Origin of the sequence: Gillisella taibaishanensis (genome assembly GCF_001938985.1) — a bacterium.
Classification (GTDB): Bacteria; Pseudomonadota; Alphaproteobacteria; order Rhizobiales; family Rhizobiaceae; genus Allorhizobium; species Allorhizobium taibaishanense.
Map to the genome: position 1 here is coordinate 1,029,644 of NZ_MKIN01000022.1, position 57,671 is coordinate 1,087,314.

40 protein-coding genes and 1 tRNA gene (1 of these 41 cut by a window edge) are annotated in these 57,671 nt (G+C 60.9%); 27 read left to right on the forward strand and 14 right to left on the reverse strand.

What is annotated here, in order from left to right; genetic code table 11:
* Nucleotides 1-28: 28 nt before the first annotated feature.
* On the forward strand, nucleotides 29-1,210 hold the full coding sequence (locus BJF91_RS15900; protein ID WP_075615410.1) for an SGNH/GDSL hydrolase family protein: 1,182 nt from the start codon (nucleotides 29-31) through the stop codon (nucleotides 1,208-1,210).
* 96 nt (nucleotides 1,211-1,306) lie between these two features.
* On the opposite strand, the gene BJF91_RS15905 is transcribed toward BJF91_RS15900, so the two are convergent.
* From BJF91_RS15905 to gltB, 3 genes are all read right to left on the reverse strand, one after another.
* On the reverse strand, nucleotides 1,307-3,241 hold the full coding sequence (locus tag BJF91_RS15905; protein ID WP_075615411.1) for a methyl-accepting chemotaxis protein: 1,935 nt from the start codon (nucleotides 3,239-3,241) through the stop codon (nucleotides 1,307-1,309).
* Between the two features lie 363 nt (nucleotides 3,242-3,604).
* Nucleotides 3,605-5,059, reverse strand: coding sequence for a glutamate synthase subunit beta (locus BJF91_RS15910; protein WP_075615412.1), 1,455 nt, complete (start codon nucleotides 5,057-5,059; stop codon nucleotides 3,605-3,607).
* A gap of 88 nt (nucleotides 5,060-5,147) precedes the next feature.
* Nucleotides 5,148-9,872, reverse strand: coding sequence for a glutamate synthase large subunit (gltB, locus tag BJF91_RS15915; RefSeq protein ID WP_139310715.1), 4,725 nt, complete (start codon nucleotides 9,870-9,872; stop codon nucleotides 5,148-5,150).
* Between the two features lie 526 nt (nucleotides 9,873-10,398).
* On the opposite strand from gltB, the gene BJF91_RS15920 reads away from it, so the two are divergent.
* The gene (locus BJF91_RS15920; protein ID WP_075615413.1) at nucleotides 10,399-11,445 is read left to right on the forward strand and encodes a threonine aldolase family protein; all 1,047 of its coding nucleotides are present in this window, start codon (nucleotides 10,399-10,401) and stop codon (nucleotides 11,443-11,445) included.
* A 165-nt stretch (nucleotides 11,446-11,610) separates the two neighbouring features.
* Here the strand turns inward: BJF91_RS15920 and BJF91_RS15925 are convergent, their stop codons facing one another.
* Complete coding sequence (locus tag BJF91_RS15925) at nucleotides 11,611-12,078, reverse strand: Hsp20 family protein (RefSeq protein WP_075615414.1); 468 nt, start codon at nucleotides 12,076-12,078, stop codon at nucleotides 11,611-11,613.
* Between the two features lie 460 nt (nucleotides 12,079-12,538).
* On the opposite strand from BJF91_RS15925, the gene BJF91_RS15930 reads away from it, so the two are divergent.
* A complete protein-coding gene (locus BJF91_RS15930) occupies nucleotides 12,539-13,564 on the forward strand; it encodes an alpha/beta fold hydrolase (protein WP_075615415.1) in 1,026 nt (341 codons plus the stop codon).
* Between the two features lie 14 nt (nucleotides 13,565-13,578).
* Here BJF91_RS15930 and hisN read toward each other — a convergent pair whose 3' ends face one another.
* Both hisN and BJF91_RS15940 read right to left on the reverse strand, forming a co-directional pair.
* Entirely contained in the window at nucleotides 13,579-14,352 is a 774-nt protein-coding gene (gene hisN, locus BJF91_RS15935; protein ID WP_075615697.1) for a histidinol-phosphatase, read from the reverse strand.
* 318 nt (nucleotides 14,353-14,670) lie between these two features.
* Complete coding sequence (locus tag BJF91_RS15940; protein WP_075615416.1) at nucleotides 14,671-15,567, reverse strand: N-formylglutamate amidohydrolase; 897 nt, start codon at nucleotides 15,565-15,567, stop codon at nucleotides 14,671-14,673.
* Between the two features lie 286 nt (nucleotides 15,568-15,853).
* On the opposite strand from BJF91_RS15940, the gene cpdR1 reads away from it, so the two are divergent.
* The 17 genes from cpdR1 (at nucleotide 15,854) to BJF91_RS16030 (ending at nucleotide 41,700) form a co-directional block, all read left to right on the forward strand.
* Nucleotides 15,854-16,219: a response regulator CpdR1 gene (cpdR1, locus tag BJF91_RS15945; RefSeq protein WP_015917105.1), complete on the forward strand. Its 366-nt coding sequence runs from the start codon at nucleotides 15,854-15,856 to the stop codon at nucleotides 16,217-16,219.
* 145 nt (nucleotides 16,220-16,364) lie between these two features.
* A tRNA-Val gene (locus BJF91_RS15950) sits at nucleotides 16,365-16,439 on the forward strand.
* Between the two features lie 597 nt (nucleotides 16,440-17,036).
* Entirely contained in the window at nucleotides 17,037-18,134 is a 1,098-nt protein-coding gene (locus tag BJF91_RS15960; protein WP_075615418.1) for a mechanosensitive ion channel family protein, read from the forward strand.
* A 184-nt stretch (nucleotides 18,135-18,318) separates the two neighbouring features.
* Nucleotides 18,319-19,746 (forward strand): mannose-1-phosphate guanylyltransferase/mannose-6-phosphate isomerase, encoded by a 1,428-nt coding sequence (locus tag BJF91_RS15965; RefSeq protein ID WP_075615419.1) that lies wholly within the window; start codon nucleotides 18,319-18,321, stop codon nucleotides 19,744-19,746.
* A gap of 203 nt (nucleotides 19,747-19,949) precedes the next feature.
* Nucleotides 19,950-23,294 (forward strand): transglutaminase family protein, encoded by a 3,345-nt coding sequence (locus BJF91_RS15970; RefSeq protein ID WP_075615420.1) that lies wholly within the window; start codon nucleotides 19,950-19,952, stop codon nucleotides 23,292-23,294.
* Nucleotides 23,295-23,390: 96 nt separating this feature from the next.
* The gene (locus BJF91_RS15975; RefSeq protein WP_075615421.1) at nucleotides 23,391-25,805 is read left to right on the forward strand and encodes a circularly permuted type 2 ATP-grasp protein; all 2,415 of its coding nucleotides are present in this window, start codon (nucleotides 23,391-23,393) and stop codon (nucleotides 25,803-25,805) included.
* Between the two features lie 11 nt (nucleotides 25,806-25,816).
* Complete coding sequence (locus BJF91_RS15980; protein ID WP_083943358.1) at nucleotides 25,817-26,698, forward strand: transglutaminase family protein; 882 nt, start codon at nucleotides 25,817-25,819, stop codon at nucleotides 26,696-26,698.
* Nucleotides 26,699-26,887: 189 nt separating this feature from the next.
* Nucleotides 26,888-28,129 carry a pilus assembly protein TadG-related protein gene (locus BJF91_RS15985; RefSeq protein WP_162843875.1) on the forward strand — a complete coding sequence of 414 codons (1,242 nt, stop codon included), beginning with the start codon at nucleotides 26,888-26,890 and terminating at the stop codon, nucleotides 28,127-28,129.
* 87 nt (nucleotides 28,130-28,216) lie between these two features.
* Nucleotides 28,217-28,429 (forward strand): hypothetical protein, encoded by a 213-nt coding sequence (locus BJF91_RS15990; RefSeq protein ID WP_075615423.1) that lies wholly within the window; start codon nucleotides 28,217-28,219, stop codon nucleotides 28,427-28,429.
* Between the two features lie 281 nt (nucleotides 28,430-28,710).
* Entirely contained in the window at nucleotides 28,711-31,179 is a 2,469-nt protein-coding gene (locus BJF91_RS15995; RefSeq protein ID WP_075615424.1) for a glycogen/starch/alpha-glucan phosphorylase, read from the forward strand.
* Nucleotides 31,179-33,440, forward strand: a complete 2,262-nt coding sequence (glgB, locus tag BJF91_RS16000) for a 1,4-alpha-glucan branching protein GlgB (protein WP_075615425.1) — start codon at nucleotides 31,179-31,181, stop codon at nucleotides 33,438-33,440. Before BJF91_RS15995 ends, glgB begins: the two co-directional genes overlap by 1 nt.
* A 128-nt stretch (nucleotides 33,441-33,568) precedes the next feature.
* Nucleotides 33,569-34,834 carry a glucose-1-phosphate adenylyltransferase gene (glgC, locus tag BJF91_RS16005; protein WP_075615426.1) on the forward strand — a complete coding sequence of 422 codons (1,266 nt, stop codon included), beginning with the start codon at nucleotides 33,569-33,571 and terminating at the stop codon, nucleotides 34,832-34,834.
* Nucleotides 34,835-34,838: 4 nt separating this feature from the next.
* Nucleotides 34,839-36,272, forward strand: coding sequence for a glycogen synthase GlgA (gene glgA, locus BJF91_RS16010; RefSeq protein WP_075615427.1), 1,434 nt, complete (start codon nucleotides 34,839-34,841; stop codon nucleotides 36,270-36,272).
* Nucleotides 36,273-36,279: 7 nt separating this feature from the next.
* A complete protein-coding gene (locus tag BJF91_RS16015; RefSeq protein ID WP_075615428.1) occupies nucleotides 36,280-37,908 on the forward strand; it encodes an alpha-D-glucose phosphate-specific phosphoglucomutase in 1,629 nt (542 codons plus the stop codon).
* A gap of 50 nt (nucleotides 37,909-37,958) precedes the next feature.
* Nucleotides 37,959-39,908: a glycogen debranching protein GlgX gene (gene glgX / locus BJF91_RS16020; protein WP_075615429.1), complete on the forward strand. Its 1,950-nt coding sequence runs from the start codon at nucleotides 37,959-37,961 to the stop codon at nucleotides 39,906-39,908.
* Nucleotides 39,909-40,148: 240 nt separating this feature from the next.
* The gene (locus BJF91_RS16025; RefSeq protein WP_075615430.1) at nucleotides 40,149-40,637 is read left to right on the forward strand and encodes a MaoC family dehydratase; all 489 of its coding nucleotides are present in this window, start codon (nucleotides 40,149-40,151) and stop codon (nucleotides 40,635-40,637) included.
* Nucleotides 40,638-40,650: 13 nt separating this feature from the next.
* Nucleotides 40,651-41,700, forward strand: a complete 1,050-nt coding sequence (locus tag BJF91_RS16030; RefSeq protein WP_075615431.1) for a DUF2332 domain-containing protein — start codon at nucleotides 40,651-40,653, stop codon at nucleotides 41,698-41,700.
* A gap of 48 nt (nucleotides 41,701-41,748) precedes the next feature.
* On the opposite strand, the gene BJF91_RS16035 is transcribed toward BJF91_RS16030, so the two are convergent.
* Entirely contained in the window at nucleotides 41,749-43,269 is a 1,521-nt protein-coding gene (locus BJF91_RS16035) for a TRAP transporter large permease (RefSeq protein WP_075615432.1), read from the reverse strand.
* 75 nt (nucleotides 43,270-43,344) lie between these two features.
* Entirely contained in the window at nucleotides 43,345-43,884 is a 540-nt protein-coding gene (locus BJF91_RS16040) for a TRAP transporter small permease subunit (protein ID WP_075615433.1), read from the reverse strand.
* 276 nt (nucleotides 43,885-44,160) lie between these two features.
* Here BJF91_RS16040 and BJF91_RS16045 point away from each other — a divergent pair, with 276 nt between their 5' ends.
* Nucleotides 44,161-44,385 (forward strand): aa3-type cytochrome c oxidase subunit IV, encoded by a 225-nt coding sequence (locus BJF91_RS16045; protein WP_075615434.1) that lies wholly within the window; start codon nucleotides 44,161-44,163, stop codon nucleotides 44,383-44,385.
* A 71-nt stretch (nucleotides 44,386-44,456) separates the two neighbouring features.
* Here BJF91_RS16045 and BJF91_RS16050 read toward each other — a convergent pair whose 3' ends face one another.
* A complete protein-coding gene (locus BJF91_RS16050; protein WP_139310747.1) occupies nucleotides 44,457-45,266 on the reverse strand; it encodes a tetratricopeptide repeat protein in 810 nt (269 codons plus the stop codon).
* Between the two features lie 417 nt (nucleotides 45,267-45,683).
* The gene (gene rpsU / locus BJF91_RS16055; protein WP_075615700.1) at nucleotides 45,684-45,920 is read right to left on the reverse strand and encodes a 30S ribosomal protein S21; all 237 of its coding nucleotides are present in this window, start codon (nucleotides 45,918-45,920) and stop codon (nucleotides 45,684-45,686) included.
* Between the two features lie 534 nt (nucleotides 45,921-46,454).
* On the opposite strand from rpsU, the gene BJF91_RS16060 reads away from it, so the two are divergent.
* From BJF91_RS16060 to BJF91_RS16075, 4 genes are read left to right on the forward strand one after another with little or no spacing between them, the layout of a single operon-like run.
* Nucleotides 46,455-47,708: a sarcosine oxidase subunit beta family protein gene (locus tag BJF91_RS16060; protein WP_075615435.1), complete on the forward strand. Its 1,254-nt coding sequence runs from the start codon at nucleotides 46,455-46,457 to the stop codon at nucleotides 47,706-47,708.
* A gap of 18 nt (nucleotides 47,709-47,726) precedes the next feature.
* Nucleotides 47,727-48,047: a sarcosine oxidase subunit delta gene (locus BJF91_RS16065; protein ID WP_075615436.1), complete on the forward strand. Its 321-nt coding sequence runs from the start codon at nucleotides 47,727-47,729 to the stop codon at nucleotides 48,045-48,047.
* Nucleotides 48,044-51,037: a sarcosine oxidase subunit alpha gene (locus tag BJF91_RS16070; RefSeq protein WP_075615437.1), complete on the forward strand. Its 2,994-nt coding sequence runs from the start codon at nucleotides 48,044-48,046 to the stop codon at nucleotides 51,035-51,037. The genes BJF91_RS16065 and BJF91_RS16070 overlap by 4 nt, the downstream gene beginning before the upstream one ends.
* Before the next feature lie 7 nt (nucleotides 51,038-51,044).
* Nucleotides 51,045-51,596, forward strand: coding sequence for a sarcosine oxidase subunit gamma (locus tag BJF91_RS16075; protein ID WP_075615701.1), 552 nt, complete (start codon nucleotides 51,045-51,047; stop codon nucleotides 51,594-51,596).
* Between the two features lie 492 nt (nucleotides 51,597-52,088).
* Here BJF91_RS16075 and BJF91_RS16080 read toward each other — a convergent pair whose 3' ends face one another.
* Nucleotides 52,089-53,150, reverse strand: coding sequence for an SDR family oxidoreductase (locus BJF91_RS16080; protein WP_075615438.1), 1,062 nt, complete (start codon nucleotides 53,148-53,150; stop codon nucleotides 52,089-52,091).
* 98 nt (nucleotides 53,151-53,248) lie between these two features.
* Here BJF91_RS16080 and BJF91_RS16085 point away from each other — a divergent pair, with 98 nt between their 5' ends.
* Nucleotides 53,249-53,632: a winged helix-turn-helix transcriptional regulator gene (locus tag BJF91_RS16085; protein ID WP_075615439.1), complete on the forward strand. Its 384-nt coding sequence runs from the start codon at nucleotides 53,249-53,251 to the stop codon at nucleotides 53,630-53,632.
* A 90-nt stretch (nucleotides 53,633-53,722) separates the two neighbouring features.
* Here BJF91_RS16085 and BJF91_RS16090 read toward each other — a convergent pair whose 3' ends face one another.
* Together BJF91_RS16090 and BJF91_RS16095 are read right to left on the reverse strand one after the other, a co-directional pair.
* Complete coding sequence (locus BJF91_RS16090; RefSeq protein ID WP_075615440.1) at nucleotides 53,723-54,874, reverse strand: lysozyme inhibitor LprI family protein; 1,152 nt, start codon at nucleotides 54,872-54,874, stop codon at nucleotides 53,723-53,725.
* Between the two features lie 167 nt (nucleotides 54,875-55,041).
* Nucleotides 55,042-56,148: a TRAP transporter substrate-binding protein gene (locus BJF91_RS16095; protein WP_075615441.1), complete on the reverse strand. Its 1,107-nt coding sequence runs from the start codon at nucleotides 56,146-56,148 to the stop codon at nucleotides 55,042-55,044.
* Between the two features lie 198 nt (nucleotides 56,149-56,346).
* Between BJF91_RS16095 and BJF91_RS16100 the strand changes: the two genes are divergently transcribed.
* Entirely contained in the window at nucleotides 56,347-57,114 is a 768-nt protein-coding gene (locus BJF91_RS16100) for a gamma-glutamyl-gamma-aminobutyrate hydrolase family protein (protein WP_075615442.1), read from the forward strand.
* 31 nt (nucleotides 57,115-57,145) lie between these two features.
* On the opposite strand, the gene BJF91_RS16105 is transcribed toward BJF91_RS16100, so the two are convergent.
* Nucleotides 57,146-57,671, reverse strand: the 3' portion of a protein-coding gene (locus BJF91_RS16105) for a 2-hydroxyacid dehydrogenase (RefSeq protein ID WP_075615443.1). It continues 431 nt past the right edge of the window; only the last 526 of its 957 coding nucleotides appear in the window; its start codon lies off the right edge, out of view; the stop codon is at nucleotides 57,146-57,148.

Here is a 57,671-nt window from a genome sequence, read left to right on the forward strand (position 1 = left end):
GCAAAGGCAGAAGCCTGCAGGCAGGACCATGCTGCGCTACGGCAGCGTGATACTGGCTCTCAGCCTTGCCGCGACCCAGGTCGGCACGGCTGCTCTGGCGCAGGATTATCCGCGCCGCCGCACCACCCTGCTCGACATGCTGTTCGGCCGCTCCGACGAGAGCCGCTATGAGCGGCAATACCCGGCACCGCCGCGCCCGGTCGGCCCGCGCAGCCGCAAGAAGCCGGCACCGGCTGCAGTCGCACCGGCTCGTCCCGCCTCCCGGCCCCTGCCGGTGACCGCACCCGTTCCAGAAGCGGCACCCGCCAAGATCGACAATGCCCAGAAGATCCTTGTGATCGGCGATTTCTTCGCCAGCGCCATCGGCGACGGTTTGCAGCAGGCTTTTGCCGATGCGCCGGGAACGGTCATCGAGACCCGAAGCAACGGCTCGTCCGGCCTGGTGCGCGACGACTATTTCGACTGGCGCCGGCAATTGCCTAAAATGCTCGACGAGATCAAGCCGGCGCTGGTCGTGGTGGAACTCGGGGCCAACGACCGCCAGCAGATGACCGCCAGCGGCGGTGACGAACGCTTCCCCTCCGATGCCTGGTTTGCCGAATATCAGAAGCGGATCGATGCGGTTGCAAAGCTGGTGACCAGCCGCAAGATCCCGCTGATCTGGGTCGGGCTGCCGCCGGTGAAATCGCCGGGCATGTCGGCCGATCTCATCAAGTTCAACGCGCTCTATCGCAAGGCAGCGGAAGCCGGCGGCGGCGAATTCATCGATATCTGGGACGGCTTCGTCGATGAGGACGGCGGCTTCGTGCTGACCGGCTCCGACGTGAACGGCCAGCAGGCTAGGCTGCGCGGCCCCGACGGCATCAGCATGACCGATGCCGGCAAGCGCAAGATGGCCTTCTATCTCGAAAAATCCGCTCGCAAATTCCTGGGCGACATGGCAAGCCCCGGTCTGGTGCGCCTCGATGCGACCAGTATGCCCGACCTTGCCAAACCGCAGGAGGATGACCGCGAACGCATCCCGCCGATGAAGATTTCCGATCCGGCGCTCGACGGCGGCGACAGGCTCCTGGGCGGCGCCGAAAAGCCGCCCGCCGCAAAGACACCCTCGCCCCGCGACCTGCTGGTCTCGACCGGCATCATGCCTGACCCGCCGAAAGGTCGCGTGGACGATTACCGCTTCGAGGACAAGGCCGATACCGGCCGCTAGATCGGTCGGATGTTACCCGCCTACCCGTTACGCGCAGCAAAAATCCCTACCGGCGTTTACAGAGGCGCCAGCAGAGAGTTTCACGAACCGGCCTGGTCAAAAATTCTCCCAAGCCTTTTCCTTGACCGCTGCCGAGCCCTGGAAGGCGCCGCGCAGCTTTTCCGTCAGCTTGCGGGCTGGCGAGGCGACCGCGTGCGTGCCAGCCTCTGCTACCTTCGGCTGGAAGCTTGCCGTCCCCGGTTGATCCCCGAGCTTGAAGCGCGCAAGGAGATCATTCAGCGCTGCCGCCTCGCGCGCCAGGCTATGGCTTGCTGCTGTGGTCTGCTCGACCATGGCGGCGTTTTGCTGGGTGCCCTGATCCATGGTGTTGACGGCAGTATTGATCTCCTGAAGCCCGACAGACTGCTCGCGTGCCGCCTCAACAATGGCGCTGACGTGCCGGTTGATCTCCTGGACCTCGCCGACGATGGTTTCCAGCGATGAGCCGGTCTCCGCGACCAATTCGACTCCAGCCTGCACCTGCCGGCCGGAGGAGACGATCAAGCCCTTGATATCCTTGGCGGCAGCGGCCGAGCGCTGCGCCAATTCACGCACTTCCTGGGCGACGACCGCAAAGCCCTTGCCGGCATCGCCGGCGCGGGCCGCTTCCACGCCGGCATTGAGGGCGAGCAGATTGGTCTGGAAGGCGATCTCGTCGATCACACCAATGATATTGCTGATCTCACTCGACGATTTCTCGATCTCGTGCATGGCGGACACCGCTTTGCGTACCACCTCGCCCGAGCGTTCGGCCCCCTCGCGGGTGCGGGAGACGAGCGCACCGGCTTCCTCGGCGCGGCGAGTCGAATCCTTCACTGTCGTTGTGATCTGCTCCAGCGCGGCGGCGGTTTCTTCCACGGAAGCCGCCTGCTGTTCGGTCCGACGCGACAGATCGTCAGCAGCCGAGCGAATTTCATTGGCGCCTGCGTCGATGCCGCGAGCATTCTGCCGAACATTGACGAGTGCCTGCTGCAGCTTTTCGACCGAACCATTGAAATTCATGCGGAGGTCATCGAGACCGGGCACAAAAGGCGTGGCGATGCGATAGGCGACATCGCCATCCGACAGGCGGGCGAGACCGGCGGCCAGCGCCTCGACGGCAAATTTTGTGTCGCTGGCATCCTTGGCGCGCTGCGCCTCACGTTCCACGCGCTCCTGCTCCGTCAGGTTACGACTTGCCAGCGCATCCGCTTCAAGCCGCTCGCGGTCAAGCGCATTGCTGCGAAACACCGCTACGGCCGTCGCCATCTGACCGACTTCGTCCCCGCGAGCGGTGCCCTCCACCTCAGCCTGGGTCTCCCCCTTGGCCAATGTCACCATCCGCAATCGCAAACGCTCGATCGGACGGGTTATGCCGTGACTGGCGACCCAGAGAGCAGCGATGATCGCGATGGTGAAAATGACCAGCAATCCACCGAGCGTCATCCTGATCGTATCCGCCGTCGCCTGCGAAATCGCGGCACTGTCCTGCGACAGTTTCTTGGTGCTGTTGATTATCCATATGCGGGTATCGTCGGCGACCTGGGTAATCAGGTGGTCGGCCTTGATCAGAACTGCCTTGGCCTCAGCGTCACGATCAGTCATACCGAATTCAACTGCGGAGGATGTCAGTTTGACGATCTCGGCATACCGGTCACGCAGCGCAGTGAGTTCGGCAACCTTGGTCGGATCGAGCTTGATTGCTTCATCCATTATCGAGACCAGCCGCAGGGCGCTCTCGTCGAAATCCTTCTTCGCCCGCATCGCGTCAGGGGTGCCCGCGTCATAGACCATCGTCTGGTAGGCATCATAGCCAACCGCCATCAGACGCTGACTCGAGCGCGCGACCATCAGCAACGCCCCCGCCTGATTATTGACGAAAACCGAATATTGGCTGTCAACGGCATCGAGTTGACGCGACAGCAGAAGCGAGCCACCGATCCCTACAACGCAGATCGGCAGAATCACGGACAGAATCTTCGTCTTGATTTTCAGATTTTGCAGAAAGGACATCCGATATCTCTTGCCAGCAATCGTTCATGCATCTGAACGAATTGCTTAAAAAAGGCGCGCTACCATCGCGCACTCGAAAAGGTTGTACCTACGATTTAAGAGATAATAATTCAGCAAAAGTAAACGGCGCGGCTCCGGTTTTCGTTAGAGCATCTGAACAGACCAAAGCATTGATAATAAAAGCATATTCTTATGCAGCACTGTCAACCGTCAAATTATGCCGTGCGAATATTATAATAATCTAAGGTTGTGTTTCTCTTTGAAAATTCATGGGAATTACCGTTGGGCATTCTCCGGGCATAAAAAAAAGGGGGCTATAACGCCCCCTTCTGATGACAACATTATTGAGTTCCCGCGTGCCGCTTATCGGGGCAGCAGGCTTGCCCCCGTCAGCGCCTCATCGATGGCGCGGGCGGCCTGGCGGCCTTCGCGGATCGCCCAGACGACCAGCGACTGGCCGCGCCTGACGTCGCCGGCGGCCCAGAGCTTGTCGACCGAGGTGCGATAGTCCTTGTCATTGGCGATGACATTGGTCGAGCCGCGACGATCGGTGTTCAGCGCCAGCTTGCCGTCGAGTTCCTTGACGACGCTGTCGGTGAAGGGACCGGAGAAGCCGATGGCGATGAAGGCGAGATCGGCCTTGATGATGAACTCCGAGCCGGCAATCGGCTGGCGGCGATCGTCCACCTGGCAGCACTTGACGCCGGTCAGCATGCCGTCCTCGCCGACGAATTCCAGCGTGCCGACCTGGAACTCGCGCACGGCGCCTTCGGCCTGGCTGGAGGAGGTGCGCATCTTGGTGGCCCAGAAGGGCCAGACGGCCAGCTTGTCTTCCGTCTGCGGCGGGCGCGGACGGATGTCGAGCTGGGTCACCTTGACGGCGCCCTGGCGGAAGGCTGTGCCGACGCAGTCCGACGCGGTATCGCCGCCGCCGACCACGACGACATGCTTGCCGCCGGCGATGATCGGCTCCGACGGCCAGCCATTGCTGTCGATGTTCTCACGGCCGACGCGGCGGTTCTGCTGCACCAGATAGGGCATGGCATCATAGACGCCGTGCAGGTCGACGCCGGGAATGCCGGCTTCGCGCGGGGTTTCAGAGCCGCCGCAATAGAGCACGGCATCGTAATCGGCCAGCAGCTGATCCATCTTCACGTCGACGCCGACATTGACGCCGCAATGGAAGGTAACGCCCTCGCCCTTCATCTGCTCGATGCGGCGGTCGATGAAGTTCTTTTCCATCTTGAAGTCGGGAATGCCGTAGCGCAGCAGCCCGCCTGGCTTGGTCTCGCGCTCATAGACATGCACGTCATGGCCGGCGCGGCCAAGTTGCTGGGCAGCGGCCATGCCCGATGGGCCGGAACCGATGATCGCAACCTTCTTGCCGGTATGGATCGTTGCCGGCTGCGGCACGATGAAGCCGAGTTCATAGGCCTTGTCGGCAATCGCCTGCTCGACGGTCTTGATAGTAACCGGCGCATCCTCGAGGTTCAGCGTGCAGGCTTCCTCGCAAGGTGCGGGGCAGACGCGGCCGGTGAATTCAGGGAAATTGTTGGTGGAGTGGAGGTTGCGGATCGCCTCTTCCCACTTGCCGTTATAGACCAGATCGTTCCAGTCGGGGATCTGGTTATGAACAGGACAGCCGGTCGGGCCGTGGCAATAGGGAATGCCACAATCCATGCAGCGCGCCGCCTGCTTCGTGACCTCGGCATCCGACATCGGAATGGTGAATTCGCGGAAGTGGCGGATACGATCCGACGCAGGCTGGTACTTCGCCACCTGCCGGTCGATTTCCATGAAACCTGTAACCTTGCCCATATTCTCGTCCTACTCAATGAGCCTGCAACTGCACGGTCTTTGGCCGTGCGCGGTCGCGGTCCCGACAACGGGACCGCGCGGTGGCGAATTATTCGGCGGCAACGCCCATGCGCATCCGTTCCATTTCCTCAAGCGCCCGGCGATATTCGACCGGCATGACCTTGCGGAATTTCGGACGGTAATCGGCCCAGTTGTCGAGGATCTGCTTGGCACGGTTCGAGCCCGTGTAATGCAGATGGTTGGAGATCAGCTGGTAGAGGCGCTCTTCGTCGTGGCGGGTCATGTCGCCGGAAACGTCGACCAGGCCCTTGTGCATCAGGTCGCCGCCGTGATGATGCAGCTTTTCCAGCATGTCATCTTCTTCCGGTACCGGCTCCAGCTCGACCATGGCCATGTTGCAGCGCTTGGCAAAATCGCCCTGCTCGTCCAGCACATAGGCCACGCCGCCCGACATGCCGGCGGCAAAGTTGCGGCCGGTTTCGCCCAGCACGACCACCACGCCACCCGTCATATATTCGCAGCCATGGTCGCCCACGCCTTCGACGACGGTGATTGCGCCGGAATTGCGCACCGCGAACCGTTCCCCGGCGACGCCGCGGAAATAGCACTCACCGGAGATCGCGCCATAAAGCACGGTATTGCCGACGATGATCGAGTTCTCAGCGACGATCCGCGAATTCTCGGGCGGACGCACGATGATCCGGCCGCCTGAAAGCCCCTTGCCGACATAGTCATTGCCGTCGCCAACGAGATCGAAGGTGATGCCCCGCGCTAGGAAGGCCCCGAAGGACTGGCCGGCCGTGCCGGTCAGCGTCACATGGATGGTGTCGTCCTTCAGGCCCTTGTGTCTGTGGCGCTTGGCAAGCTCGCCCGACAGCATGGCGCCAGCGGAACGGTCGACATTCTTGATATCGACATCGAACACGACGGGCTGCTTGCTTTCCAGCGCCGGCATGGCCTTTTCGATCAGCTTGCGATCCAGCACGTCCTCGATCGGGTGATGCTGGCGGCTCGTCCAATAGGTGGCTTCCTTCGGCGCATCGACCTTGTGGAAGATCCGGGAGAAGTCGAGCCCCTCGGCCTTCCAATGGGCAAGCATCTCGTCCTTTTCCAGAAGTTCTGACGCGCCGATGATCTCGTTGAGCGAGGTGAAGCCCAGCGAGGCCAGGATTTCGCGCACTTCTTCGGCAACGAAGAAGAAGTAGTTGATCACATGCTCCGGCGTACCCTTGAAGCGCTTGCGCAGGACCGGGTCCTGGGTGGCGACGCCAACCGGACAGGTGTTGAGATGGCACTTGCGCATCATGATGCAGCCGGCGGCAATCAGCGGCGCCGTGGCAAAGCCGAACTCGTCGGCTCCGAGCAGCGCCCCGATGATCACATCACGACCGGTCTTCAAGCCGCCATCGACCTGAAGGGCAATGCGCGAGCGAAGCCCGTTCAGAACCAGCGTCTGCTGGGTTTCGGCCAAGCCGATTTCCCAGGGGCTGCCGGCATGCTTCAGCGAGGTCAGCGGCGAAGCGCCGGTGCCGCCGTCGAAACCGGAGACGGTGATATGGTCGGCGCGCGCCTTGGCGACGCCGGCGGCAACCGTGCCGACACCGACTTCCGACACCAGCTTCACCGAGACATCGGCGGCCGGGTTGACGTTCTTCAGGTCGTAGATCAGCTGCGCCAGATCTTCGATGGAATAAATGTCATGATGCGGCGGCGGCGAGATCAGGCCGACGCCCGGGGTCGAGTGGCGGGTCTTGGCAACCGTCGCATCGACCTTATGGCCAGGCAGCTGACCGCCTTCGCCGGGCTTGGCGCCCTGCGCGACCTTGATCTGCAGCATGTCGGCATTGACGAGATATTCCGTCGTGACGCCGAACCGGCCAGAAGCGATCTGCTTGATGGCCGAGCGCTCCGGGTTTGGCGAACCGTCATAGAGCGGCATGTAACGGTCGCTCTCTTCGCCGCCCTCACCCGTGTTCGACTTGCCGCCGATCCGGTTCATGGCAACAGCCAGTGTCGTATGCGCCTCACGGCTGATCGAGCCGAAGGACATGGCACCGGTCGAGAAGCGCTTGACGATGTCGACCGCCGGCTCGACGCTGTCGAGCGGCACCGGCTTGCGGCCAGATGCCTCGGCAGACTTGATCTTGAACAACCCGCGAATGGTGTTCATCCGAAGCGAGGTCTCGTTGACCATGTCGGCGAATTCGCGGTAGCGGTCCTGGCTGTTGCCGCGCACGGCATGCTGCAGGGCGGCGATGGAATCCGGGCTCCAGGCATGGTTTTCGCCACGGATGCGGTAGGCATATTCGCCGCCGACCTCAAGCGTATTGGCGAGAACCGGGTCCTTGCCGAAGGCCGCATGGTGGCGAGATACGGTCTCTGCCGCGATTTCGGCAAGGCCGACGCCTTCGATGGTCGTGGCCGTGCCGAAGAAATACTTCTCCACCAGTTCCGACGACAGGCCGATGGCGTCGAAGATCTGCGCGCCGCAATAGGACTGATAGGTGGAAATGCCCATCTTGGACATGACCTTGAGGATGCCCTTACCGACCGCCTTGATGTAGCGATAGACCACTTCGTCGGCATCGACTTCCTTGGGGAATTCGCCATGCTTGTGCATGTCGAGCAGGGTGTCGAAGGCGAGGTATGGGTTGATGGCTTCCGCGCCGAAGCCCGCGAGGCAGCAGAAATGATGCACTTCGCGCGGCTCGCCGGTCTCGACGACGAGGCCGACCGAGGTGCGCAGGCCCTTGCGGATCAGGTGGTGATGCACGGCAGCCGTCGCCAGCAGCGCCGGAATGGCGATACGATCAGGGCCGATCTGCCGGTCCGAGAGCACGATGATGTTATAGCCGCCGCGCACGGCCGCTTCCGCCCGCTCGCACAGGCGATCCAGCATCTCGGGCATGCCTTCGGCGCCACGCTCCACATCATAGGTGAAGTCGAGCGTCTTGGTGTCGAACCGGTCTTCCGTGTGACCAATGGAGCGGATCTTTTCGAGATCGCCATTGGTCAGGATCGGCTGGCGCACTTCCAGCCGCTTGGCACGGGCAGCCCCTTCATGGTCGAGAATGTTCGGACGCGGGCCGATGAAGGAGACGAGGCTCATCACCAGCTCTTCGCGGATCGGATCGATCGGCGGGTTGGTGACCTGGGCGAAATTCTGCTTGAAATAGGTGTAGAGCAGCTTCGACTTCGACGACATCGCCGAAATCGGGGTGTCCGTACCCATCGAGCCGATCGCTTCCTGGCCAGTTGTCGCCATCGGCGACATCAGGATGCGGGTATCTTCGAGCGTGTAGCCGAAGGCCTGCTGGCGATCGAGCAGCGACACGTCACGGCGCAGCGCCCGAGGCTCGACCGGCTTCAGGTCTTCGAGGATCAGCTGGGTACGGTCGAGCCATTCGCGATATGGAAGGCTTCCGGCCAGGCCAGACTTCACTTCGTCGTCAGAGACGATGCAGCCCTTCTCCATGTCGATCAGCAGCATCTTGCCCGGCTGCAGCCGCCACTTCTTGACGATTTTTTCTTCCGGCACCGGCAGCGTGCCGGCTTCAGACGCCATGATGATGCGGTCGTCGTCAGTGACGAGGTAGCGGGCCGGACGCAAGCCGTTGCGGTCGAGCGTCGCGCCAATCTGCTTGCCATCGGTGAAGGCCACGGCGGCCGGGCCGTCCCATGGCTCCATCAGCGCGGCATGGTATTCGTAGAACGCCTTGCGCTCCTTGTTCATCAGCTGGTTGCCGGCCCAGGCTTCCGGGATCAGCATCATCACCGCATGGGCCATGGAATAGCCGCCGCGGATCAGGAATTCGAGCGCATTATCGAAACAGGCCGTATCGGACTGGCCCTCGTAGGAGATCGGCCAGAGCTTGGAAATGTCATCGCCAAACAGCGGCGAGGACACGGATGCCTGGCGCGCCGCCATCCAATTGACGTTGCCGCGCAGGGTGTTGATTTCACCGTTATGGGCGACCATGCGGTAGGGATGGGCGAGCTTCCAGGACGGGAAGGTATTGGTGGAGAAGCGCTGATGCACGAGTGCCACCGCCGATTCAAACCGCGGATCGGCAAGGTCCTTATAATAGGCACCGACCTGATAGGCCAGGAACATGCCCTTGTAGACGATGGTCGATGACGACAGCGACACCGGATAGAAGCCGGTTTCCTGGCCACCGAATTCGTCATAGATCCGGTTTGAGATCACCTTGCGCAGCAGGAACAGCCGGCGCTCGAAAGCGTCCTGGGTGGCGGCATCGCGGCCCGCGCCGATGAACACCTGGATATGGCGCGGCTCGGTCGCCGCGATATCGGGCGCCTTCGACAGCGAGGAATTGTCGACCGGCACATCGCGATAGCCCAGCAGATGCTGGCCTTCGGCAAGACAGACGTCGGTGATGACCTTCTTGAAATGGGCGATCTGTTCTTCGTCTGCCGGGAAGAAGAAGTGGCCGACAGCATATTCGCCGGCCTTGGGCAGGATCACGCCCTGCGCAGCCATCTCTTCACGGAAGAAGCGGTCGGGGATCTGCACCAGAATGCCTGCGCCGTCGCCCATCAGCGGATCGGCGCCGACAGCGCCGCGATGGGTGAGGTTTTCAAGGATGAACAGGCCGTCGCGCACGATCTGGTGCGACTTCTGCCCCTTCATATGGGCAATGAAGCCGACGCCGCAGGCATCGTGCTCGTTTCTGGGATCGTAGAGACCCTGCCGGGCAGGAAGACCGTGACGCGTCGCCACCGTCGCGGCGCCGGCTTTCGCCTGACCAGCTTCGACTGCTACGATTGCATCGGATGGCGTCATCTGCGTCATCGCTTTCCCTCCAGTTGACCGTCCCCTCGACCCTAGCCGAACAGACACACAGCAATTTGACATTTTAGAATTCGGCGGGGCCGTTACATCCCCAAATAGCATCCTGACCTTTTATGAGGTCGGCTCCACCATGCGCCCAGACAGGCTCTGCTAGCTCTGGAGTATAGCGCAATGAAGCCGGCACGAAAGACCCGAAGGGCAAAACCATCTACCGATTTCTGAAAAATACGTCAGTTAAGTTGACCTATTTCTCGCTCCTATATGGCAGAAACCGACCGGTTCCGCAAGCGGCTGGTTAAAAAAGCCTGAGGGTGCGGCGACAGAAAATGTCCCCATTGGCCATTCGACGTAATATTATTTCACCAGCCAGCAATTTTACGCAGCAAAACGACAAATGACGCGTCCATCACTCGCTTTGAATTAGGTCCACTGTCGATGGAGGCTTCATAGCGATTGAACCGCCTTGCAAAATAGGTAGGCTTTAGACTGCGCCGGTCTGGGCGCGACAGCCAATCAGGAAGCCTTCATGTTCTTTGCATCCGATAATTGGGCCGGCGCCCATCCCGCCATTGCCGAAAGCCTGGTGAAGGAGGCGTCCGGCTATGCCAGCGCCTATGGCACGAGCGATCTCGACCGGCGGGTCGAGGCGCATTTCAACCAGATTTTCGAGCGTGAGGTCGCCGTCTTCTTCGTCGGCACCGGCACGGCGGCCAATTCGCTGGCGCTGGCCAGCGTTGCCCGGGCCGGTGGCGTCACCTTCTGCCATTTCGACGCTCATGTGAATGCCGACGAAGGCGGTGCGCCGGAATATCTGAGCCATGCCAGCCGGCTCTACCCAATCGAAGGCCGCGACGGCAAGATGAGCCCGAGCGCGCTCCACACCGCCGTCTCGCGCTTCGATACGCCTTCGGTGCATCAGGGCCGGCCGATGGCCGTAACCATCACCCAGGCAACCGAAACCGGCACCATCTATACGCTTGATGAAATCGACGCGATCAGCGCCATCGCCCGCTCCAAGGGCCTACCGCTGCACATGGACGGCGCCCGCTTTGCCAATGCGCTGGTGGCGCTCGACGTGACGCCGGCCGAAATGACCTGGAAGCGCGGCGTCGACATCCTCTCCTTCGGCGCCACCAAGAACGGCTGCTGGTGCGTGGAGGCGATTGTCTTCTTCAACCCCGATATGGCGGAGGAAATGCCCTATATCCGCAAGCGCTCGGCCCAGCTGTTCTCCAAGACCCGCTTCGTCTCCGCCCAGCTCGAAGCCTATTTCGAAGGCGATCTCTGGCTCGACCTCGCCCGCCATGCCAATGCCATGTCCGACCGGCTGCGCGCCGGCCTGCGCGCCAGCAACAAGGCGCGCCTTGCCTGGGAAACCGAGAGCAACGAAGTCTTTGCCGTGATCAGCAAGGAAGCCTCGCGCCAGGCCCAGGAAAAGGGTGCGAAATTCTACGAATGGCTGGTGCCGCGCGACGAACCTGACCTGGTCGGCCCCGACGACACGCTGATCCGGCTGGTCACCAGCTTTGCCACCACGCCAGAGGATGTCGATCGGTTCCTTGACGTTCTCTAGAGTCTGGCAGGTTCAGATTGAACCAGACAGACTCTCGATTCTTTTGTTTTCGTTTGTCTTTTCGTGAAAACCGGGTTCCACTTTTCCCTGACAAACTCTGACGCTTGCGAGCAAACAAAAAGGGCGGCACCGTGCCGCCCTTGCATTCATTCTGAAAGCGCTTGATCAGACCACATGGGCCTCGATGGCCTTCGGCGTTTCCACCGGCTCACTGGCAATGGCGATCCGGCGCGGCTTCATGGCTTCGGGAATGTTGCGGAGCAGGTCGATATGCAGCAGGCCGTTCTTCAGCGAGGCATTGGTGACCTCGACGTGGTCGGCCAGCTGGAAGCGGCGCTCGAAGCCACGCTTGGCGATGCCACGATAAAGAAATTCGGTCTGCTCGGTCTGGTCTTCCTGAGCCTTTTCACCCTTGACGGTCAGCACATGGGCATGGGCCTCGATGCTGAGTTCGGTCTCGTCAAAGCCGGCGACGGCCATGGTGATCCGGTAGGTGTTTTCGCCGGTCCGCTCGATGTTGTAGGGCGGATAGCTCTGGGCCTGATCGGGCTGTCCGAGGCTATCAAGCATCGTGAACAGGCGGTCGAAGCCGACGGTAGAGCGGTAGAGCGGCGAAAAATCAACGTGACGCATAGGTGTCCTCCTGAGAAGCGACGGTTGCGATAATGGCAGGCATTTGCCCCTGATCTGGCGGCCTCTGCCCGGGTTGGCAGGCCCTTCCGGCGCCTGCTCCCATGAGATGGGAATGCTGATTTTCGAGTTCAAGAGCGCATCGAACCGACAAATGCGGTGACCGTGATTTTTTCGCCTCCCCTACGCAGCAGCAAGGCTTGTGCTGCGGCTGAATTTTTGATGAACGGATAATTGCATCTCCATTCATCTCATCCCCGCTAGCGTCCGATCGTCGGGCCGGCCCCTCAAAGGCATGTCCGGCAACTGAAGAACATCGTCCCTGCGTCTTCAGTCATGCTTGCCGTCCCTGTCTCGCAGTTCGCTGCAGCCATGGACGGCATTTTTTTTAAGCCGGATTTCGGCGGCTCCGAAGATGCGGTATGAAGGGATTGCTTCTCCGCAAGGTCTGAAAGAGTTCGCCATGGACACCGTGCTTCACGCCATCGACGGCAATCCCATTCCGGACAACCACAAGGCCGGCTTTTTTACCGGCCATGGCGGCGTGCAGCTGCGCTATGCGATCTTCAAGAGCCCGATCAGCCCGGCCAAGGGCACCGTCGTCATCGTGCATGGCCGCAGCGAATGCATCGAGAAATATTTCGAGACGATCCGCGATCTCACCGCCGCCGGTCTCTGGGTCGCGACCTTCGATCTGCGCGGTCAGGGCCTGTCCGACCGACTGCTGAAGCCGAAGCGCCAGCCGGCAGACACCCTGCACAAACATTGGGGCCATGTGCGCCGGTTTGCAGATTACGAGCGCGACCTAGAGCTGTTTCTGGAGCAGGTCGTGCTGCCGGATTGCCGACTGCCCGTGTCGATGATCGCCCACTCCACCGGCGGGCTGATTGCGCTCAGTGCAGCACCTCGGCTCTCGGGCCGTATCTCACGGCTGGTGCTCTCAGCACCATTCGTGGGCCTGCATAACGAGGCGATGTCGGCTGCGCGGATCTTTGCCCTGGCACGTCTGGCAAGCCTGGTCGGGCTCGGCAATCGGCCGCTGTCGACATCAAGCAAACCGCAATTGTTCGCCACCAATACGCTGACATCCGACGAAGCCCGGTTCAACCGCAATATCGCGATCATGACCACTGTGCCTGACCTGTCGATCAGCGCACCCTCGGCCCGCTGGCTGCATGAATGCGCCCAGGCGATCCGCCGCGTCAACGATCCCGCCCACCTGACGCAAATCACCATCCCGACCCTGCTGATCGCCCCGATGCTCGATGGCGTCGTGCCTTTTGCAGCCCAGGAGTATCTGGCAAAGCATTTCCGCGCCGGGCAATTGCTGTCAATTGCCGGTGCCCGCCATGAAGTGCTGCAGGAGCAGGACCGCTACCGTGAACAGGCGCTCGCCGCTATCCACGCCTTCATCCCCGGCAGCGACGCCAGCGAGCAATGGGACGCAGCCGGCCTGGAGCCGGAAAGCGGGTTGTCGGAAACGGTGTGAGCCGATCTGGCGGTTCAAGCGTTCAGAAGCGCCCGTGCCTCATCATAGACGGCCCTTGAGCTCGCGGCGATAATCTTGCCGCCGGCTTCCGGTTGGCCGCCGTCCCAAGTAGTGACGACGCCGCCGGCCTGCTCGATGATTGGGATCAGCGCCCCTACGTCATAGGGTTTCAGACCGGTCTCGATCACGAGATCGACGAAACCGGCAGCAAGCAATGCATAGGCGTAGCAATCGACGCCGTATCGCGTCAGCCGCACCCTTGCCCGCACGGCGTCGAAGCGCTGGCGTTCGTCGTCGAGGAAAATATCCGGCGAGGTCGTATAGAGCACCGCATCGCCAAGCCCGGTGCAGGCCCGCGTCTTGATCTGCCGCGCGCCGTCCGGCCCCTGATACCAGGCCTTTTCGCCGTCCGCGAAATAGCGTTCGCCGGTAAAGGGCTGGTCCATCATGCCCATGACGGCGCGGCCGCTCTGCTGAAAGCCGATCAGCGTACCCCAGGTCGGCAGACCGGAGATGAAGGCGCGAGTGCCGTCGATGGGATCGATCACCCAGACGCAGTCACGGCCAAGGCCGATGCTGTCATGCTCCTCGCCCAGAATGCCGTGGTCGGGAAATTCCGCCTCAATCAGCGTTCGGATCGCCGTTTCCGCCGCCCGGTCGCCCTCCGTTACCGGGTCATAGCCGCCGGCATCCTTGTTGACCACATCCAGCCCCGAGCGAAACCGCGGCAATGTCTCGGCCTTGGCAACCTCGGCGAGGCGGTCGAAAAACGTCTTGTCCGGGCGCATGGCGGCTTCCTCGATTATGTCCAACTTGCACGTTTCATACGGCATAAATTCCAGAACCGGAATTCGTTGCGGCAATTTTTTCTGCAAATCCGCCGGCACCCGCAATGCATATGCCCGATATTTAGGCTTGCTTAAAAAAATGACAAAAACGCTTGACCTTTTGTGCAACGCAAAATATAGTCAGTCTTACAGTCTTTCGACTGTAAATACCCTCCTTGGGTGTTTCCTCCCTAGACTTGCCGCGCCTCGAGCGCGGTTTTTTTTGGCTTTTTGCCAAACAGGCAAGCGGGCGCGATCAACCAATAAGATGAGAAATGGCTATTCGGCCGCGAGCGCGTCGCCCTCAAAGCCCGTAACGACGAGGCTGGGAGACATATCGGCCATTCGGGCGACGAAGCGCGAGAGAATGGCGGCCATGGCGGAAAAATTCGCCCGCTTCTGCAGCGTGGCTTCGTCGACATACAGCGCCCGGTTGATCTCGATCTGCAGCGCATGCAGTCCGCGGGCGGGCCGGCCGTAATGCTCGGTGATGAAGCCGCCGGCATAGGGCTTGTTGCGCACCGCCGTGAAACCGAAATCCTCGAGAATCTCGAGCGCCGCCTGGGTAATGTCGGCAGAGGCGCTGGTGCCGTAGCGGTCGCCGATGATGAAGTCCGGCCGCACGGCACTGCCGCTGAGGCGGATATTGCCCGGCATTGAATGACAGTCGATCAGCACGGCAGCGCCAAAACGGGCATGCGTGCGCGCCACCAGCCGCCGCAGGCAGGCGTGGTAAGGCTTATAGATCGTCTCGATCCGGGCGATCCCCTCCTCCGCCGTCAGCCGCTCGCGATAGATTTCCATGTTTTCCGCAACGATCCGCGCGATGGTGCCAAGCCCGCCAGCCACCCGCACGGAATGGGCGTTGACATAAGGCGGCAGCGGCCCGGTAAACATCTTGGGGTCGAGCTCGTAGGGCTCCCTGTTGACGTCGACATAGGCACGCGGAAATTTCGCGTAGAGAAGCGGCGCACCGTGATCGGGGGCTGCCGCAAACAGTTCATCGACGAAATGATCTTCGGAACGGCGGATGGACAGACCATCCAGGCGCGAGCGGGCTAGAAACTCCTGTGGATAATCTCGGCCGCTATGAGGAGAATTATAAACGAAGGGAATGCTATGCTGTTCGGGTTCCCGCACGTCAAACAGCTCGAATTCGGCGGGTACCGGCTGCATCTGACCCCTTCTTTACCAAATCAGTAACTCATAATGAAACATATGTTGCCAGTTGGCCGTCATGAAGTCCATACTGCATTATTCCTTAATCCTATCAGGATTGAATAGACAAATCATGCAGTACTCGCGTCGTGCTATAGCGATCCGTCTGCGCCGCCAATCGGCGCGGAGAGGTCGCCATAGCGGCGAAATTCACTCGGCTTTCCGCCCGCCCGGCAGTTTACACCGGCTGGAATATCTGGGAAAGCTTACCGCCACGATCCTAGTTGAGTAAAACGGTTCCGCAATGACTCAGAAAATTCTTCTTGCCGAAGACGATAACGACATGCGCCGCTTCCTGGTGAAGGCGCTGGAAAAGGCTGGATACAAGGTATCCTCCTATGACAACGGCGCCAGCGCCTATGATCGGCTGCGCGAGGAACCCTTCTCGCTGCTCCTGACCGATATCGTCATGCCTGAGATGGACGGCATCGAGCTGGCGCGCCGTGCCACCGAACTCGACCCGGACCTGAAGGTCATGTTCATCACCGGCTTTGCCGCCGTTGCGCTGAACGCCGATTCCAAGGCGCCGAAGGATGCCAAGGTCCTGTCCAAGCCCTTCCACCTGCGCGACCTCGTCGATGAGGTCAACAAGCTGCTGACCGCCGCCTGATCGCGGTTATCCGGCTGTCAAAAAGCCGGAGCGGGAAACCGCAGAAAACGACGCGGGACCAGACATTTAGCGGATTATTGAATCGAACCGCGCAATAAGTGTTGACGGAACCGCCGGTTTCATGGTTTACCCCCGCTCATCGGATGGGCGTGTAGCTCAGCGGGAGAGCACTACGTTGACATCGTAGGGGTCACAGGTTCAATCCCTGTCACGCCCACCATCCAAATTCGCTAAATAGCAAAGGCTTCCGGGAAACCGGGAGCCTTTTTCGCTATTCAGTTGATGGTGCCCATCAGTACCCAATTTTCGAACAATAAAATTCCGACGGCTGTCGCTAAAAATATATTTGTAAATATTCTACCCCCCATCACGCATTCGCTTGATGATGGACGAGATGTCGTCCCATAAAACTGCGAGACCAAGCGAAATACTGCCAATCGGCATCATCCAGAATATGAGTTTTATCCGCCCGCCGTGCGTGAGCATGTACCAAAAGCCCCACAAGCCTCCAATGAAGAGAACTACGCCCAGAACCAAAGAGATCACGTTCCGCATACTGTCCCCTGACGGTTCCTACTAAGCTTGCAGCGTGTCACCGATTTTACGACAATTCAATCTGCAACCGGGCCGAGATTATCGAACTCAATTTTGCAATGCGTCTTGTTATTTGCTTTGCAATGCTCAGCGGGTAGCTGGTTTCCGCTGGCGAACGCCTCAGCTTTGCAAGAGCGGATATGCATACCGCAACGGCAAGTTCCTTGAAGTTTTTCCGCACCCCACTCTTTCCATGCGTGCACTGCACCCTAAATGGGCGGGGATGCAAATCCTGATCGAACAGTTGCAACAGGCGTTTGCCTGGACGCCGGATTGGGCGGTTTCGCTCGTTGTCCTCGCGCTTGCCTTCGTCATTGGCGTGTTGATCCAGCGCGTCGTCTTTCGCGTCCTGACGCGGCTCACCGAAAATCGCGATCTGTTCTGGCGATCGCTGGTGCAGCGGACCTACCGTCCTCTGCGGCTGGCGATCCTGACCTGGACATTGTCGATCGGCACCACGATCGCGCCCTTGAGCGACAGGGCCACTGGGCTGATGCGCCACGCCTTGCTGCTCTGCTTCGTCATCCTTCTCGGCTGGATGGCGCGCACTGCTTTGCATATCTGGGTGACGGTCTATCTCAGGCGCTTCAAGCTCGATGCCGAAGACAACCTTTTGGCCCGCAAGCATGTCACCCAGTCGCGCATCATGGAGCGCGTGGCGGCGACTGGCATTATTGCACTGACTATCTCGGCCGTGCTGATGTCCTTTCCGGCGGTGCGCCAATACGGCGTCAGCCTGCTTGCCTCGGCTGGCGTCGCCGGTATCGTGCTTGGTCTGGCGCTGCAGCCGATGCTGAAAAACCTGTTCGCCGGCCTGCAACTTGCCATCACCCAGCCGATCCGCATCGATGACGCCCTGATCGTCGAGGGCGAGTTCGGCCATGTCGAGGAGATCACCTCGACCTATGTCGTGGTCAAGCTATGGGACTGGCGCCGGCTGGTGCTGCCGCTCAACTATTTCATCGAAAAGCCCTTCCAGAACTGGACCCGCGAAGGGGCTGCCCTGATCGGCACGGTCATGGTCTATCTGGATTATTCCGTGCCGGTCGCCACGCTGCGCGAGAAAACTGAGGAGATCGTCAAGGCAGCGCCACTCTGGGATGGCAAGGTCTTCAACCTCGCGGTGACAGATCTCAAGGACCAGGTGATGGAAATCCGCATCCTCGTCTCCGCCACCAGCGCCGGCAAGACCTTCGATCTGCGCTGCCATGTGCGCGAAAAGCTAATGGAATATATCCAGCAGTCCTATCCGGACGCCCTGCCCCGGCTGCGCATCCGCCAGGCGGAGAAGATCGGCGCGCGGGAAGCGGTCGAGGCTTAACGCCGGTAATCTTAACGGTAATTTTTGGGCACTTCCTGCGGAAATGCAGGCCTTGGGCGAGGCAGAGGCTTGGATGATCGTTTGAAAAATGTCAGAACCTGACCGCCTGACTTCGGGATGCTGCAAGCGCAGACCCGACCGGGCGATGAAGCGCGTGGCCGCGCGTTTGCCGAAAGGACCAGGAATGACCGATAAAATCGTCCCCGTGATCATGGCCGGCGGCAAGGGCACCCGGCTCTGGCCCCTGTCACGCGCCACAGCTGCCAAGCAGTTTCTGAAGGTGGTGGGCGAGGAAACGCTTTTTCAGTCGACGCTGGTGCGGGTTGGCGATACCGCGCAATATGAAGCGCCGCTTGTGGTGACCAATGAGGAGTTTCGGTTCCTGGTCGCCGAGCAGGCGCGTGAACAGGGCATTGCGCTTTCGGGCATCGTGCTGGAGCCGGTGGCCCGCAACACCGCTGCCGCCGTTGCCGTTGCTGCCCGCATCGTCGCCGACCGCTTCGGCCCGGATGCCGCCCTGCTGCTGCTGCCCTCCGACCACGCCATTACTGTTGACGCCACCTATCTCGCCTCCATCGAGGCCGCCGCCATGGCTGCCAGAAACGGCAAGCTGGTAACCTTCGGCATCACCCCCACCGAACCGGCCACCGGCTATGGCTATATCGAGCTTGGCGCCGATCTCGGCCACGGCGCCCATAGCGTCAGCCGTTTCGTGGAAAAGCCGGATGCGAACAAGGCCGAGGCCCTGCTTTCGGCCGGCAATTACTACTGGAATTCAGGCATGTTCCTGTTTCGCGCCGCCACCATCATCGGCGAACTGGAGCGCTATGCGCCCGAGGTGATGACGGCCGCCAGCGAGGCCGTCGCCAAGGCCACCAACGATATCGACTTCATCAGGCTCGACACACCGGCCTTCACCGCAGCACCGTCGATTTCCATCGACTATGCCTTGATGGAAAAGACCACCAATGCCGCCATCGTGCCCTCGGCGATCAAATGGTCGGATCTCGGCAGCTGGGATGCGGTCTGGAAGATCGGCGAAACCGATGCCGACGGCAATGTCGTCAAGGGCAATGCCACCGTGCACAAGACCCGCAATTCGCTGGTCATGTCGCGCAACAGCCATCTCGCCGTGCAGGGCATGGACGGCGTTGCCGTCATCGCCAGCGAGGACGCGGTCTTCGTCGGTCGGCTGGACGACGCCCAGGAAGTCGGCAATCTCGTCAAGCTACTGGCCAGCGACAAGAAGACCGCCAATCTCACCGAGACCCATCCGACCTCGCTCAGGCCCTGGGGCGGCTATACTTCCATCCTCAACGGCGACCGTTTCCAGGTGAAGCGGCTCTTCGTCCACGCCGGCAAGAAACTGTCGCTGCAGCGGCATTTCCACCGCTCGGAACACTGGATCTGCGTGCGCGGCACCGCCGAAGTCACCATCGACGACAAGGTGACGACGCTTTACGAAAACCAGTCGATCTATATTCCGCAGGGCTCGGTGCACCGGCTCGGCAATCCCGGCAAGATCATGCTGGAGATGATCGAAATCCAGACCGGCTCCTATCTCGGCGAAGACGACATCGTGCGCCTGGTGGATGAATTCGGCCGGACCTGACAGTCAGCCCAATAGCCGCCGCCCAAGGCAGATCCTCGGGACAAGCCCGAGGATGACGCCCCGCGTTGCTGTCACCTCGTCGGCAAACAGCCTTACACCCACCCATCGAAATCCCAGAAGCCGACTTGCTTTATTTCTGTGCATTGCACAAGATCGGGCATAACAATGACGGAATAAGGTCCGGATCACGGACGAGGGGTTTCATGGCGATCAAGGCAAGCATCTATCATCTCACCCATTATGTCTACGATAAGCCGATCCGCCTGGGGCCGCAGATCATCCGCCTGAAGCCGGCGGCCCATTCCAGAACCAAGGTTCTGAGCCATTCCCTCAAGGTCACGCCGGAAAATCATTTCGTCAATCTGCAGCAGGATCCCTACGGCAATTACCTTGCCCGCTACGTGTTTCCCGATCCGGTAACCGAGTTCAAGATCGAGGTCGATCTTGTCGCCGACATGAGCGTCTACAATCCCTTCGACTTCTTTACAGAAGAAGAAGCGGTGCTGTGGCCCTTCAATTACAGCGCCGACATCGTCGAGGATCTCGCGATCTACCGGAAGCCGGAGCCGGATTGCCCTGTTCTTGAAGACTACCTGAGGACCATCGACCAGACGCCCGGCCAGGGCACCGTCGACATGATCGTCGGCATCAATGCCAAGCTCCAGCAGGATATCGGCTATGTCATCCGCATGGAGCCGGGCGTGCAAACACCTGATGACACGCTGACGCTTGCCATGGGTTCCTGCCGCGACACGAGCTGGCTGCTGGTCAATCTTCTCCGGCGCCTCGGCTTTGCGGCACGCTTCGTCTCCGGCTATCTCATCCAGCTGAAGCCTGATCTGAAGGCGTTGGACGGTCCATCCGGCACGGAAGTGGATTTCACCGATTTGCATGCCTGGTGCGAGGCCTATATCCCCGGCGCCGGCTGGATCGGGCTTGACCCGACCTCCGGCCTGATGACCGGCGAAAGCCATATTCCGCTAGCCGCCGCCCCGCATTACAAGAATGCTGCGCCGATTTCAGGCGGCTATTTCGGCGAGGCCAAGACCGAGTTTGCCTTCGATATGCAGGTGAAAAGGGTCGCCGAGCATCCGCGCATCACCAAGCCGTTTTCCGACGAAAGCTGGGATGCGCTGAATGCGCTTGGCGAAAAGGTCGATGCCGATCTGAAAGCCCATGACGTGCGGCTCACAATGGGCGGCGAGCCGACTTTCGTGTCCATCGACGATTTCCAGTCGGCCGAATGGAATACCGACGCCGTAGGCCCGACCAAGCGTGATCTGGCCGACCAGCTGATCCGCCGCCTGCGCGAAAAATTCGCCCCCGGCGGCTTCCTACATTATGGCCAGGGCAAGTGGTATCCGGGCGAAAGCCTGCCGCGCTGGACCTTTTCGCTCTACTGGCGCAAGGACGGCAAGCCGATCTGGCACGACCCGGATCTGATCGCTGCCGAAAGCAAGGATAGCGGCGTCGACCATGTCAAGGCCGAGGCGCTGATGACGGCGATTGCCGCGGAGCTTGAGATCGAGCCCGACATGATCATTCCGGCCTTTGAAGACCCGGCTGAGTGGATCATCAAGGAAGGCAGCCTGCCCGAAAATGTCGATCCCTCCAATTCCAAGCTGGAGAGCCCGGAAGAGCGCGCCCGCATTGCCAAGGTATTCGAGCGCGGCCTGACCAAGCCGACCGGCTATATCCTGCCGGTGCAGGCCTGGAATGCCAAGGCCTCCGGCCGCCGCTGGATCAGCGAGCGCTGGCGCACCCGGCGCGGCAAGATCTTCCTCATTCCCGGCGATAGCCCGATCGGCTTTCGCATGCCGCTCGGCACGCTGCCCTATGTGCCGCCCTCGCAATATCCTTATATCCACACGGCCGATCCTTCGCTGCCACGTCGGCCGCTGCCCGATTACGGCCCGGATGCCCGCGAAGGCCGCACCCTGTCAGAGGCCTCGCGCAAGACCAGCGAAGCCCAGCAGGATCGCAACGAGCAGAATATATCAGGTTCGGCCGGCGACATCAGGGGTGCTGTGCGCACCGCGATGAGCGTCGAGCCACGCGATGGCCGTCTCTGCGTGTTCATGCCGCCGGTGGAAGAGGTCGAGGACTATCTGGAACTGGTTGCCGCCGCAGAAACGGCCGCGCGCCAGCTTGGCCTGCCCGTGCATATCGAAGGCTATGCGCCGCCGCAGGACGAGCGGATCAATGTGATCCGCGTCGCGCCCGATCCTGGTGTCATCGAGGTCAATATCCATCCGGCTGAAAGCTGGCAGGACTGCGTGGCCACCACCAATGCCATCTATGAGGAAGCCCGGCAGACAAGGCTTGGCGCCGACAAGTTCATGATCGACGGCCGCCATACCGGCACCGGCGGCGGCAATCATGTCGTGGTCGGCGGCGCCAATCCCGGCGATAGCCCGTTCCTGCGACGTCCTGACCTGCTGAAGAGCCTGGTTCTGCATTGGCAGCGTCATCCGGCCCTATCCTACATGTTCTCGGGCATGTTCATCGGCCCGACCAGCCAGGCGCCCCGGGTGGACGAGGCCCGCCATGACAGCCTTTATGAGCTGGAGATCGCGCTGGCCCAGGTTCCCATGCCCGGCGATGGTACCACGCCGCCCCTGCCCTGGCTGGTTGACCGGCTGTTCCGCAATCTGCTGATCGACGTCACCGGCAATACCCACCGGGCGGAAATCTGCATCGACAAGATGTTTTCACCCGATGGGCCGACAGGCCGGCTGGGCCTCGTGGAGTTCCGTGGCTTTGAAATGCCGCCGAATGCCCGCATGTCGCTGGCCCAGCAATTGCTGGTGCGCGCCCTGATCGCACGGTTCTGGAAAAACCCTGTTGGAGGCAGCTTCGTGCGCTGGGGCACTGCCTTGCACGACCGCTTCATGCTGCCGCATTATCTCTGGCAGGACTTTCTCGAAATCCTGGCCGACCTGCGCGAGCACGGCTTCGATTTCAAGCCGGAATGGTTCGCCGCCCAGCTGGAATTCCGCTTCCCCTTCGTCGGCGAGGTCGAATATGAGGGCTCGAAGCTGGAGCTGCGCCAGGCGCTGGAGCCATGGCACGTCATGGGCGAAGAAGGCGCGCCCGGCGGCACCGTGCGCTATGTCGACTCATCCGTCGAGCGGCTACAGATAAAGCTGGAAACCGCCAATCCCGACCGTTACACCGTTGCATGCAACGGGCGGCGTCTGCCGCTTGCCAAAAGCGGCACCAATGGCGTCGCCGTCGCCGGTGTGCGCTACAAGGCGTGGCAGCCATCATCGGGCCTACATCCCGTTCTGCCTGTAAACACACCGCTAACATTCGACGTCTATGATATATGGACAGGACGATCGATCGGGGGCTGTGTTTACCATGTCGCCCATCCCGGTGGTCGGAGTTACGATACTTTCCCTGTGAATGGCAATGAAGCGGAGGCCAGACGGCTTGCGCGGTTCGAACCCTTTGGCCATACAGCCGGCTCTTATCCGCTCTGGCCCGAAACGGTTTCGCCGGAATTTCCGCATACACTGGATCTACGGCGACCGCAGGGGATTTAGAGCATCGGACCGAAACGTGGGAACCGGTTTTCGGAAATATCCGATGCGTAAACAAAAGCGGAAAGACGAGAGAATTAGGCTTCGGCAGGAAAAGCAATGACCAAGACCCCGGCCATGGAGCGGAAAGCGCTCGAAACACCCCCCGTGACCGGTCTTGCCGACGGTTATCGGGCCTTGCCGGGTGCTGCCGACGAAATGCTCGACCGGAACGGCAAAATCCGCCCGGTCTGGCAGAATTTCGTTTCCGCCATCAACGGCATGGATGAGGAGCAGTTGCACGAGCGCTTTGCCCGGGCTGACCGTTACCTGCGCGATGCCGGCGTGTTCTACCGGGCCTATGGCTCGGCGGGGCCAACCGAACGGGCCTGGCCCTTCTCACATATTCCCGTCCTGATCGCCGAAGCCGAATGGCAGGTTCTCGCCCGGGGCCTCGTGCAGCGGGCCGAACTGCTGGAGCGGGTGGTCGCCGATATCTACAGCGACAACCGGCTTGTACAGGAAGGATTTCTTCCGCCGGCGCTGATCGCCGCCAACAGCGAATTCCTGCGGCCCCTGGTCGGCGTCAAGCCGGCCGGCGGTCACTATCTGCATTTCTGCTCCTTCGAGATCGGCCGCGGGCCTGACGGTGCCTGGTGGGTGCTGGCGGACCGCACCCAGGCGCCTTCGGGGGCCGGCTTTGCGCTTGAAAACCGGGTGGCGACGGCGCGCGCCTTTTCCGACATCTATGCCGAAACCCATGTGCATCGGCTGGCCTCGTTCTTCGGCGCCTTCCGCGACGCGCTTCAAGGCCACAAACAGAGTCCGGATGACCGCATCGCGGTTCTGTCGCCCGGTCCTGCCAACGAAACCTATTTCGAACACGCCTATATCGCCCGCTATCTCGGCATCATGCTGCTGGAGGGCGAGGATCTGGCCGTGGTCAACGGCAAGGTCATGGTGCGCACTGTTGCCGGGTTAAAGCCCATCGGCGTGCTCTGGCGCCGCCTCGATGCCGCCTTTGCCGATCCCTTGGAACTGAACCAACTCAGCCATATCGGCACGCCGGGCATCGTCCAGGCATTGCGTCAGCAAGCCGTTACCTTCGTCAATGCGCTCGGCTCCGGCATCGTCGAGACCCGGGCATTGATGGCCTTCCTGCCGACGCTATGCCGGCATATTCTGGGCGAGGATATTCTGCTGCCCTCGATCGCCACCTGGTGGTGCGGCCAGAAACAGGAGCGCGACCACGTCGCGCAGAATATCGAGCGCATGGTGATCGGCCCGGCCTATTCGCGCCAGCCGTTCTTCGACGACAACAGGCAGTCGGTGCTCGGCGCGACTTTGCGCGAAACCGCGCAACAGTCGATTGCCGGCTGGCTTGAAACCGATGGCGCCAAACTTGTCGGCCAGGAAGCGGTGACGCTTTCGACCACGCCAGCCATGGTCGACGGCCGGCTGCAGCCGCGCCCGATGAGCCTGCGTGTGTTTGCCGCCCGCACCCGCGATGGCTGGCAGATCATGCCGGGCGGTTTCGGGCGGATCGGCAGCGGCAACGATGTGGCGGCCATGGCCATGCAGGCCGGCGGCTCGGCGGCCGATGTCTGGATCGTCTCCGACAAGCCGGTGGAGCGCATCACGCTTTTGCCGGCCGAAGAACAATTTACCCGCAACATGCCGGGCAGCCTGCCCAGCCGCGCCGCCGACAACCTGTTCTGGCTCGGCCGCTATATCGAGCGGGCCGAAGGGGCGCTCAGAATTCTGCGCGCCTGGAATGCCCGCTTTGCCGAAACGGCTGATCCGAACCAGCCGCTGCTCGCCTTCGTCAGCCAGTATCTGGAAGCGCTTGACATCAACACAGACCAGGGCGTGCCGGAAAGCCTGCTCGCCAATATCAACAGCGCCGTCTATTCGGCCAGCAATATCCGCGACCGCTTCTCGCCAGATGGCTGGCTGGCGCTGAACGACCTTGCCAAGACGGCCCGGCGCTTCCACGAAAAGGTGAAGGTGGGCGACGACGCATCCCATGCCATGACCATCCTGCTGCGCAAGCTCGCTGGCTTTGCCGGTCTAGTGCATGAAAACATGTATCGCTTCACCGGCTGGCGGTTCCTGGCCATCGGCCGCTATCTGGAGCGCGGCATGCACATGACGCGGCTGCTCGGCCATATGGCCGGCCAAGACGCGCCCGATGGCGCACTCGATATGCTCTTGGAGATCGGCGACAACGTCATGACCCATCGGCGGCGCTACAATGTCAACACCGCCCACCTGACGGTGACCGACCTCTTGGCGCTCGATCCGCTCAACCCGCGCTCGATCCTGTTCCAGCTGAACGAGATCCGCAACGAGGTGGAAGAACTGCCCAATGCCAAGGTCAACGGCCAGATGTCGCGCTTCCTGCGCGAAACCGTGCGCCTGCATTCTAGCGTTGCGGTCATGACCCCGGAAACCATGGGGCCGGAGATTTACCAGCATCTGGAAAAGGAGCTGGAAATGCTTTCCGATCTCCTTGCCCAAACCTATCTCGGATGAGCGGACACGCCATGCTCTACGACCTCACCCTGCATATGGGCTATGATTATGACGTGGCAGCCGCTGGCGGGCGTCACATCCTGCGCGTCATGCCGCTGTCCTTGCCCGAGCGTCAGCGGCTGGTGGCAGGCTCGATCTCCATCGAGCCACAGCCGCAAGAACGCGCCAGCTTCACCGATTTCTTCGAGCATCCGGCCGTCACCTTCGCCTATCGCTCTTCGCATGACAAACTCGATATCCGGCTGCAGGCCCGCGTGCAGGTCGATGCTCAGCCGATCACGGCGGACTTTTCGCCGCTTCCGGAGCGGCTATCGGTCGAACTGGCCGCATACTGGTCGGTGGATGCTTCCTCACCGCATCACTTCACCGGCCAAAGCCCGCGCCTGCCCGAGACGCCTGACATTGCCGCCTATGCCCGGACCATACTGAAGCCCGGGATGACTGTGCGCCAGATCGCCGAACAGCTCTGCGCCCGCATCCACAAGGATTTCAAATACGATCCGAAGGCAACGACGGTCGATACGACCCCCAAACAAGCTTTTGCCCTGAAGAAAGGCGTCTGCCAGGACTTTTCCCATATCATGATCGTGGCACTGCGCAGCCTGGGCATTCCCGCCGGCTATGTCAGCGGCTTCCTGCGCACCATTCCGCCGCCGGGCAAAGAGCGACTGGCCGGCGCCGATGCCATGCACGCCTGGGTCAGGGTCTGGTGCGGCAAGACCATGGGCTGGATTGAGCTTGATCCGACCAACAATATCCCCGCCGGCACCGATCATGTCGTGGTCGCCTATGGCCGTGACTATTCCGACGTCGCACCCGTCATTGGCGTGCTGAAAGGCTACGGCAGCCACTCGACAGTGCAGGCCGTCGACCTGATCCCGATTCCGGGTTGAGGAAAACCGCACTGTTTTAGGAATAGTTCGATTTTGAGTGATTGAATTAAACCCGTCGCAAGGCTTGCCAATTTATCAATCCATCAGCAGCGATCGGCACCGTGGGGGTACGGCCGCTTTTCAGATAGCTCTGGCGGCGCGTCCTCTTCGTGGAGGCCATGACACCGCCGGTTCACGTCACGGATGGACATGATGGTCATTTCGACGCTCGCTTCCCGGTTGCTCTCGGGCCTCACTCAGTTGCGGTCTGCCCGAACTCTGGCAGGAAGCCTGGTACGGGACGCTGGCGGCAATTTCGCGATGATGACGGCCATTCTTCTGCCGGTTTCCATCGGCGTTGGCGGTTTCGCCATGGATGCCACCCAGATGGTGCAGTCACGCAGCTCTTTGCAAAGCGCCGTAGATGCCGCAGCACTTGCTGCAGCCTCGGCGATGAGCAACGGCATGAGCCAGGATCAGGCCATCGCCCTTGCCAAAAGCTTCCTTGCTTCGCAGCTTGCCAATACTTTTCCATCCAGCAATGACAGCAGTAATGTCAACCAGATCAACCAGCCAGAGCCGGAAATCCAGGTCAAGACTACTCAGGTCAGCAGTTCCGCGACGACTTACGACATTGCCCTGACGGGCAGTTACACAATGCCGATGAATAGCTTGTCGCGGGTGCTGGGCTGGCAGACAGTGACGCTGAAAGCCGTCGGCACGGCAGAGGCGGCAACCACGGCCTCGCAACATCCGGTATCGATGTATCTCGTGCTTGACCGCTCCGGCTCGATGGCGGATGCCACGACGACGAGCTATACCGGCACCTGCACGAAGACGTCCTCGGGCAAGACGACCAGCTCTAGCTGCACGAAATATTATACCAAGATCGAATCGCTGAAACTTGCCGTGCAGCAATTGGCGGCCCAACTGAACAAGGCCGATCCGACAAGCCAGTATGTCCGCACCGGCGCAGATTCCTACAATGCCTCCGCCGATAAACCGCAGGCGATGGGCTTTGGCACGACCAATGTCGTCACCTATGTCAACGCCTTGACCGCGACAGGCGGCACGGATGCCCGCGGCGCGCTGTCGGCGGCCTCCGCGGCGCTGCAATCTTCCACCGAGCTTAGTGCCCACAAGGTCTCGAGCACCAATGACTTCGGCCGTTATATCGTCTTCATGACCGATGGCGAAATGACCGGCAACAGCGCCAATTGGAGCGCGACGATTGATGCCGCGGTGCGCAGCCAATGCACGACGATCAAGGCCGCTGGTATCCAGATCTACACGATTGCCTTCATGGCGCCAGCCAACGGCCAATCGCTGCTGAAGGCCTGCGCCAGCGATGCCTCGCATTACTACGCCGCGACCGATGCCGCGACCCTGGTGGCCGCCTTCGGCGAAATCGGCCAGAAGGCGACCTCCACCTCGACCCGCCTGATCAACTGAGGCCGACGACCAGCCGCAATGGCCCTGCCGGGGAACTTCCCCGGCTGCGGGGACTTCTATCCAGATACCAAACCAAGGATAGATCCCATGCAAGACACCCCTTCCAAAAAACTGGCCCAGCAGTATCTCGATCTCGGCGGCACCCGCAAAGCCAAGATCGATGACAATATTGCCGATACCCGCAAATGGGACGATGAGCCCGCCGAGGCTGCCCGCTTCTGGGACGAAAAGATCGCCGTGTTGAGCGAGGAAGAACGCCGCGAGGTCGAGACACTGCTGCCGTCCATCGACGGGCAATGAAAGCAGGACATCGATATATACGCCAATCGTGATCATGGGCGCGGGTCGCTGGACAAGCGCTGAACGCCTGTGGTGCGTCGGCATCAACAATAAAATAATGTCAAGAATAATCCGACGCTTAACGCCGCCCTAAAAAGGTCTGCTGCCGCCCCCGGTGAGAAAATTAGACTGTTGCAACTGTTCGCTAAGGATGCGTACATTGCACATGCCGAGGTTTGGCGAAGCACCTGACCATCGGTCTCGCGCCCCTGCTCCCTTTTTCTCACCCATGTGGCGAAGTCATGAACGAAACTCTTCAAAAGGCCGACCTTCCTCTTCCCGCACCGCGCATTTCCAATCCGGAAACGCTCGCGGCCGAGATCATCGAACGGCTGACTTACGGGATCGGCAAAGACGCCAAAGTCGCCAAACCCCATGACTGGCTGACCGCGACCATCCTGGTCGTACGCGACCGCATCATCGACAAATGGATGGAATCCACGAGGGAGACCTACGCGACCAACGCCAAACGGGTCTATTATCTCTCTCTGGAATTCCTGATCGGCCGACTGATGCGCGACGCCATGACCAATCTCGGTCTCGTCGATGAAATCCGTTCGGCACTCGAATCGCTCGGTGTCGACCTCGGCGTCATCGCCGGATTGGAACCGGATGCGGCGCTTGGCAATGGCGGCCTCGGACGTCTTGCCGCCTGCTTCATGGAGAGCATGGCGACGGTCAATATTCCCGCCTATGGCTACGGCATCCGTTATGTCCACGGCCTGTTTCGCCAGCAGATGGCGGATGGCTGGCAGGTGGAACTGCCCGAGACATGGCTTGCCCACGGCAATCCATGGGAATTCGAACGCCGTGAAAGCTCCTACGAAGTCGGCTTCGGCGGCGGCGTCGAGATGGCTTCGAACGGTGCCGGTGGCGAAGAAATCCGCCATGTCTGGAAGCCAAGCGAGCGGGTGATCGCCACTGCCTATGACACGCCGATCGTCGGCTGGCGCGGCGAGCGCATCAATACGCTCAGGCTCTGGTCGGCACAGCCGATCGACCCGATTCTGCTCGATGCCTTCAATGCCGGTGATCACATCGGCGCGCTGCGCGAGAGCAACCGGGCCGAAAGCCTGACCCGGGTTCTCTACCCCGCCGACGCCACTGCCGCCGGCCAGGAATTGCGGCTGCGCCAGGAATATTTCTTCTGTTCGGCATCCCTGCAGGACATCGTCCGCCGGCACCTGCAGCAGGGCAATGCGTTGACCGATCTGCCGAAGAAGGTGGCGATCCAGCTCAACGACACCCACCCCGCCGTGTCCGTCGCCGAACTGATGCGCCAGCTCACCGACATCCACGGCCTGGATTTCGACACCGCCTGGGACATAACCCGGGAAACCTTCTCCTATACCAATCACACGCTGTTGCCCGAGGCGCTGGAAAGCTGGCCGGTACCGCTGTTCGAGCGGCTTTTGCCGCGCCACATGCAGCTGGTTTACGCGATCAACGCCAAATGCCTTGTCGAAGCGCGCAAGCAGAAGAATTTCAACGATCAGGAAATTTCCAGCCTGTCGCTGATCGACGAAAGTGGCGATCGCCGGGTGCGGATGGGCAATCTCGCCTTCATGGGCTCCCATTCGATCAACGGCGTTTCGGCCCTGCATACCGAGCTGATGAAGGACACGGTATTTGCCACCCTGCACAAGCTCTATCCTGACAGGATCAACAACAAGACCAACGGCATTACCCCCCGCCGCTGGCTGATGCAGTGCAATCCCGGCCTGACCGCACTGCTGCGTGAGGCAATCGGCGATGACTTCCTCGATGATGCTGAAAAGCTTGTCGCGCTCGACAGCTTTGCCAAGGATAGCGCCTTCCAGGAGAAGTTCGCCGCCGTCAAGCGCGCCAACAAGGAGCAGCTCGCGACGCTGGTGGCCAGCCGCATGGGCATCAGGCTCGATCCGTCGGCCATGTTCGACATCCAGATCAAGCGTATCCACGAATACAAGCGGCAATTGCTCAACATCATCGAGACGGTCGCGCTCTATGACCAGATCCGCTCGCATCCGGAATATGACTGGGTGCCGCGCGTCAAGCTGTTCGCCGGCAAGGCGGCGCCGAGCTATCACAATGCCAAGCTGATCATCAAGCTGGCCAATGACGTGGCGCGGGTGATCAACAACGATCCCTCCGTGCGCGGCCTCCTAAAGGTCGTGTTCATTCCCAATTACAACGTGTCGCTGGCCGAAGTCATGGTGCCCGCCGCCGACCTCTCCGAACAAATATCGACCGCCGGCATGGAGGCATCCGGAACCGGGAACATGAAGTTCGCGTTAAACGGTGCGCTGACCATCGGCACCCTCGACGGGGCCAACGTGGAAATGCGCGATCACGTCGGAGAAGACAATATCTTTATCTTTGGAATGACCGCAGAAGAGGTCGGCAAGGTCAGGGCCGAGGGCCATAACCCTCGCGCCATCATCGAGCGCTCGCGCGAGCTGTCGCAGGCGCTGGCCGCCATTGCGTCCGGCGTTTTCTCGCCTGACGATCGCGAGCGGTTTGCCGGCCTGGTGGACGGGCTCTACAATCACGACTGGTTCATGGTGGCCGCCGATTTCGACGCCTATGCCAAGGCCCAGCGCGAAGTGGACGCCGTCTGGACCGACCAGCCCACCTGGCAATCCAAGGCCATTCTCAACACAGCCCGCATGGGCTGGTTCTCCTCCGACCGGACGATCAGACAATATACGGCCGACATTTGGAGAGCCTGATGAAGAAGACAATCGGTCCGACGCGCGCGCCAGCCGACAAGGCAGGCGCCGCCGTTGCGATAAGCCTGTCCACTGCAGAGATCGAGGCGATCGTCTCCGGCCTGCATACCGACCCCTTCGCGGTGCTCGGCCTGCATGCGACAGAAACGGGCAAGGCGGCAACCGAGGCCTTCGTCGCCCGCGCCTTCGTGCCGGGTGCCGATAGCGTCACTGCCATGACGCTCGACGGAACTGTTGTCGGGGAACTTGCCTGTCTGAACGAGGCCGGTTTCTTTGTCGGTCCTGTTACCGTCAAGTCGCTGCAACCGTTGCGCTACCGCGCCTGTCGCGGGGATGTGGAGTGGTCGCTGACTGACCCCTATACGTTCGGCCCTATCCTTGGGCCTATGGACGACTACCTGCTGCGCGAAGGCTCGCATCTGAGACTGTTCGACAAGATGGGCGCCCATCCGGTCAAGCATCAGGGCGTCGATGGCTTCCATTTCGCCGTCTGGGCACCAAACGCCCGCCGGGTTTCCGTGGTCGGCGATTTCAACGAATGGGACGGGCGCCGCCATGTGATGCGCCTGCGCCGTGACACCGGCATTTGGGAAATCTTCGCCCCCGAAGTCTGGCCGGGTTCAGCCTATAAATACGAGATCATCGGCGCCCATGGCGAGATTTTGCCTCTCAAAGCCGATCCTTTCGCGCGCCGCAGCGAGTTTCGCCCCCAGACCGCCTCGGTCACCGCAGCCGAATTGGCGCAGACCTGGGAAGATGCCGCCCATCTCGCCCATTGGGGGACGGTGGACAAGCGCCGCCAGCCGATTTCCGTCTACGAGGTTCATGCCGGCTCCTGGCAAAAGCGCGCCGACGGCACATTTCTGAGCTGGGACGAGTTGGCGGAACGGCTGATCCCCTACTGCACCGACATGGGCTTTACCCATATCGAGTTCCTGCCGATAACAGAACACCCCTATGATCCGTCCTGGGGTTACCAGACGACCGGGCTTTATGCGCCAAGCGCCCGCTTCGGCGAGCCGGAAGGTTTTGCCCGTTTCGTCAACGGCTGCCACAAGGTCGGGCTCAGCGTCATTCTCGATTGGGTGCCCGCGCATTTCCCGACCGACGCTCACGGCTTGCGCCGTTTCGACGGCACGTCGCTTTACGAACACGAAGATCCGCGCCAGGGTTTCCATCCCGATTGGAACACGGCGATCTACAATTACGGCCGCACCGAGGTTGTGTCCTATCTGGTCAACAACGCGCTCTACTGGGCGGAGAAGTTCCATCTGGACGGCGTGCGCGTCGATGCGGTCGCCTCGATGCTCTATCTCGATTATTCCCGCAAGGAAGGCGAGTGGGTGCCGAACGAATATGGCGGCCGCGAAAACCTCGAGGCGGTGCGCTTCCTGCAGAAGATGAACGAGCATATCTACGGCGCCCATCCGCAGGTGATGACCATCGCCGAGGAAAGCACGTCCTGGCCGAAGGTGTCGCAGCCGGTGCATGAGGGCGGGCTCGGCTTCGGTTTCAAGTGGAACATGGGCTTCATGCACGACACGCTGAGTTACTTCTCGCGCGATCCCGTGCATCGCAAGCACCATCATCATGAAATCACCTTCGGGCTGATCTACGCCTATAGCGAAAATTTCATGCTGCCGATTTCCCATGACGAAGTTGTGCATGGCAAAGGCTCGATGATTGCCAAGATGCCCGGCGACGACTGGCAGAAATTCGCCAATCTTCGTGCCTACTATGGCTTCATGTGGGGCTATCCCGGCAAGAAACTGCTGTTCATGGGCCAGGAATTTGCGCAGTGGAGCGAATGGAGCGAGGAGCGCTCGCTGGACTGGAATCTGCTGCAATATCCGCTGCATGAAGGCATGCGTCGACTGGTGCGCGACCTCAACTATACCTATCGCACCAAGCCGGCGCTGCATGCGCGCGACTGCGAGGGCGAAGGCTTCGAATGGCTGGTCAGCGAAGATGCCGAGCAGTCGGTCTTTGCCTGGCTGCGCAAGGCACCCGGCGAAAAACTGGTGGCTGTGATTGCCAACCTGACGCCGGTTTATCATCCACGCTACGATCTGCCGCTGCCGGTGGCAGGCCGCTGGCGGGAAATTCTCAACACCGATGCCGAGATCTATGGCGGCAGCGGCAAGGGCAATGGCGGCCGGGTCGAGGCGGTTATCGACAGCGGCGCGCCTGAGACGGCATGGGCACGGGCGAGCCTATCATTGCCGCCGCTGGCGGTGATCATGCTGGAACTGGAGCAGTAATTTCGAAAGTTTGTCGGTAAAAGCGAACCCGCTTTTCCCGACAAACGAAGACTTTAAAGGCCGGGATGCGGGAGTATCTTCGAGCCTTGTGACGATACTGGCGATTTTGATATGCGGGAGGAGATCTGATGACGCCGACGAAGAGAATTCAGCCGCTGGCGCGTGACGCCATGGCCTATGTATTGGCGGGCGGTCGTGGCAGCCGCCTGAAGGAATTGACCGACCGGCGCGCCAAGCCCGCCGTTTATTTCGGCGGCAAGGCGCGGATCATCGATTTCGCCCTGTCGAATGCGCTGAATTCCGGCATCCGCCGCATTGGCGTCGCCACCCAGTACAAGGCGCATTCGCTGATCCGGCATTTGCAGCGCGGCTGGGACTTCTTCCGCCCCGAGCGTAACGAAAGCTTCGACATCCTGCCAGCCAGCCAGCGCGTGTCGGAAACGCAGTGGTATGAAGGCACCGCCGACGCCGTCTTCCAGAATATCGACATCATCGAGCCCTACGGTCCGGAATATATGGTCATCCTCGCCGGTGACCATATTTACAAGATGGACTACGAGTTGATGCTGCAGCAGCATGTCGACAGTGGCGCCGACGTCACCATCGGCTGCATGGAAGTGCCGCGTCTGGAAGCGACCGCTTTCGGCGTCATGCATGTCGACGAGAAGGACAATATCATCGCCTTCGTCGAAAAGCCCGCCGATCCGCCGGGCATTCCGGGCAACGAGACCATGGCGCTCGCCTCGATGGGCATCTATGTCTTCCACACCAAATTCCTGATGGATTGCCTGCGCCGCGACGCCGCTGACCCGAATTCCAGCCGGGATTTCGGCAAGGACATCATTCCCTATATCGTCGAGCACGGCAAAGCCGTAGCGCATCGCTTTGCCAGTTCCTGCGTGCGCTCCGATTTCGAAAAGACCCCCTACTGGCGCGATGTCGGCACGATCGACGCCTATTGGCAGGCCAATGTCGACCTCACCGACATCGTCCCGGAACTCGATATCTACGACAAGTCCTGGCCGATTTGGACCTATGCCGAAATCAATCCGCCGGCAAAATTCGTCCATGACGACGAAGGCCGCCGGGGTTCGGCGATTTCCTCGCTGGTGTCTGGCGACTGCATCATTTCAGGCTCGGCGCTTTATCGCAGCCTGCTGTTTACAGGCGTCAGGGCCAATTCCTATTCGAGGCTGGAAGGCGCCGTCGTGCTGCCCAAGGTGACGATCGGCCGCCATGCACGGCTGACCAATGTGGTGATCGACCATGGCGTTACCATTCCAGAGGGCCTGATTGTCGGCGAAGACCCGGAAATCGACGCCAAGCGGTTCCGCCGTACCGAAAGCGGCATCTGCCTGATTACCCAGGCGATGATGGACAAGCTGGGGCAATAGCCGGATGAACATCCTGTCCGTCGCCTCGGAAGTCTATCCGCTGGTCAAGACCGGCGGGCTCGCCGACGTGGCGGGCGCCCTGCCGCTGGCGCTCGAGCCGCTCGGCGTCAAGACGAAAACGCTGCTGCCGGGATATCCGGCAGTCATGGCCAAGCTCGACGAGACCAAGGCGCTGCTCGACCTTGATCTGCTCGGCGAGCCAGCCCGGGTGCTGGCAGCACAGCATCAGGGCCTCGACCTGCTGATCCTCGATGCGCCATCGCTCTATGATCGCCCCGGCGGCCCCTATGTCGATGGTCAAGGCCGGGACTTCGACGACAACTGGAAGCGTTTCGCGGCCCTGTCTTTGGCCGGCGCCCGCATCGCGCAGGGCGCGCTGACCGGCTGGAAACCCGACCTCGTGCATGTCCACGACTGGCAGGCGGCGCTGGTGCCGGTCTACATGCGCTATGACGACGCGCCCGAAATCCCAAGCCTGATCACCATCCACAACATCGCCTTCCAGGGCCAGTTTTCCGCAGGCCTGCTGCCCGATCTCGGCCTGCCCGAGCATGCGCTATGGGAAGCACTCGAATATTACGGCACGCTTGCTTACCTCAAGGGCGGCGTAGTCGCTGCCCATGCGATCAGCACCGTCAGCCCCTCCTATGCCGAGGAAATCTTGGATCCGCATTTCGGCATGGGCATGGAAGGGCTGATCGCCAGCCGTGCTCAGGATCTCTACGGCATCGTCAACGGCATCGACACCCATGTCTGGGACCCGGCAGCGGACGCATTGATCGCCGCCCCCTATTCCGCCGCGACCCTGCGCAAGCGCCAAGCCAATCGCGAGGCGCTTTCCAAACACTTCGGGCTTGATGACGATGCTGCGCCGATCTTCTGCGTGATTTCGCGCCTCACCTGGCAAAAGGGCATGGATGTGCTGGCCGAGGTTTGCGACGATCTGGTGGCCGCAGGTGGCAAACTCGTCATTCTCGGCTCCGGCGATCCCGATCTGGAGCAGGCGCTTCAGGCCGCCGCGCAGCGTCACCCAGGTCGGATCGGCATGGTGATGGGTTATAACGAGCCGCTGTCGCATCTCATGCAGGCCGGTGCCGATGCCATCCTCATTCCGTCCCGATTTGAACCTTGCGGCTTGACCCAGCTTTACGGCCTGCGCTACGGCTGTGTGCCGGTGGTGAGCCGCACGGGTGGTTTGAATGACACGGTCATCGACGCCAATGCGGCAGCACTTGCAGCAAAGGCTGCCACTGGCATACAGTTCGCCCCGGTGACGGGGGCCGGATTGCGTCAGGCCGTGCGCCGGGCGATCCGCCTCTTCGACGATAAGAAACTATGGTATCAGATCCAGAAGCAGGGCATGAAAGCAGACGTATCCTGGGGCGCTAGCGCCCAAAGCTACGTCGATGTTTATAACCGCCTCCTCGGAAAAGGCTGAAACACGCATGATTATTACGGTTCCAACCAAACCCTATTCTGACCAGAAACCCGGCACATCGGGTCTGCGCAAGAAGGTGCCCCACTTCCAGCAGGAGCATTACGCCGAAAACTTCATCCAGTCGATTTTCGATTCGCTGGAAGATTTCAAAGGCAAGACGCTGGTGATCGGTGGCGACGGCCGGTTCTATAACCGTGAAGTCATTCAAAAGGCCATGAAGATGGCCGCCGCTAACGGCTTCGGCCGGGTGCTGGTCGGCCAGGGCGGCATTCTTTCGACGCCAGCGGCCTCCAACATCATCCGCAAGTACAAGGCCTTCGGCGGCATCGTATTGTCTGCCAGCCACAATCCCGGCGGCCCGACCGAAGATTTCGGCATCAAGTACAATATCGGCAACGGTGGGCCTGCGCCGGAAAAGATCACCGACGCGATCTATACCAATTCCAAGACTATCACCGCCTACAAGACCGTCGATGCCGCTGACATCAACCTCGACCGGATCGGCACCTTCGATCTTGGCGAAATGACCGTCGAAGTCATCGATCCCGTCGCCGATTATGCCGCGCTGATGGAGCAACTGTTCGATTTCGCCGGCATTCGCAATCTGTTCAGCCTCGGCTTCCGCATGGTGTTCGACGCAATGAGCGCGGTCACCGGCCCCTATGCCAAGGAAATCCTTGAAAACCGCCTGGGCGCCCCTGAAGGCACCGTGCGCAATTTCATTCCGTTGCCTGACTTCGGCGGCCATCACCCCGACCCGAACCTCGTTCATGCCAAGGAATTGTATGACGAGATGATGGGCGCGGATGCGCCCGACTTCGGCGCCGCGTCCGACGGCGACGGCGACCGCAACCTGATCATCGGCAAGGGCATTTTCGTCACGCCTTCCGACAGCCTGGCGATCCTGGCCGCCAATGCCAATCTCGCTCCCGGCTATTCCGGCGGTATCGCCGGCATTGCCCGCTCGATGCCAACAAGTGCAGCGGCCGACCGCGTGGCCGAACGCCTGAAGATCGGCATGTACGAGACGCCGACCGGCTGGAAATTCTTCGGCAACCTGCTCGACGCTGGCAAGGTGACGATCTGTGGCGAGGAAAGTGCCGGCACCGGATCCAGCCATGTACGCGAAAAGGACGGTCTCTGGGCCGTACTGCTCTGGCTGAACGTGCTGGCCAGCCGTGGCGAAAGCGTGCAGGACATCGTGCGCCAGCATTGGGCCTCCTATGGCCGCAATTTCTATTCCCGCCACGACTATGAGGAAGTGGATTCGGATGCGGCAAACGGGTTGATGGATACGCTGCGCGCCAAGCTGCCCACCTTGCCCGGCACCATGGTCGGCGAACTCAAGGTCGAAAAGGCCGATGATTTTGCCTATCACGATCCGGTCGATCATTCGGAAAGCAAGAAGCAGGGCATCCGGATCATGTTCGAAGGCGGCTCGCGCGTCGTGTTCCGCCTGTCGGGCACCGGCACCTCGGGCGCGACGTTACGCGTCTATATCGAGCGCTACGAGCCCGATTCGTCCAACCACGGCATCGAGACCCAGGAGGCGCTTGCCGACCTGATCGCTGCGGCGGAAGAACTGGCCGGCATCAAGGCCCGCACCGGCCGCGACGCCCCGACCGTGATCACCTGATCGGATGGTGCAGAGGATGACAGGCCAGATCATATGAACGAGCAAGTTTTATGAGAGACCTGGGCGCCTATCTCACGGACAAGACCGCAGAGTTCGCGGTCTATTCGGAGCATGCCGAGCGCATCGAACTCTGCCTGTTTGACGATACTAGAGACCAAGAGCTTCGCCGCCTGCCCATGCAGCGCGGCGAAGACAATCTGCACAGCCTCATCCTTCCCGGCCTTGCGGAAGGCAGCCGCTACGGCTACCGCGCCTTCGGGCGCTACGATCCCGATCAAGGTCTGTGGTTCGACCCCGCCAAACTGCTGGTCGACCCCTACGCACGCGAACTCGACCGTCCCTTCCGCTACGATGCACGTCTCACACGGTTCGGCGAAGACACTGCCGATCTGGTGCCAAAGGCACTCCTGACGCGCTCGGAAAAGGCAACTGTCGCCGCCCCCCTGTTACCGAAGGGTGGCTTCATCTATGAACTGGCCGTGCGCGGCTTTACCATGCTGCGCCAAGACATCCCTGAACCCTTGCGCGGCACCGTGGCGGCGCTGGCCCACCCCGCCGTCATCGCCCATCTGAAAGCCATTGGCGTCGACGCCGTCGAGCTGATGCCTATCACCGCCTGGATCGACGAACGGCACCTGCCGCCGCTCGGGCTCTCCAACAGCTGGGGCTATAATCCGATCGCGATGATGGCGCTCGATCCGCGGCTGTGCCCCGGCGGCGTCAAGGAGTTGCGCGACACGGTCGAGACCCTGCACAAGAACGGCATCGGCGTCATCCTCGATCTCGTCTTCAACCATTCGGGCGAAAGCGACCGCTATGGCGCGACGCTGTCGATGCGCGGGCTCGACAATCTCACCTACTACCGCCACCTGCCCGGTGAGCCCGGCGCGCTGGTCAACGACACCGGTTGCGGCAATACCATTGCCTGCGACCATCCCGTGGTGCGCCAGTTGATCGTCGATACGCTTCGCCATTTCGTGCTGGCTGCCGGCGTCGATGGCTTCCGTTTCGATCTGGCACCAGTGCTTGGCCGCACCGCAAGCGGTTTCGAGCCCCATGGCGAAACACTGACCGCCCTGCTGAGCGATCCCGTGCTGAAAGACAGGGTAATGATCGCCGAACCCTGGGATATCGGTCCCGGCGGCTACCAACTCGGCCATTTCCCGGTCCCCTTCCTGGAATGGAACGACCGCGCCCGCGATACAATGCGCCGGTTCTGGCGCGGCGATGACGGATTGACCGGAGAGATGGCGACCGTATTGGCCGGTTCCTCCGACATTTTCGGCTGGGATGGCGCGGGGCAAAGCCGCAGTGTCAATTTCATCGCAGCTCATGACGGCTTCACGCTGCATGATCTCGTCTCCTATGCCCATAAGCACAATGAGGCGAATGGCGAGGAAAACCGGGACGGCCATAACGACAACCACAGTTGGAACAACGGCGCCGAAGGCGAGACCGACGACCCCGCCATCCTGACCGCCCGCAAGCGCGATTGCGCTGCCCTGATCTCCACCCTGTTTGCCTCAAAAGGTTGGATCATGCTAACCGCCGGCGACGAAGGCGGGCGCAGCCAGCGTGGCAACAACAATGCCTATTGCCAGGACAATGCCTTGACCTGGCTGGACTGGGCAGCGCTCGACGCCGATCTCATTGCCCATACCGGCCGGCTGGCCGCCCTGCGCAAGCGCTTTGCCGCGCTCTGCGATCCTGCCTTCTTTACCGGCCAAGGCGATGCCACCTGGATCGACGCCCATGGCCAACCGATGACGGTCGAGGCCTGGCAGAACCCGCAAAACCGCTTTCTTGGGTTGGTGATTGCGACGGCCGACAGCATAACCGGGCGAGACACGCGGCTTGCCGTGTTGATCAACCGGGGCGAGGCTGTCAGCCTGTCGCTCGACGTTAAAGCCGGGCGGGCATGGCACGATCTTCTGTTCAACCAACCCGCCGGTGAGATCACGGTCGGCGCGCACCAGATCGCCTTTCTGGCTGAGCTATAACGCCGGATTAGTCGGCGGGAGACCATCGCCAGCTTGAAGCAGGCCGAGTGCCCGGTGAATTTAACGGATTGGTAAGCATCTGCCCTTGATTTTAGGCAGAGATCATACAGTTTTCGACAATTATCAGATGTATGATGATCATAATTGCCCGTGGCGGCCCTCGCCATGACAGGATGACAGGCTTCCCGGATTTTCCATCTCGCCAGCTCCGGTGGTAGCCAAAACCAACAAAGGCAGAGCATGCAGCGTCAGATTTCTCTCGCAGACGTCCCCGCCCTGGTCGGTCAGGAACTAGGCCTTTCCCAATGGATTACAGTGGATCAGGCAATGATCGACGCCTTCGCCAACGCCACCGGCGACCATCAGTTCATCCACACCGATCCCGAGCGCGCCAAGGCCGAGACCCCCTATGGCGGCACCATTGCCCATGGCTTTCTGACGATTTCACTGCTATCCGCGATGAATTACGACTGCCTGCCCGTGATCCGCGAGCAGACCATGGGCATCAATTACGGCTTTGAGAAAATCCGGCTGATGGCACCGGTCAAATCGGGCAAGCGCGTGCGTGGCCGCTTCACCCTCGCAGGCGCCCGGTTTCGCGGCGCCGGCATGCTGATGACGACCTATGACGTGCAGGTCGAGATTGAGGAAGAAACCAAGCCGGCGCTGACCGCCACCTGGCAAACTATCATTCAGTTTGACCCCAAGGACCGGCCCGAGGACGTTTGACGGACAGATCGCCATGACCACAGATCGCTTACGCCACGCCTTCATCGATCAGGCCCTCTCCTGCGAAGCGCTCGGTTCGCCCTTTACCGGAAGAGTGCTGCGCCTGGTTGCGGACCGGCTGACGCCAGACACGGCGGTTGGCGCAAGGCTGATCGGCTGGCCGGGCGATATCACCTCGCGGGGCGATTCCGTGCCGTTGCGGCTGGCGGGCACGCTGCACGCCTTGGCGCGATCCGGAAAAAGCCCGGCGCTTGCGAAAGCCTATCCTCCAAATCTGCCGACAGACGAAACCCTATGGGCGGCCATCAATGACGCGCTGCATCAGCATGAGACCTTCATGCAGGAGCGGCTGCATTCGGCGCCGCAGACCAATGAAGTGCGTCGTTCGGCGGCGCTCCTGCCGGCCTTTCTCACCCTCGCCTCCCGGTTTTCACTGCCGCTTATCCTCTCGGAAGTCGGTGCCAGCGCGGGGCTGAACCTGCAATGGGACTGCTACGCCTATCAGCTTGGTACCTTTCAATGGGGCGGGTCTTCGCCGGTTCTGCTGGCGCCTGACTGGGACGGCCCCGTGCCGCCGGATGTTGAGATCTCTGTCGCGGAGCGGGCCGGCTGCGATCTCAACCCGCTCGACCCCAGCAACTCCCAAGACCGGGAGCGGCTGTTTTCCTATATCTGGGCCGACCAGACGGATCGTCTGCAACGCGCGGAGGCGGCGCTCAATCTTGCGGTCGACAACGGCCTTTCGGTCGAGCGAACTGATGCAATCGACTGGTTAAAGCTCAGGTTGGCAGTGCCGCGCCCGGGCACGCTGCACGTCATCTACCACACGGTTGCCTGGCAATATTTTCCCGAGACCCTGAAGGCAAAAGGCGAGGCCCTGATTGCCGAGGCCGGCGCGAGAGCCACGGCAGAGGCCCCTCTCGCTCGCCTGCAAATGGAAGCCGACGATATCAGAGACGGTGCCAGCCTCACCTTGCAGATCTGGCCAGGCGGTGAAATCCAGGAAATCGGCAGGGCCGATTTCCATGGCCGCTGGATCAAATGGCGCGGCTGGAAGGCGTAATCCTTACACCCGCCTTGCTTGAAGGCGCACCTTACTTGAAAGCCCAGCTCACTTGAACGATGGCGGCTGGCTCAAGTCCATCGCCGGCTTTGCTGCCGGCGGTGTCGCACCGCCAAGGCCCGGCGGTGTGCCGAAATTCAAGCCCGGAGCGCCGAGACCGCCGGGCGGCGACAAGGTCATTCCACCACCGCCGCCGAAGCCGGGCACCTCGATCTTGACCTTGTCGAGATCGATATCCTTGGCCTTTTCCACCCACATGGTCACCGATTGCGGCCAGAAGATCACTACGGCGACGATGATCAGCTGCATGCAGATCCACGGGATCGAGCCTAGATAGATTTGCCGCGTTTTGACCTCAGGCGGTGCGACGCTGCGCAGATAAAACAGCGCAAAACCGAAAGGCGGATGCATGAAGCTGGTCTGCATGTTGACGCAAATCAGCACGCCGAACCAGATCAGGTCGATACCCAGATGCTGCGCCACCGGCGCCAGCATGGGAATGACGATGAAGGCGATCTCGAAGAAATCGAGGAAGAAGGCCAGGACAAAGATGAACAGGTTGACGAACAGCAGGAAGCCAACCTGACCGCCCGGCAGACCCGACAGCATATGCTCGATCCAGCGCGCGCCATCCATACCCTGGAAGACAAGGCTGAAGCAGGTGGAGCCGATCAGGATCATCACCACCATCGAGGTGATGGTCATGGTGGATTCCATCGCCTGACGCACCAGAACCCAGGTCAAACGCCGATGGGCGGCGGCCAGGATCAGCGCCCCGACCACGCCAAGCGCGCCGGCTTCCGTCGGCGTCGCAAGCCCGAGAAAGATCGTTCCGAGCACGAGGAAGATCAGCACGATGGACGGCAGCATGCCGGCCAGCACCTTGCGGATCAGCCGTGCATCGAGATCGCCGCGCACTTCTTTCGGCAGCGGCGGCACCAGCCCTGGCCGGAAGATCGACACACCGAGAATGAACAGCATGAAGATGCCGATCTGCATGCCCGCCGGGCCGATCGCACCCATATACATGTCACCGACCGACTTGCCGAGCTGGTCCGAAAGGATGACCAGAACCAGAGATGGCGGGATCAACTGCGCCATGGTGCCAGACGCGGCAATAACGCCTGTTGCGATGCGCTGGCTATAGCCGTAGCGCAGCATGACCGGCAGCGAAATCATGCCCATGGTAATGACTGATGCCGCGACCGTGCCAGTGATAGCCCCCAGGATCGCGCCGACGAAAATGACGGCATAGGCAATACCGCCGGGCACGGCGCCAAACAGCTTGCCAGTGCCTTCAAGCAGATCCTCCGCCAGACCGCAGCGCTCCAGGATGGCGCCCATCATGGTGAAGAAGGGAATGGCCAGCAGAAGATCGTTCGACACGATGCCGAAAAAGCGCAGCGGCAGGGCTTGCAGGAAGGCCTCGCTGAAATGCCCGGTGGCAATACCGATCAGGCCGAAGAACATCCCGACAGCGCCGAGCGAGAAGGTCACCGGAAAGCCGAAAAGCATGAACAGAACCATGCCAATAAACATGGCCGGCGGGATAATGCCGAAATCAAACATCAAAGCGCCCCCCTCAGGCACATTCCTCCCCTCCTCGCAGATCCCGGCACGAGGCCGAGGATCTGCCGGAGGCTCTTATTGCAGCGGCTTTTCGTAATTGACGTCGATATTGATGCGGCCGGACAGCGCGGCCACCCGCTTGATCAGCTCCGACGTGCCTTGCAGGGTCAGGAGACCAAACCCGGCCACCAGGATGAGCTTGACCGGCCAACGGATCAGTCCGCCGGCATTGGCCGAAACCTCGCCCTGCTGGAAGGAGAGCCAGAAGAATGGCCAGCACAGCCAGGTCAAGAAAATGCAGACCGGCAGCAAAAACAGAATGATGCCGATAATGTCGATCCACAGCCGCTTGTGCTCCGACACCGACCCATAGATCAAATCGACCCGGACGTGACCGTTCTTGCGCAGCGTATGCGAGGCGCCGAGCACAACGACATAAGCAAAGAGATACCATTGGATCTCCAGCCAGCCATTCGAACTGACATTGAACAGATATCGGATGATCGCATTGCCGGCGCTGATCAGGCAGCACAGCATGACAAGATATTCAGCCACCCGGCCGACGACTTCGCTCAGCTTGTCGATCGCCCGGCTCCACCCTAGCAAAATAGTCATGTAAGCCTCCCAACTCCCTTATTTGCTTAGATCAAGGCAAGGTCACGCGCAACCGCGCGGCGATCCACCAGCATGGTCCTACGCCGGCCTTTGCACCGGAAACCCTGTCAAGCCAGCCTAAAGTTCTATGGCTCTTGATTAAATTTGCACGCTTTGGATGATTTCGACTGCCCTACAACAGAGACATAAACGTGCAAATTTCTCTGCCAACCCCGTTTCGGTTTTTACGATTCTGCGCTAGGCTTGTCATGAAACACGCTTTTGGGGAGTAGGAGCATGAGCGAAGACCATTCCGGCCCGGTCGAAACGGGCGCATCGATGGATTATGCCGCACACGAGCGGACCTATGACACTTTCATCGCCGCATCGAAATACGGCACCGCCATTCTCGTATCGCTGATGATCGCCATGGCCGCCGGCTTCTTTACAGCCGCTGGCTTTCTCGGCGGCATCCTCGTCTTCCTGGTCCTCAGCGTCATCGGCGTTTTCATGATGCGCTGACAGACTGCAATCCTTGCGGATACGAAAAAGGCCGGCAATGCCGGCCTTTTGTCGTTAAAGATCTAAGAACCTCAGCCAGCCGAGCCGCGCGTGCGGGCAAGACCGTCGCGGGCTGGCGTATACTTGCTGTCCAGGCTGACTGCATGGGCGTAAGACTTGGCCGCCTTGGCCTTGTCGCCACGCCGCTCATAGACCAGCGCCTGATTGGCCCAGGATTCGGCAACCTTCGGGTTCATTTCAATTGCGCGATTGAAATCGGCAAAGGCGTTTTCGTCGTCGTTCAGCGCAAGATAGCTGACGCCACGACCGTTATACGGCTCGGGCGCGCTTGGCGACAGCGAGATCGCCTTGGAGAAATCATCGATCGCCTTGTCGTGCTGGCCACGCAGCTGATAGATCAAGCCGCGATTGTGATAGGCGCGGCCATCGGTCGTATCGAGTTCAATCGCCTTCGAGAAATCCTGGAACGCTTCATCCACGCGACCGGCCTGGCGATAGATATTGCCGCGGCCGATATAGGCGACATCATAGCTCGGATTGATCTTCAGAGCCGCCGTGTAATCATTGGCGGCGTCAACCGGCTTGCCCATGTTGCGATAGACAAGGGCGCGGTTCGCATAGGCCTGATAGAAATTCGGATTGAGCTGCAGCGCCGTGTTGAAGTCGGCAACTGCCTTCTGGAATTCGCCGGCGCGGCCATAGGCAGATCCACGAACGTTATAGCCGCCGGGGTCACGCGGATTGGCGGCGATGACGGCAGACAGCGACGCAATGTTTTCCTTGGAGCCTTGGTCGCGATCGATGCTGATCATATCGGTCGACTGGTTGGTCGACTGGCAACCGCCCAGCGCCAGAACGGCGGCAAGCCCAAGGGCGGCCATGCCGACGCCTTTGCGGGACAACTCACGCGGGGCGCGCAGGCTGCCAGCGCTGAAAACCTTATCGACCATGGGCGTCATGCTGTTCGTTCCACCTGTTCAAACGCGGTATTGCGGTCCTCGCGGGAAACGCCGAAGCGGCCCCAAAGTTCTGCACCATTTTGCCCCAGAACCAAGAGCTGGCTCAAGACCTGTTGCCGGCTTATATCTCAAAGGCCCGATTTCCACCACACTGCATTAAAAATCAACAGGATCCAGGCATTTTTCAGGCCTTAATCCGTCAACGCCAGTAAGTGCGCTGCAAAACGGAAAAGAAAACACAAAAAAGCGGCCGCGAACTAATCGCCGCCGCTTAATGGGATCATGTCACGCTGCAAGGCGTGGCCGGATCATGTCACGCTGCAAAGCGCGGAAAATCAATCAGCGGCTGAAAGCCGGACGTGCCGGAGCAGCAATCAGGCCTTCGCGCTGCATCTTCTTGCGGGCCAGCTTGCGAACGCGGCGAACGGCTTCTGCCTTTTCGCGAGCGCGCTTCTGCGACGGCTTTTCATAATAGTCACGCATTTTCATTTCGCGGAAGATGCCTTCGCGCTGCATCTTCTTCTTCAAGGCGCGAAGCGCCTGATCAACGTTGTTATCGCGGACAAGTACCTGCACGTCGAATCCCGTTCCTTTGGTTTGGTGGTCGTTTTCCGCGGGACCTGGATCTGCCGAACCACGCCTGTCGCGGACCAAATGAGTGTGTTGCGCAGATCCTCAAGGACCGGCGATTAGGAAGCGCCAATAACAGATCAGCTTTTCGAAGTCCAGATGGCATATGCAGAGGCGGTGGAAAAATCCGGTGAGGGCCGCAATACGCCGCGATACCGGGCTTTTTCGCTGCCGGGCTGGAAGCCGGGACAAGATAATGGCACCGTGTCGAAACGGGGATAGAACCGTGTCGCAAAGAAAGGGACATGACGCATATCGATCTGTCACAGCTTGTGCCATCCGCGTTTGGTGCTGGGTTCGGCCAGGCATGCGCGACGGATTGAAAGCCTGTCGAAATTTTTATGCGTTTCTGACATAAGCCAAGATCCAGACCCCTGCGACCCATCGTAGAAAGGCCTGAACGGCCCGGTATCCATACCCTGCCTCGGCAGGACCTGCCGGGAGCGCCAAAGCCGGACGACGCCTGAAGGAGATGATGAGATGCGCAAATATTCGGTTTTCGCCGTGGCTCGCGAGGCGCTGCGCGCCCATAAAGGCTGGAGCGCGCAATGGGCCTCGCCGGAACCGCGCAAATCCTATGACGTCATCATCATCGGCGGCGGTGGTCATGGTCTTGGAGCGGCCTATTATCTCGCCAAGGAACACGGCATTACCAATATCGCCGTTTTGGAGCGCGGCTGGATCGGCGGCGGCAATACCGGGCGCAACACCACGATCATCCGCTCCAACTATCTCTATGAAGAGAGCATGGATATCTACGAGCATTCGCTCAAGCTGTGGGAAGGACTTTCCCAGGAACTGAATTACAATGTGATGTATTCGGCCCGTGGCGTGATGATGCTGTCGCACAATGTCCATGACAAGCAGAGCTTCAAACGCCATGTCCATGCCAACACGCTCTACGGCATCGACAATGAATGGCTGACGCCGGAACAGGCCAAGGCTTACTGTCCGCCGCTCGATATTTCCATGACCGCCCGCTACCCCATTAATGGCGCTGCCTTGCAGCGGCGTGGCGGCACGGCCCGTCATGATGCCGTGGCCTGGGGCTATGCCCGCGCAGCTTCGGATCTCGGCGTGCACATCATCCAGAATTGCGAAGTCACCGGCATCCGCCGCGGCCCGAATGGCGAAGTCACCGGCGTCGACACCAATAGAGGCGTGATCGGCGCCAAGAAAATCGGCGTTTCCGCCGCCGGTCATTCCTCCGTCGTCATGGGCATGGCCGATATCCGCCTGCCGATCCATTCGACCCCGTTACAGGCGCTGGTGTCGGAGCCGTTGAAGCCGATTTTCCCCTGCGTGGTCATGTCCAACACCGTGCATGCCTATATTTCTCAGTCCGACAAGGGCGAACTGGTGATCGGCGCCGGCACCGACCAGTATAATTCCTATTCCCAGACCGGCGGTTTGCAGATCATCACCCATACGCTGGACGCGATCTGCGAACTGTTTCCGATCTTCCGCCGGGTGAAGATGATGCGCCAATGGGGTGGCATTACCGACAACACCGCCGACCGCTCGCCGATCCAGAGCGTAACGCCCGTGAAAAACCTGTTCGTCAATTGCGGCTGGGGCACCGGCGGCTTCAAGGCCACGCCCGGCTCGGCCAACCTGTTTGCCCATCTGATCGCCAAGGGTGAGCCACATCCGCTGGCCAAGGGCCTGACGCTCGACCGGTTCCGCACGGGACGGCTGATCGACGAGGCGGCCGCTGCTGCCGTTGCGCATTAAGGACGAGGAGACAAGACCATGCTGCTGATCACCTGTCCTTACTGCCAGGATGCCCGCTCCGAACTCGAATTTCGCGGCGCCGGCGAGGCGCATATCGTGCGCCCCACCAACATCGCCGAGATTTCCGATGAAGAATTCGAGGACTTCTTCTTTCTGCGTGACAATCCCAAAGGCCTGATTTTCGAACGCTGGCGCCACATGCATGGCTGCGGCCGCTTCTTCAACGCCGTGCGCGACACGGTCAGCGACCGGATCCTGCTGACCTACAAGGCCGGCCAACCGAAGCCCGATGCGGCAGCGATCCAGTCCATCATCGACAGCAAGGGAGCAGGCGAATGAGCGGCGCCAATCGTATTCCAGGCCATGGTCGCCTGACCCCGGCCCGCACCGCCCGTTTCACCTATGACGGCCGCATTCTGACGGCGCTGGAAGGCGATACCGTCGCCTCGGCGCTGCTCGCCAACGGCATTCATCTGGCCGGCCGCTCGTTCAAATATCACCGCCCGCGCGGCATCCTCACCGCCGGTCCGGAAGAGCCGAATGCGCTGCTCGACATTTCACGCGACAGTGCAAGACGCCAGCCGAATGTGCGCGCCACGGTGCAGGACGTATTCGACGGCATGAAGGTTTCGACCCAGAACCGCTGGCCGTCGCTGTCGCTGGATATCGGTGCGGTCAACGATCTCCTGTCGCCGCTGTTCGTCGCCGGTTTCTACTACAAGACCTTCATGTGGCCGAAGCGCTTCTGGCACTCGGTCTATGAGCCGATCATCCGCCGGGCCGCAGGCCTCGGCGTTGCCCCGACCGAGGAAGATCCTGACCATTACGCCAACCGCTATGCCCATTGCGACGTAATGGTGGTCGGCGGTGGCGCGGCCGGTCTGACGGCGGCCCTGGCCGCTGCTGAAACCGGCGCCTCTGTCATCCTTTGCGACGAGCAGCCCGAGATGGGCGGCGCCTTCCATTATGATACCGCCACCGTGATCGACGGCCAGAGCGGCTATGACTGGGCGCAAGGCGTCGTTGCCAAGCTGAAGGCGATGCCAAACGTGACGGTGCTGACCCGCACCACGGCGTTTGGCTACTATAATCACAATTACCTATCGCTCGCCGAGCGCGTCACCGACCATCTCGCCAAGCCCGCCAAGGGCCTGCCGCGCGAGCGGCTGTGGCAGGTGCGCGCCCAAAAGGTGGTGCTCGCCACCGGTGCCATCGAGCGGCATATGGTGTTTGCCAACAATGACCGGCCCGGCATCATGCTGGCATCGGCGGCCCGCACCTATCTCAACCATTTCGGCGTGGCCGTCGGCGCCAAACTCGCGGTCTACACGGCCCATGATTCGGCCTACGAAGCCGCCATCGACCTGAAACAGGCCGGCGTCAGCGTTGCCGCCATCATCGATTGCCGTCGTAATCCCGGCGAGACCGTGCTGGCGGCGGCAAAGGCTGCCGGCATCGAAGTGCTGACCGAGCATTGCGTACTGGACACGGCAGGCCGGCTGCGGCTGAAGTCGATCACCATCGCCGGCAAGGGCGGCTTCGACCGGCGCAAGCTTGAAGTCGACGCGCTGCTGATGAGCGGCGGTTGGACGCCGTCGGTGCATCTGTTCTCGCAATCGCGCGGCAAGCTGAAATTCGACGCCGTCAACCAGCGCTTCCTGCCCGACGTTTATGCTCAGGACGGCATCTGCGTCGGCGCCTGCAATGGCACCGACGATCTCGCAGCGCTTCTGGCAGAGGCTAAGGCCGCCGGCGCGAAATTTGCCACCGAGACCGGCGCGGATGGTGCCAGCAGCGCAGCGCCCGCAGGCCATAATGCCCATGCCTGGACCGGCGGCATGATCGGCGCTGCCGAAGGTGCCGGCCCTGACGATTCGGTCAAAGCCTTCATCGACTTCCAGCATGATGTCTGTGCCAAGGATATCAGGCTTGCGGTGCGCGAAGGCATGCAATCCATAGAGCATATCAAGCGCTTCACCACCAATGGCATGGCGTCCGACCAAGGCAAGCTCTCCAACATGCATGGCCTGGCGATTGCCGCGGAAATGCTGGGTAAGGAGATCCCGCAGGTCGGTCTCACCACCTTCCGCGCACCCTATACGCCCGTCACCTTCGGCACGCTGATCAACCATTCGCGCGGCGAACTGTTCGACCCGACCCGCAAGACGCCGATGCATGCGCTGGAAACCGCACTCGGCGCCGAATTCGAAGATGTCGGCAATTGGAAGCGTGCCTGGTATTATCCCCGCCCCGGCGAGGACATGCATGCCGCGGTCAACCGCGAATGCAAAACCGCCCGTGATGTCGCCGGCATTTTCAACGCCTCGACGCTCGGCAAGATCGAGGTGGTCGGCCCGGATGCGGCAAAATTCCTCAACCTGATCTACACCAACCCCTGGGACAGCCTCAAACCCGGCAAGTGCCGCTACGGCATCATGACCCGGGAAGACGGCTTCATCTATGACGATGGCGTCGTCGGGCGGCTGGCGGAAGACCGCTTCCACGTAACGACCACGACCGGCGGGGCGCCGCGCGTGCTCAACCACATGGAAGACTATCTGCAAACCGAATTCCCCGACCTGAAGGTCTGGCTGACCTCGACGACCGAGCAATGGGCGGTCATTGCCGTGCAGGGGCCGAAGGCGCGCGAGATCATTGAGCCCTTCGTCGAAGGCATCGATATCGCGGGCGAGGCTTTCCCGCATATGAGCGTCGCCGAGGGCAAGTTCTGCGGCGTGCCGACAAGGCTCTTCCGCGTCTCCTTCACCGGCGAAGTGGGCTTTGAAATCAACGTGCCCGCAGACTTCGGCGCCTCTGTGTTCGAGACGGTTTGGAAGCGGGCCGAAAGCCTCGGCGCCTGCCTCTATGGCACCGAAACCATGCACGTGCTGCGCGCCGAAAAGGGCTATATCATCGTCGGCCAGGATACCGATGGCACGCTGACGCCTGACGATGCCAATTACGGCTGGGCGGTCTCGAAGAAGAAGACCGACTTCGTCGGCATTCGCGGCTTGAAACGGCCTGACCTGGTCAAGGAAGGCCGCAAGCAGCTGGTCGGCCTCAAGACCAAGGACCCGAACGAAGTGCTGGAGGAAGGCGCGCAGATCGTCGCCAATCCAAACCAGGCAAAACCTATGACCATGCTCGGCCATGTCACCTCGTCCTACTGGTCGGAGACACTGGGCCGCTCGATTGCCATCGCCATGGTCGCGGGTGGGCGCGGGCGCATGGGCGAGGCGCTCTACGTGCCGATGGCCGACAAGACCATAACTGTCGAAGTCTGCGACATGGTATTCTACGACAAGGAAGGGAGCCGCATCCATGGCTGAATCAGTGATGGCAACTCCGGCAAGCGCCACCCGCAAGCCGGTTCTCGACGGCGCCTATGGCGGCTCCGCCCATGTGGTCCTGACACCGGCCGCCCCTGCCGCGCGCATCTCGCTGCGCGCCGGCGCGGATGCCGTCGCCGGCCTCTCCTCCGCGCTCGGCCTCACGCTGCCGACCGCGCCAAAAACTTCAGCCCATTCAGGCTCCCGGCTGGCCTTCTGGCTCGGCCCGGACGAATGGCTAGTCATCGACGAAGACGGCACCGACCTGATTGCCGCCTGCGCCGCCTCGGGCGCGACCCATGCTGCCAATGACATTTCCCACCGCAATACCGCCATCCTGGTCTCCGGCCCCGGCGTGACCAAAGCCCTCAACGCCGCCTGCCCGCTCGACCTGACGCTCAAAACCTTCCCCCTCGGCGCCGTCACCCGCACCGTGTTCGGCAAGATCGAAATCGTGCTCTACCGGATGAGCGAAGAGGCCTTTCGCGTGGAATGCTGGCGGTCGTTTGCGGATTATGCGTTTGGGATGTTGGCCGAGGGGGCGGCGGACGCGGCATAAAGCACTGAGCTTAAGCTAGAGTTTGTCAGGGAAAAGTGGAGCCCGGTTTTCCCGAAAAGACAAATGGAAACAAAAAAATCTAGAGACTGTCTGGTTCAATCTGAACCTGACAGTCTCTAGAGTATCGGACAGAAAACCGGGATCTAGAGTGCAGGACGCAAAGTTCTCACGGCTTCGCCACCCCCTCATCCGGCTGCCGCCACCTTCTCCCCGCTGGGGAGAAGAGACTTGCGGCACTCTCCTGTGCCATATCTGGGGCTGCAAAGAGCGACCAGAGACCCCTTTTCAACACGAGGATCATGACTGAAGGCTATCGTCGTGGCCTCTTCTCCCCAGCGGGGAGAAGTCCCCGGCAGGGGATGAGGGGGGCGAAGCCCATAAATCGCTTGCGTCGTGTACTCTAAATCGGCATCGGTCCGACGCGCTAGATTTCTGTTTCTGCATCGGATTTTTCCGAAAGACAGTTCCCACTTTTCAGCCCATGCACCAAGCTCACGGAATAAGCCTGTCCCGGCGCAATTGCGCAAAGAGCGTGAAAAACGCCTCGTCGGTCGGCTGATAGCGGTTAAAGCCCATCACCCGGCTTTTGCTCATGTCCGTCACCACTTCGATCGGCCGGCCCAGATCGGCATCGGTGTGCCATGGCGAGGCGAGGCGCGATAGGTCGGGCTCGGCAAGGCCATAGCGCTCGGCGATCTGCCGCCAGAGGGGGGCGTCCTCGGCCATCTGCTGTTCAAGCGGCTGGATGGTGCCGTCGAAAGCTGCGGGCTCAAGACCGAACCAGTTGGCGATCCGGCCCCACATCCAGCTCCAGCGGAAGATATCGCCATTGACTACGTTGAAGGCCTGGTTGCGGCAGGATGGCGTGGTCGCGGCCCAGAGCAGATGCTCGGCCAAGAGCCCGGCATCGGTCATGTCGGTTAGGCCATTCCACTGCGCCGCCGATCCGGGAAACCGGAAGGGACGCCCGGTTTCGCGGCACAGCGTGGCATAAACGGCAAGCGTCGTTCCCATATTCATGGCATTACCGACCGCCTTGCCGATGACGGTATGCGGGCGATGCACGCTCCAGGAAAAACCGTCGCGCTGGGCTGCGGCAAACACCTCGTCTTCCTGCGCGTAATAGAAGTTCTCGACATCGAGCCTGCCCTGATCCTCACGGAACGGCGTCTGTGGCAAAACGCCCTTGCCATAGGCCTCGAACGGGCCGAGATAATGCTTCAATCCGGTGACCAGCCCCACATGGGCAACGGACCCTGCAGGCCGCAGGGCATCGAGCAGATTGCGCACCATGGCCGCGTTGACACGGATATTCTCCGCCTCACTCTCCTGCCGCGCCCAGGTGGTAATGAAAACCCGATCCGGCTTGAAACCGCCAAGCTTATCGGCAAGTCCCTCGCGATCACGCAGATCGGCCGCGACCGGCACGACACCATCGCGCGTGACAGGCGTGCGGGCCAACCCATGCACCGTCCATCCCTGGCGCACCAAAAGATCTGCCGCAGCGCTGCCGACAATGCCGCTGGCGCCGACAACCAATGCTGATCCAACCATGTTCATGCTCCTTCTGTCTGAAGGCAGGCATTTAGGCGCGGCTTGCCTTTCGAAAAGACGGCACCATTTACGGGCCTAGACACCAGAAGGTAACCACAATGCAACCAGGAACGCCGGAAACAGAATGGCGAGAAGACTGCGCGCCAAGGCGCGTGCTCGACCTGTTTTCCACCAAATGGACCAGCATGGTGCTGCACACGCTGCATGCCCGCCATGGCGGCAAAGCCCGCACCGGCGTGCTGCTGCGCAGCCTGCCCGGCATTTCCAAGAAGATGCTGACCCAGACCCTGCGCGACATGGAGACGACAGGCCTGATTTCCCGCCATGTCGAAGCCACCTTGCCGCCCGCTGTCGAATACCGGCTAACCCCGCTCGGCCACCGCTTCATCGAGCCGGTTGAGCTGCTCTACGCTTGGGGCCGCGCCAATGCCGATGCGTTGGATGCATTGCAACCAAGGCCCGGGTCACGACGAGAGGGGTGAGGCGGCGTTCAAGATTTCTGGAATGCGATCGCTTGCTCCCCTAGGCCTCACATCGGCACTGATGAGGTGGCTGCGACAAGGTCGCTTAAACTATTGCACCGGTACCAGATGAACGGGGCGCGGCGCCAGCAGGGGGGCGTTGTCAGCCTTCTTCGGCATCACGTCGAACTGCCATAGGCAGTTGTTATCGCCGCCGCTGTCCGTCACGCATTGTGAAAGATCCTGAGTACGACGCTCGAAGGCAGACCGGACGCAAGCCCGCGCCTGCACCGGCGGAATACCGCCGATGACGCCGAGCGGACAGGTTGCCTGCACGAAGGAGAGCCAAGCTCGCTGGCTCTTGATGAGCACGTCGCGCTGGGCATCTGTCGCGCCGTTCAAGGCAGACTTATAGGCCTGCGAAAGCTTGATATCAGCCTTGCCCAGCTCGCCATCGGCGCAGATCACCACTTCAATCGGTGTCTTCGGTGCATCGCAGTTGAAGCTGGCTCGCGGCGCCGGTGCCGTGGCGGTCGCCTCTTCCGCTTCGCTGTCATCGACACACTCTGCCGTCCCTGTCTGGAAACACTGGTTGATGGCTGTAAACCGCGCCTCGAAGGCCGACCTCAGGCAGTCCACGACCTCGGTTTTGGCACTGCCATCGGGCTTGCACCGTGACGTTATCCGGTCGAGCCATACCTTCTGACGTTCGGTAATATGGCGCTTGTCCTCGGCCGTTTGCGCAGACTGCATTTCGTCGCGAAAACTATCGTTCAGCACCAGATCGGCTCGCCCCAAGGCGGGAGACGCGCAAATGCTGCGCTCCAGCGGCGTTTGTGCCTTGGCACAATCGAAACTGGCCTTGGGCAATGGCGTCCTGGCAAGCTTGGGATTGGCGCTGAATTGCTCGGCAATTCCAACCTGACAGCCGGCGGCCATCGACATATAGAACGTGCCAGACGTCATGCTGTATTGGTAAGCGCAGAGCTGCATACGATCAGCGTAATTCGTCATCTCGCTCTTGTTGAGTTTGGGGACGAAATCGGCTTCGCATTTCCGTACAGCAGCTGCGGCAAAGGCCGTGTCGGCGCTCGATCCCCATATGCAGTCGTTATACAGCGCCGCTGCGGCCTTGCAGGACTTGGTCTTGGTGATGGCCGCCAGCAGCTCATCGCCGGTGCCATTGCCCGGTCCACTGCATCCGCCCGGAGTTTCGGCATGCGCTTGCGGCGTGACGACCGCTAAGAGGCAAAACAAGACCATGCACAACAGAGGCCGTAAAGTTCGCTTGAAAGCCATCGGACGACGCGCTCCTCGATGATCCTGCCCTAGGCAGGGTAACGACTGAGCGATGGGTCGGGCAAGTCTTGAAACGGCATCAAGGTCGAAGGCATAGGCTCTCGTTCGAGCCTATGCCTTGTTTCATCAGCTTACAGCTTGCCGCCGCGCTGCTGGATCATCATGAACGTGTCATAGGTGTATTCAGCCAACTGCATCCACAGATAGGCTTCTTTCTTGAACGCGACCTGGTCGTCGTAGACTTTCTTGAAATCCGGATTCTTGGCGGAGATTTCGGCATAGACCTCCATCGAAGCCTTGAAGCAGGCGTCCAGAATGTCCTGGCTGAAGGGCTTCAGCGTCGTGCCTTCCGAAACGATCTGCTTGATCGCGACTGGGTTTTTCAGATCGTATTTTGCCATCATATTGGTATTGGCAAAGGCGCAGGCGTCCTGCAGCACGGTCTGGTAGGCCTTCGGCAGATCATTCCATTTGGCGAGGTTGACGAAGGCATGGATGGCCGGACCACCTTCCCAGAAGGCGGGATAGTAGTAATATTTGGCCACCTTGTAGAAGCCCAGCTTGTGATCGTCATAGGGGCCGATCCATTCGGCCGCGTCGATCGTGCCCTTTTCCAGTGCCGGATAGATATCGCCACCGGCAATCTGCTGCGGCACGCCGCCGAGCTTTTCGATAACCTTGCCGGCGAGACCGGCGATGCGCATCTTCACGCCCTTGAGGTCGTCGACCGTGTTGATCTCGCGGCGGAACCAGCCGCCCATCTGCGCGCCGGTATTGCCGGCAACCAAGCCATAGAGATTATGCTTGGCGTAGAATTCGTTGAGCAGCGTATTACCGTTGCCCTGGTAGAACCAGGCATTGGTAAGGCGCGCATTCAAGCCGAACGGAATGGCTGTGCCGATCGCGAAAGTCGGATCCTTGCCGACATAGTAGTAGGAGCAGGTGTGGCACATTTCCACGGTTCCCGCGCCCACCGCATCGGCGGCTTGCAGACCCGGCACCACTTCGCCGGCGGCAAACACCTGAATGTTGAAATTGCCGTCGGTCGCCGCCGACACCCGCGCTGCGATGTCTTCAGCGCCGCCATAGATCGTGTCCAGCGATTTCGGGAAGGACGACGTCAGCCGCCAGTTGATCTTCGGCGCCTGCTGGGCAATAGCCGGCGCGGCCAAGGCCACCGCACCCAGTGAGCCGGCGCCCGCGACGCCTGCCTTCTTCAAAAATCCACGACGATCCATAAAGTCCTCCCGCTGTGATTCCCCTGACGCTTCCCCTCCAGGAAAGTCTGGTGAAGGTAAACATGTTGACTGGGCGGTGACAAGCGGGAGAGACTATCAGTTTAGGCTAAAGTTGAATGAGCCGGCGCTGCACCGTTGACTTGTAGCCCAAACGGCGCAAAACACCTTCAAAATTCGCCACGCTCCGGAGCCATCACCATGACGAAGCCGCTTGTCGCCATTCCCGCCGATTTTCGCGTGATCGATGGAGCCGGATGGCATTGCGTGGTGGATCAATATGTCAACGCCACGCTGACGGTGGCTGGCGCCATGCCGGTTCTGGTGCCCGCGCTCGAAACGGGGGCTGATATTGACGCGGTGCTGGACCGGGTCGATGGCGTCGTCATTTCCGGCTCGCCCAGCAATGTCCATCCCTCGCTCTACGGCAAAGAAGCCAAGGACAGCGACGGTCCGTTTGACCTCGCCCGCGACGCCACGTCGCTGCCGCTGATCCGCCGGGCCATCGAGCGCGCCATTCCGCTGCTCGCCATCTGCCGCGGTATTCAGGAGCTCAACGTGGCGCTTGGCGGCACACTGGCTTCGGAAATCCAGGATATTCCTGGTAATTGGGATCATCGCAAGCCGCCGACTGCAGACCGCGATCTCGCCTATGCCATCCGCCAGCCGGTCGAGGTGCGTGAGGGGTCCTGTATTGCCCGCTATCTTGGAACCTCGGGCCCGATCTCCGTCAACTCCCTGCATCGCCAGGCCATTTCCGACCTCGCTCCCCGGCTGCAGGCCGAGGCGCTGGCCGAAGACGGTACGGTCGAGGCCGTCTCCGTTATCGATGCCAAGGGCTTTGCCGCCGGCGTGCAGTGGCATCCGGAATATTGGGCCAATGCCGATGCCCCGTCCCGCGCCCTGTTCGAGGCTTTTGGCGCGGCGGTGCGCGACTATGCGGCGGCGAGAACAACCGTCACCGCATAATCAGTTTTTCAAGGCCGTTACTTTACTGGCGTTACTTTACCGGAGTCTCCGGCACCGGCGTCTTGACCGTACGGTTTTCAAACCAGCCGATCAGGTTGTCGGCGACCAAATCGGCCATGGCATTGCGGGTCGGTACCGACGCCGATGCGACATGCGGCAGTAACGAGACATTCGGCAGGTTGAGGAATTCAGCCGGCACCTTCGGCTCCTCGTAGAACACGTCCATCCCGGCGGCAGCAATCGTGCCATCCTTCAGCGCTGATATCAGTGCCGGCTCGTCGACGCTCCAGCCACGCCCGACGCTGATGAACACACCGTTTGGCCCAAGCGCCTTCAACACATCGGCATTGATCGCCTTATGGGTCTCGGGCGTCTTCGGCACGATGCAGATCAACGTATCGACGGCCTTGGCAAGCTCCAGCAGCGAGGGACGGTAATCATAGGCTACGCCGGGCTTCTCGCTACGGGTATGATAGCTGATCTTGACCTTGAAAGGCTCCAGCCGGCTGGCGATTTCGCCGCCGATCCGTCCCAGACCATAAAGGCCGACATGGCGG

What these genes read in the sequence shown, in the direction of transcription:
- BJF91_RS15995 (WP_075615424.1), top strand. Translation starts at nt 28,711, where the DNA reads ATGAACGAAACTCTTCAAAAGGCCGACCTTCCTCTTCCCGCACCGCGC.
- BJF91_RS15930 (WP_075615415.1), top strand. Translation starts at nt 12,539, where the DNA reads ATGGACACCGTGCTTCACGCCATCGACGGCAATCCCATTCCGGACAAC.
- BJF91_RS16065 (WP_075615436.1), top strand. Translation starts at nt 47,727, where the DNA reads ATGCTGCTGATCACCTGTCCTTACTGCCAGGATGCCCGCTCCGAACTC.
- glgX (WP_075615429.1), top strand. Translation starts at nt 37,959, where the DNA reads ATGAGAGACCTGGGCGCCTATCTCACGGACAAGACCGCAGAGTTCGCG.
- BJF91_RS16025 (WP_075615430.1), top strand. Translation starts at nt 40,149, where the DNA reads ATGCAGCGTCAGATTTCTCTCGCAGACGTCCCCGCCCTGGTCGGTCAG.
- BJF91_RS16015 (WP_075615428.1), top strand. Translation starts at nt 36,280, where the DNA reads ATGATTATTACGGTTCCAACCAAACCCTATTCTGACCAGAAACCCGGC.
- BJF91_RS16040 (WP_075615433.1), bottom strand. Translation starts at nt 43,884, where the DNA reads ATGACTATTTTGCTAGGGTGGAGCCGGGCGATCGACAAGCTGAGCGAA.
- BJF91_RS15975 (WP_075615421.1), top strand. Translation starts at nt 23,391, where the DNA reads ATGACCAAGACCCCGGCCATGGAGCGGAAAGCGCTCGAAACACCCCCC.
- BJF91_RS16095 (WP_075615441.1), bottom strand. Translation starts at nt 56,148, where the DNA reads ATGGATCGTCGTGGATTTTTGAAGAAGGCAGGCGTCGCGGGCGCCGGC.
- BJF91_RS16035 (WP_075615432.1), bottom strand. Translation starts at nt 43,269, where the DNA reads ATGTTTGATTTCGGCATTATCCCGCCGGCCATGTTTATTGGCATGGTT.
- BJF91_RS15985 (WP_162843875.1), top strand. Translation starts at nt 26,888, where the DNA reads ATGATGGTCATTTCGACGCTCGCTTCCCGGTTGCTCTCGGGCCTCACT.
- BJF91_RS15970 (WP_075615420.1), top strand. Translation starts at nt 19,950, where the DNA reads ATGGCGATCAAGGCAAGCATCTATCATCTCACCCATTATGTCTACGAT.
- BJF91_RS15990 (WP_075615423.1), top strand. Translation starts at nt 28,217, where the DNA reads ATGCAAGACACCCCTTCCAAAAAACTGGCCCAGCAGTATCTCGATCTC.
- BJF91_RS15965 (WP_075615419.1), top strand. Translation starts at nt 18,319, where the DNA reads ATGACCGATAAAATCGTCCCCGTGATCATGGCCGGCGGCAAGGGCACC.
- BJF91_RS16045 (WP_075615434.1), top strand. Translation starts at nt 44,161, where the DNA reads ATGAGCGAAGACCATTCCGGCCCGGTCGAAACGGGCGCATCGATGGAT.
- hisN (WP_075615697.1), bottom strand. Translation starts at nt 14,352, where the DNA reads ATGCGCCCGGACAAGACGTTTTTCGACCGCCTCGCCGAGGTTGCCAAG.
- BJF91_RS16060 (WP_075615435.1), top strand. Translation starts at nt 46,455, where the DNA reads ATGCGCAAATATTCGGTTTTCGCCGTGGCTCGCGAGGCGCTGCGCGCC.
- BJF91_RS16070 (WP_075615437.1), top strand. Translation starts at nt 48,044, where the DNA reads ATGAGCGGCGCCAATCGTATTCCAGGCCATGGTCGCCTGACCCCGGCC.
- BJF91_RS15925 (WP_075615414.1), bottom strand. Translation starts at nt 12,078, where the DNA reads ATGCGTCACGTTGATTTTTCGCCGCTCTACCGCTCTACCGTCGGCTTC.
- BJF91_RS15910 (WP_075615412.1), bottom strand. Translation starts at nt 5,059, where the DNA reads ATGGGCAAGGTTACAGGTTTCATGGAAATCGACCGGCAGGTGGCGAAG.
- BJF91_RS15920 (WP_075615413.1), top strand. Translation starts at nt 10,399, where the DNA reads ATGTTCTTTGCATCCGATAATTGGGCCGGCGCCCATCCCGCCATTGCC.
- BJF91_RS15960 (WP_075615418.1), top strand. Translation starts at nt 17,037, where the DNA reads ATGCAAATCCTGATCGAACAGTTGCAACAGGCGTTTGCCTGGACGCCG.
- BJF91_RS16080 (WP_075615438.1), bottom strand. Translation starts at nt 53,150, where the DNA reads ATGGTTGGATCAGCATTGGTTGTCGGCGCCAGCGGCATTGTCGGCAGC.
- BJF91_RS15905 (WP_075615411.1), bottom strand. Translation starts at nt 3,241, where the DNA reads ATGTCCTTTCTGCAAAATCTGAAAATCAAGACGAAGATTCTGTCCGTG.
- BJF91_RS16050 (WP_139310747.1), bottom strand. Translation starts at nt 45,266, where the DNA reads ATGGCCGCCCTTGGGCTTGCCGCCGTTCTGGCGCTGGGCGGTTGCCAG.
- BJF91_RS16075 (WP_075615701.1), top strand. Translation starts at nt 51,045, where the DNA reads ATGGCAACTCCGGCAAGCGCCACCCGCAAGCCGGTTCTCGACGGCGCC.
- glgB (WP_075615425.1), top strand. Translation starts at nt 31,179, where the DNA reads ATGAAGAAGACAATCGGTCCGACGCGCGCGCCAGCCGACAAGGCAGGC.
- glgA (WP_075615427.1), top strand. Translation starts at nt 34,839, where the DNA reads ATGAACATCCTGTCCGTCGCCTCGGAAGTCTATCCGCTGGTCAAGACC.
- BJF91_RS16100 (WP_075615442.1), top strand. Translation starts at nt 56,347, where the DNA reads ATGACGAAGCCGCTTGTCGCCATTCCCGCCGATTTTCGCGTGATCGAT.
- BJF91_RS15980 (WP_083943358.1), top strand. Translation starts at nt 25,817, where the DNA reads ATGCTCTACGACCTCACCCTGCATATGGGCTATGATTATGACGTGGCA.
- gltB (WP_139310715.1), bottom strand. Translation starts at nt 9,872, where the DNA reads ATGACGCAGATGACGCCATCCGATGCAATCGTAGCAGTCGAAGCTGGT.
- BJF91_RS16085 (WP_075615439.1), top strand. Translation starts at nt 53,249, where the DNA reads ATGCAACCAGGAACGCCGGAAACAGAATGGCGAGAAGACTGCGCGCCA.
- BJF91_RS15900 (WP_075615410.1), top strand. Translation starts at nt 29, where the DNA reads ATGCTGCGCTACGGCAGCGTGATACTGGCTCTCAGCCTTGCCGCGACC.
- BJF91_RS16030 (WP_075615431.1), top strand. Translation starts at nt 40,651, where the DNA reads ATGACCACAGATCGCTTACGCCACGCCTTCATCGATCAGGCCCTCTCC.
- BJF91_RS15940 (WP_075615416.1), bottom strand. Translation starts at nt 15,567, where the DNA reads ATGCAGCCGGTACCCGCCGAATTCGAGCTGTTTGACGTGCGGGAACCC.
- BJF91_RS16090 (WP_075615440.1), bottom strand. Translation starts at nt 54,874, where the DNA reads ATGGTCTTGTTTTGCCTCTTAGCGGTCGTCACGCCGCAAGCGCATGCC.
- glgC (WP_075615426.1), top strand. Translation starts at nt 33,569, where the DNA reads ATGACGCCGACGAAGAGAATTCAGCCGCTGGCGCGTGACGCCATGGCC.
- cpdR1 (WP_015917105.1), top strand. Translation starts at nt 15,854, where the DNA reads ATGACTCAGAAAATTCTTCTTGCCGAAGACGATAACGACATGCGCCGC.